The sequence below is a fragment of the Paraburkholderia hiiakae genome (assembly GCF_904848665.1).
GTDB lineage: Bacteria > Pseudomonadota > Gammaproteobacteria > Burkholderiales > Burkholderiaceae > Paraburkholderia > Paraburkholderia hiiakae.
In genome coordinates this window covers 1-56,409 of record NZ_CAJHCQ010000009.1, presented here as the reverse complement: position 1 = coordinate 56,409, position 56,409 = coordinate 1, and the positions used below count along the sequence as shown (strand labels likewise).

Annotated in this window: 54 protein-coding genes (1 of these 54 only partly in view); 27 read left to right on the top strand and 27 right to left on the bottom strand. The window is 63.7% G+C overall.

The genetic code is table 11. The features are described from left to right. Positions 1-151, bottom strand: the start of a protein-coding gene (oxlT, locus tag JMY28_RS18375) for an oxalate/formate MFS antiporter (RefSeq protein ID WP_201697338.1). The gene continues 1,205 nt to the left of window position 1, outside the view; the window shows 151 of its 1,356 coding nt (coding positions 1-151); its start codon is at positions 149-151; its stop codon lies beyond the left edge, outside the window. 371 nt (positions 152-522) lie between these two features. Between oxlT (JMY28_RS18375) and JMY28_RS18370 the strand changes: the two genes are divergently transcribed. Then, the gene (locus JMY28_RS18370) at positions 523-1,467 is read left to right on the top strand and encodes a LysR family transcriptional regulator (RefSeq protein ID WP_201697337.1); all 945 of its coding nucleotides are present in this window, start codon (positions 523-525) and stop codon (positions 1,465-1,467) included. 149 nt (positions 1,468-1,616) lie between these two features. Here the strand turns inward: JMY28_RS18370 and JMY28_RS18365 are convergent, their stop codons facing one another. The 5 genes from JMY28_RS18365 to JMY28_RS18345 all read right to left on the bottom strand — a co-directional run bounded on the left by JMY28_RS18365 (position 1,617) and on the right by JMY28_RS18345 (position 6,122). Beyond that, positions 1,617-2,591 carry a hypothetical protein gene (locus JMY28_RS18365; protein WP_201697336.1) on the bottom strand — a complete coding sequence of 325 codons (975 nt, stop codon included), beginning with the start codon at positions 2,589-2,591 and terminating at the stop codon, positions 1,617-1,619. A gap of 60 nt (positions 2,592-2,651) precedes the next feature. Beyond that, positions 2,652-3,464 carry a fumarylacetoacetate hydrolase family protein gene (locus JMY28_RS18360; RefSeq protein ID WP_201697335.1) on the bottom strand — a complete coding sequence of 271 codons (813 nt, stop codon included), beginning with the start codon at positions 3,462-3,464 and terminating at the stop codon, positions 2,652-2,654. A 16-nt stretch (positions 3,465-3,480) separates the two neighbouring features. Then, complete coding sequence (frc, locus tag JMY28_RS18355) at positions 3,481-4,728, bottom strand: formyl-CoA transferase (RefSeq protein ID WP_201697334.1); 1,248 nt, start codon at positions 4,726-4,728, stop codon at positions 3,481-3,483. 448 nt (positions 4,729-5,176) lie between these two features. Further along, a complete protein-coding gene (locus tag JMY28_RS18350; protein WP_201697333.1) occupies positions 5,177-5,905 on the bottom strand; it encodes a GntR family transcriptional regulator in 729 nt (242 codons plus the stop codon). Then, on the bottom strand, positions 5,886-6,122 hold the full coding sequence (locus tag JMY28_RS18345; RefSeq protein ID WP_201697332.1) for a hypothetical protein: 237 nt from the start codon (positions 6,120-6,122) through the stop codon (positions 5,886-5,888). Before JMY28_RS18345 ends, JMY28_RS18350 begins: the two co-directional genes overlap by 20 nt. A gap of 557 nt (positions 6,123-6,679) precedes the next feature. On the opposite strand from JMY28_RS18345, the gene JMY28_RS18340 reads away from it, so the two are divergent. Further along, complete coding sequence (locus JMY28_RS18340; protein WP_201697331.1) at positions 6,680-7,117, top strand: DUF2917 domain-containing protein; 438 nt, start codon at positions 6,680-6,682, stop codon at positions 7,115-7,117. A gap of 103 nt (positions 7,118-7,220) precedes the next feature. On the opposite strand, the gene JMY28_RS18335 is transcribed toward JMY28_RS18340, so the two are convergent. Further along, positions 7,221-8,384 (bottom strand): porin, encoded by a 1,164-nt coding sequence (locus JMY28_RS18335; protein WP_201697330.1) that lies wholly within the window; start codon positions 8,382-8,384, stop codon positions 7,221-7,223. A 629-nt stretch (positions 8,385-9,013) separates the two neighbouring features. Between JMY28_RS18335 and mprF the strand changes: the two genes are divergently transcribed. Together mprF and JMY28_RS18325 are read left to right on the top strand one after the other, a co-directional pair. Continuing rightward, entirely contained in the window at positions 9,014-11,623 is a 2,610-nt protein-coding gene (mprF, locus tag JMY28_RS18330; RefSeq protein WP_201697329.1) for a bifunctional lysylphosphatidylglycerol flippase/synthetase MprF, read from the top strand. Between the two features lie 92 nt (positions 11,624-11,715). Beyond that, positions 11,716-12,993, top strand: a complete 1,278-nt coding sequence (locus JMY28_RS18325; protein WP_201697532.1) for a virulence factor family protein — start codon at positions 11,716-11,718, stop codon at positions 12,991-12,993. A gap of 15 nt (positions 12,994-13,008) precedes the next feature. On the opposite strand, the gene JMY28_RS18320 is transcribed toward JMY28_RS18325, so the two are convergent. Then, on the bottom strand, positions 13,009-13,272 hold the full coding sequence (locus JMY28_RS18320; RefSeq protein ID WP_201697328.1) for a cupin domain-containing protein: 264 nt from the start codon (positions 13,270-13,272) through the stop codon (positions 13,009-13,011). A gap of 468 nt (positions 13,273-13,740) precedes the next feature. Between JMY28_RS18320 and oxlT (JMY28_RS18315) the strand changes: the two genes are divergently transcribed. After that, on the top strand, positions 13,741-15,075 hold the full coding sequence (gene oxlT, locus JMY28_RS18315; RefSeq protein ID WP_201697327.1) for an oxalate/formate MFS antiporter: 1,335 nt from the start codon (positions 13,741-13,743) through the stop codon (positions 15,073-15,075). A gap of 72 nt (positions 15,076-15,147) precedes the next feature. Here oxlT (JMY28_RS18315) and ahpF read toward each other — a convergent pair whose 3' ends face one another. From ahpF to JMY28_RS18300, 3 genes are all read right to left on the bottom strand, one after another. Beyond that, positions 15,148-16,749, bottom strand: a complete 1,602-nt coding sequence (gene ahpF / locus JMY28_RS18310) for an alkyl hydroperoxide reductase subunit F (RefSeq protein ID WP_201697326.1) — start codon at positions 16,747-16,749, stop codon at positions 15,148-15,150. 152 nt (positions 16,750-16,901) lie between these two features. Next, the gene (gene ahpC, locus JMY28_RS18305; RefSeq protein WP_201697325.1) at positions 16,902-17,465 is read right to left on the bottom strand and encodes an alkyl hydroperoxide reductase subunit C; all 564 of its coding nucleotides are present in this window, start codon (positions 17,463-17,465) and stop codon (positions 16,902-16,904) included. Between the two features lie 312 nt (positions 17,466-17,777). Then, positions 17,778-18,686, bottom strand: coding sequence for a LysR family transcriptional regulator (locus tag JMY28_RS18300; protein ID WP_201697324.1), 909 nt, complete (start codon positions 18,684-18,686; stop codon positions 17,778-17,780). A gap of 127 nt (positions 18,687-18,813) precedes the next feature. Between JMY28_RS18300 and JMY28_RS18295 the strand changes: the two genes are divergently transcribed. The 5 genes from JMY28_RS18295 (at position 18,814) to JMY28_RS39440 (ending at position 21,692) form a co-directional block, all read left to right on the top strand. Further along, on the top strand, positions 18,814-19,539 hold the full coding sequence (locus tag JMY28_RS18295) for a pirin family protein (protein WP_201697323.1): 726 nt from the start codon (positions 18,814-18,816) through the stop codon (positions 19,537-19,539). A gap of 133 nt (positions 19,540-19,672) precedes the next feature. Next, the gene (locus JMY28_RS18290) at positions 19,673-20,086 is read left to right on the top strand and encodes a DoxX family protein (protein ID WP_201697322.1); all 414 of its coding nucleotides are present in this window, start codon (positions 19,673-19,675) and stop codon (positions 20,084-20,086) included. Between the two features lie 198 nt (positions 20,087-20,284). Next, on the top strand, positions 20,285-20,842 hold the full coding sequence (locus JMY28_RS18285) for an FUSC family protein (RefSeq protein ID WP_201697321.1): 558 nt from the start codon (positions 20,285-20,287) through the stop codon (positions 20,840-20,842). Between the two features lie 264 nt (positions 20,843-21,106). Next, a complete protein-coding gene (locus JMY28_RS39360; RefSeq protein ID WP_267939366.1) occupies positions 21,107-21,235 on the top strand; it encodes a hypothetical protein in 129 nt (42 codons plus the stop codon). Positions 21,236-21,275: 40 nt separating this feature from the next. Beyond that, positions 21,276-21,692 carry a rubredoxin gene (locus JMY28_RS39440; RefSeq protein ID WP_201697320.1) on the top strand — a complete coding sequence of 139 codons (417 nt, stop codon included), beginning with the start codon at positions 21,276-21,278 and terminating at the stop codon, positions 21,690-21,692. A gap of 25 nt (positions 21,693-21,717) precedes the next feature. Here JMY28_RS39440 and JMY28_RS18275 read toward each other — a convergent pair whose 3' ends face one another. After that, entirely contained in the window at positions 21,718-22,572 is an 855-nt protein-coding gene (locus JMY28_RS18275; RefSeq protein ID WP_201697319.1) for a response regulator transcription factor, read from the bottom strand. Positions 22,573-22,691: 119 nt separating this feature from the next. Between JMY28_RS18275 and JMY28_RS18270 the strand changes: the two genes are divergently transcribed. The 3 genes from JMY28_RS18270 (at position 22,692) to JMY28_RS18260 (ending at position 26,438) form a co-directional block, all read left to right on the top strand. Further along, on the top strand, positions 22,692-23,522 hold the full coding sequence (locus tag JMY28_RS18270; RefSeq protein WP_201697318.1) for a carbon-nitrogen hydrolase family protein: 831 nt from the start codon (positions 22,692-22,694) through the stop codon (positions 23,520-23,522). A 141-nt stretch (positions 23,523-23,663) separates the two neighbouring features. Beyond that, positions 23,664-25,019 carry an APC family permease gene (locus JMY28_RS18265; RefSeq protein WP_201697317.1) on the top strand — a complete coding sequence of 452 codons (1,356 nt, stop codon included), beginning with the start codon at positions 23,664-23,666 and terminating at the stop codon, positions 25,017-25,019. 351 nt (positions 25,020-25,370) lie between these two features. After that, entirely contained in the window at positions 25,371-26,438 is a 1,068-nt protein-coding gene (locus JMY28_RS18260) for a DUF2242 domain-containing protein (RefSeq protein WP_236596918.1), read from the top strand. A gap of 75 nt (positions 26,439-26,513) precedes the next feature. Here the strand turns inward: JMY28_RS18260 and JMY28_RS18255 are convergent, their stop codons facing one another. Continuing rightward, entirely contained in the window at positions 26,514-27,143 is a 630-nt protein-coding gene (locus tag JMY28_RS18255) for a LysE family translocator (protein WP_201697315.1), read from the bottom strand. Between the two features lie 406 nt (positions 27,144-27,549). Between JMY28_RS18255 and JMY28_RS18250 the strand changes: the two genes are divergently transcribed. Next, the gene (locus tag JMY28_RS18250) at positions 27,550-28,032 is read left to right on the top strand and encodes an Lrp/AsnC family transcriptional regulator (protein ID WP_201697314.1); all 483 of its coding nucleotides are present in this window, start codon (positions 27,550-27,552) and stop codon (positions 28,030-28,032) included. Between the two features lie 55 nt (positions 28,033-28,087). On the opposite strand, the gene JMY28_RS18245 is transcribed toward JMY28_RS18250, so the two are convergent. Genes JMY28_RS18245 through JMY28_RS18235 form a run of 3 tightly spaced genes read right to left on the bottom strand, consistent with a single transcriptional unit; the run spans position 28,088 to position 31,038 of the window. Then, positions 28,088-28,318, bottom strand: a complete 231-nt coding sequence (locus JMY28_RS18245) for a DUF2783 domain-containing protein (RefSeq protein WP_201697313.1) — start codon at positions 28,316-28,318, stop codon at positions 28,088-28,090. A 17-nt stretch (positions 28,319-28,335) separates the two neighbouring features. Then, positions 28,336-30,048: an FAD-dependent oxidoreductase gene (locus tag JMY28_RS18240; RefSeq protein ID WP_201697312.1), complete on the bottom strand. Its 1,713-nt coding sequence runs from the start codon at positions 30,046-30,048 to the stop codon at positions 28,336-28,338. A 30-nt stretch (positions 30,049-30,078) separates the two neighbouring features. After that, positions 30,079-31,038, bottom strand: a complete 960-nt coding sequence (locus JMY28_RS18235; RefSeq protein WP_201697311.1) for an MBL fold metallo-hydrolase — start codon at positions 31,036-31,038, stop codon at positions 30,079-30,081. A gap of 279 nt (positions 31,039-31,317) precedes the next feature. Between JMY28_RS18235 and JMY28_RS18230 the strand changes: the two genes are divergently transcribed. Genes JMY28_RS18230 through JMY28_RS18220 form a run of 3 tightly spaced genes read left to right on the top strand, consistent with a single transcriptional unit; the run spans position 31,318 to position 34,568 of the window. Continuing rightward, a complete protein-coding gene (locus tag JMY28_RS18230; RefSeq protein ID WP_201697310.1) occupies positions 31,318-32,190 on the top strand; it encodes an IclR family transcriptional regulator in 873 nt (290 codons plus the stop codon). Beyond that, positions 32,178-33,062, top strand: a complete 885-nt coding sequence (locus tag JMY28_RS18225) for an IclR family transcriptional regulator (protein ID WP_201697309.1) — start codon at positions 32,178-32,180, stop codon at positions 33,060-33,062. The genes JMY28_RS18230 and JMY28_RS18225 overlap by 13 nt, the downstream gene beginning before the upstream one ends. A gap of 54 nt (positions 33,063-33,116) precedes the next feature. Further along, entirely contained in the window at positions 33,117-34,568 is a 1,452-nt protein-coding gene (locus JMY28_RS18220) for a cytochrome P450 (RefSeq protein WP_201697308.1), read from the top strand. A gap of 3 nt (positions 34,569-34,571) precedes the next feature. Here the strand turns inward: JMY28_RS18220 and JMY28_RS18215 are convergent, their stop codons facing one another. The 3 genes from JMY28_RS18215 to JMY28_RS18205 form a co-directional block, all read right to left on the bottom strand. After that, positions 34,572-35,483 carry a MurR/RpiR family transcriptional regulator gene (locus JMY28_RS18215; RefSeq protein WP_201697307.1) on the bottom strand — a complete coding sequence of 304 codons (912 nt, stop codon included), beginning with the start codon at positions 35,481-35,483 and terminating at the stop codon, positions 34,572-34,574. A gap of 61 nt (positions 35,484-35,544) precedes the next feature. Then, positions 35,545-36,606: an ABC transporter ATP-binding protein gene (locus tag JMY28_RS18210; protein WP_201697306.1), complete on the bottom strand. Its 1,062-nt coding sequence runs from the start codon at positions 36,604-36,606 to the stop codon at positions 35,545-35,547. Positions 36,607-36,658: 52 nt separating this feature from the next. Then, positions 36,659-37,441, bottom strand: a complete 783-nt coding sequence (locus JMY28_RS18205; RefSeq protein WP_201697305.1) for an SDR family oxidoreductase — start codon at positions 37,439-37,441, stop codon at positions 36,659-36,661. Positions 37,442-37,789: 348 nt separating this feature from the next. On the opposite strand from JMY28_RS18205, the gene JMY28_RS18200 reads away from it, so the two are divergent. From JMY28_RS18200 to JMY28_RS18190, 3 genes are all read left to right on the top strand, one after another. After that, a complete protein-coding gene (locus JMY28_RS18200; protein ID WP_201697304.1) occupies positions 37,790-39,022 on the top strand; it encodes an ABC transporter substrate-binding protein in 1,233 nt (410 codons plus the stop codon). A gap of 208 nt (positions 39,023-39,230) precedes the next feature. Next, on the top strand, positions 39,231-40,136 hold the full coding sequence (locus JMY28_RS18195; protein ID WP_201697303.1) for a carbohydrate ABC transporter permease: 906 nt from the start codon (positions 39,231-39,233) through the stop codon (positions 40,134-40,136). Further along, complete coding sequence (locus tag JMY28_RS18190) at positions 40,133-40,978, top strand: carbohydrate ABC transporter permease (protein WP_201697302.1); 846 nt, start codon at positions 40,133-40,135, stop codon at positions 40,976-40,978. The genes JMY28_RS18195 and JMY28_RS18190 overlap by 4 nt, the downstream gene beginning before the upstream one ends. Positions 40,979-41,067: 89 nt before the next feature. Here JMY28_RS18190 and JMY28_RS18185 read toward each other — a convergent pair whose 3' ends face one another. The 6 genes from JMY28_RS18185 to JMY28_RS18160 form a co-directional block, all read right to left on the bottom strand. Next, positions 41,068-42,288: a DUF3734 domain-containing protein gene (locus JMY28_RS18185; protein WP_201697301.1), complete on the bottom strand. Its 1,221-nt coding sequence runs from the start codon at positions 42,286-42,288 to the stop codon at positions 41,068-41,070. Further along, entirely contained in the window at positions 42,285-43,070 is a 786-nt protein-coding gene (locus tag JMY28_RS18180; RefSeq protein ID WP_201697300.1) for a 3-hydroxybutyrate dehydrogenase, read from the bottom strand. The genes JMY28_RS18185 and JMY28_RS18180 overlap by 4 nt, the downstream gene beginning before the upstream one ends. 38 nt (positions 43,071-43,108) lie before the next feature. Continuing rightward, positions 43,109-43,849: an acetoacetate decarboxylase gene (locus tag JMY28_RS18175; protein ID WP_201697299.1), complete on the bottom strand. Its 741-nt coding sequence runs from the start codon at positions 43,847-43,849 to the stop codon at positions 43,109-43,111. A 630-nt stretch (positions 43,850-44,479) separates the two neighbouring features. Further along, complete coding sequence (locus JMY28_RS18170; protein WP_201697298.1) at positions 44,480-44,683, bottom strand: glycine zipper domain-containing protein; 204 nt, start codon at positions 44,681-44,683, stop codon at positions 44,480-44,482. Positions 44,684-44,746: 63 nt separating this feature from the next. Continuing rightward, positions 44,747-45,688, bottom strand: coding sequence for an AEC family transporter (locus tag JMY28_RS18165; RefSeq protein WP_201697297.1), 942 nt, complete (start codon positions 45,686-45,688; stop codon positions 44,747-44,749). Positions 45,689-45,757: 69 nt separating this feature from the next. Next, positions 45,758-47,245: a DHA2 family efflux MFS transporter permease subunit gene (locus JMY28_RS18160; RefSeq protein WP_201697531.1), complete on the bottom strand. Its 1,488-nt coding sequence runs from the start codon at positions 47,243-47,245 to the stop codon at positions 45,758-45,760. Between the two features lie 233 nt (positions 47,246-47,478). On the opposite strand from JMY28_RS18160, the gene JMY28_RS18155 reads away from it, so the two are divergent. Beyond that, a complete protein-coding gene (locus tag JMY28_RS18155; protein ID WP_201697296.1) occupies positions 47,479-47,922 on the top strand; it encodes a MarR family winged helix-turn-helix transcriptional regulator in 444 nt (147 codons plus the stop codon). A gap of 6 nt (positions 47,923-47,928) precedes the next feature. On the opposite strand, the gene JMY28_RS18150 is transcribed toward JMY28_RS18155, so the two are convergent. Together JMY28_RS18150 and JMY28_RS18145 are read right to left on the bottom strand one after the other, a co-directional pair. Continuing rightward, a complete protein-coding gene (locus JMY28_RS18150; RefSeq protein WP_201697295.1) occupies positions 47,929-49,419 on the bottom strand; it encodes an aldehyde dehydrogenase in 1,491 nt (496 codons plus the stop codon). Between the two features lie 81 nt (positions 49,420-49,500). Beyond that, entirely contained in the window at positions 49,501-50,052 is a 552-nt protein-coding gene (locus tag JMY28_RS18145) for a cupin domain-containing protein (RefSeq protein ID WP_201697294.1), read from the bottom strand. 439 nt (positions 50,053-50,491) lie between these two features. On the opposite strand from JMY28_RS18145, the gene JMY28_RS38960 reads away from it, so the two are divergent. The 6 genes from JMY28_RS38960 to JMY28_RS18120 all read left to right on the top strand — a co-directional run. Continuing rightward, positions 50,492-50,716 carry a hypothetical protein gene (locus tag JMY28_RS38960; protein WP_236596917.1) on the top strand — a complete coding sequence of 75 codons (225 nt, stop codon included), beginning with the start codon at positions 50,492-50,494 and terminating at the stop codon, positions 50,714-50,716. Positions 50,717-50,994: 278 nt separating this feature from the next. Continuing rightward, the gene (locus JMY28_RS18140; protein WP_201697293.1) at positions 50,995-51,804 is read left to right on the top strand and encodes a gamma-glutamyl-gamma-aminobutyrate hydrolase family protein; all 810 of its coding nucleotides are present in this window, start codon (positions 50,995-50,997) and stop codon (positions 51,802-51,804) included. A gap of 31 nt (positions 51,805-51,835) precedes the next feature. Beyond that, positions 51,836-53,170, top strand: a complete 1,335-nt coding sequence (locus JMY28_RS18135; RefSeq protein ID WP_201697292.1) for a glutamine synthetase family protein — start codon at positions 51,836-51,838, stop codon at positions 53,168-53,170. 18 nt (positions 53,171-53,188) lie between these two features. Further along, entirely contained in the window at positions 53,189-54,631 is a 1,443-nt protein-coding gene (locus tag JMY28_RS18130) for an aspartate aminotransferase family protein (protein WP_201697291.1), read from the top strand. A 75-nt stretch (positions 54,632-54,706) separates the two neighbouring features. Then, positions 54,707-55,828: a polyamine ABC transporter substrate-binding protein gene (locus JMY28_RS18125; protein WP_201697290.1), complete on the top strand. Its 1,122-nt coding sequence runs from the start codon at positions 54,707-54,709 to the stop codon at positions 55,826-55,828. Positions 55,829-56,079: 251 nt separating this feature from the next. Beyond that, the coding region (locus tag JMY28_RS18120) for an ATP-binding cassette domain-containing protein (RefSeq protein WP_201697289.1) at positions 56,080-56,409 on the top strand (330 nt) is incomplete at its 3' end.

Below are 56,409 nucleotides of genomic sequence, written 5' to 3'. Positions count from 1 at the left end.
AGTGGTGGCGCGAATTCATCGGTGCGACGAACAGCGTCCATGCGTATTGCAGGTTGGCAACGAGCGCCATGCATAGCATGCCCACCACCAGTTGAAACCAGCGGTTCGTCCAGAACGGACCGCTCTCGCTCCTCTGACCGATTGCATTCATATCGCTTGTCTCCGCTATCTATTCATTGCAGCCTGCGTGATTACGGGTCTGCATAAATTCTTGCTTATGGTTTTAATTTTTCACTTCGTTGCGCTGTGTCTTTTATTCACGGATGGATCAGAAATTCGAATGGATATTCGTCAATCCTCATTCACCCTGGCATTCCGGCACATCCCCGAAAATATCGTGAAACAAGGAATTTTCTACGTGTTGTCCCTTATGAAATCGCATTTCCGAGCGTTAACCCGAACATAGTTTCGAGCACGTCGCGCGGCATTCGGACGCCTTTCAACTTATGCTAGGGTGATTGCTGGATTACTCACAATTAAAGTTTGTTATTATGTTGATTCAGTATCCCTTATGGTTCGGCCATGACGATGCGAAACGCCACGCTGCGCCAGCTCAAGGTCTTCGAGACCGTGGCGCGCCACCTCAGTTTTTCGCGTGCCGCGGAGGAACTGCATCTCACCCAGCCGGCCGTTTCCACGCAGGTTCGGCAGCTCGAAGATCACGCGGGCCTGCCGCTCTTCGAGCAGCTCGGCAAGAAGATTTATCTCACGCCCGCGGGCACGGAGATGCTTCACTACAGCCGCGCGATCATGCAGCAGTTCCACGAAGTCGACGAGGCGATGAGCCAGCTAAAGGGCGTCTCGGGCGGCAAGCTCAACGTGGCCGTCATTAGCGCGGGCGATTACTTCTTTCCACGCCTGCTGGCCGAATTCACGCGCCGCTACAAAGGCGTCGCGCTCAATCTCTCCGTGCACAACCGCGAGCAGTTGCTCCAGCAGCTCGCCACCAACCAGACTGATCTCGCCGTGATGGTGCGTCCGCCGCACGCGACCGACGCCATCAACGAGCCGTTTGCGCCGCACCCGTACGTGATTGTCGCGGCGCCGACGCATCCGCTCGCGCACAAGCGCGCCATCAAGCTCAGCACGCTCGCCAACGAAGCGTTCATCGTGCGCGAGCGCGGTTCGGACACATGGAACTCAATGGAGGAAGGGTTCGCTGGGAAGATCACGAACCTCAAGATCGCCATGGAGATTCAAAGCACCGAGACGATCAAGCAGGCCGTGATCGCGGGCATGGGCATCGCGTTTCTCTCGGCGCACACGATCAGCCTGGAATTGCAGGTCGGCCACCTCACGGTGCTCGATGTCGAAGGCTTCCCGATCATGCTCAACTGGTACGTCGTGCACCGGAAAAACAAGCGTCTGCCGCCCGTCGCGCTCGCTTTCAAGCGCTTCCTCATGGAGGAAGGCGCAGCGCTCATCGAGAACATTACGAAAGTGTCAGAAGCGAGTTTGCATAAGTAAGGTTTTATGGCTGTGCCGAAAATCATCACGCATGACTAATCATTCGCGTCGCGTTGCGCGTTCTGTGGTTTTCCCCTGATCTCGCAGATGGTCTCGTGGCGTTGCCGCCTTCGTCGGTGGCAGCGCGCACGATATGTTGGCAGGCGCCCTCAGTGCGGCCCTTGCCGCTGACGCAGCGCGCCGCTCCGGCTGCGCCGCCGCCGTGGCAGGTCCTGCGACGCGTGATGAACCGCGCGCCCTGAGCCGGCATGCGCCGTGTCGTTCGCGGCCAGCCACGCGGGTTCGAACGCTCCGCTGCCGCAGGCCGCGACCAGCAGTTCGTCCGGCACACCCGCGAAGCTTGCGTTGAATGTCGCGCTGAAGGGCTCGCGTGCCGGTGACGCATCGACGGCGCCTGTACGCGCGAGCCGCGCTCGCCGCGCACCACTCATAAGCCGCGCGCCCAGCGCGGCAAACAGCACGCTCGTCGCGACCAGTATGGAGATTTCGAATTCGGTGCAAGCACGCGCGCCCAGAAACCCATAGCCAAGCGCCACGGCGAGCAACAGCGCCATGACATGCATGATGCGGTCGCCGCGGCCGAACGGCACGCGCCGGCGAACCGCGCCGCTCGCTCGCGCGCCACGGCTGAACAAACTCAGCGCGCCGCCGATCAGCAACGCGCCGGTCGCCACCGCGACGAAAAGCGGCACACGTTCGATCGGACTACGTTCAGGCTGCAACACGTAGCCAACCAAAGCGCCGATCAAGACACTCGCGCCCGATACACCACCCAGCAGCGCCGCCGTCCGCGCGCGCTGCGTGAGGTCGCGCCGGCCCGCAAGGCACAAACCGCCCAGCACACCCGCTTCGACAGCGACCGTCGCATCGGGCGAATGCATCCAGCCCGCAGCGATCACGCCAGGCGGCACAGTCAGTAGCAATGCGAACGAAATGGCGAAGGCGAGCCGATGCTTGTGCGGCGCACCAGCATGCTTTGCACAGCGCGGCGCGGCCCTGGGACACGACGAAGGCCACGCACGCACCGGCGCGAGCGCTGCCAATTGTGCAAATGCACAGCTGAGCCATGCGAACAGCACGCCGACGCCCAGCCACGCCAGGTCGCTAGCCACTTGCTCCGGCATCTCTCCTCCTCGCGCGGCATTTCTGCCGCGCGCGTCTTTGGTTTTACGCCAATTACACCATCACGCCGCGCCCTCAACGGCCGCAAGCGACCCGCTTTGCGCGCATGCGGTGCCCAGCGTATTGCTCAACGTACCCAGCCCTTCGATGGTGACCTCGACAGTTGCACCATCAACGATCGAGCCTACGCCGAGTGAGGTACCGCACGCAATCACGTCGCCCGGTTCGAGCGTCAGATCCTGCGAAATGAGGCTCACCTGCTGTGCCGGCGAAAACACCATGTCGTCGAGCGGATAATTCTGCCGCTCCACACCATCGAGTTTCGTGACGACGCGTGCGCGCTGCCAGTCGAACCCGGAAACGATCGCCGGGCCCAAACAACAGAACGTATCGAAACCTTTGGCTCGGCACCATTGCGGGAAGTGCGGATTCTCGGTGATGAGGCCCGCAGCCGTGACGTCGTTCACGATCGTGTAGCCGAAGATCGCCGACTCGGCTTCCTCGACACTCGCGTCGCGACAGCGCTTGCCGATCACGATGCCGAGTTCGCCTTCGAACACGATTTTTCCCGCATAGTGGGCAGGACGCCGAATCAATTCCGAAGAGCCGATCACCGAAGCCGCCGGCTTGATGAGGAAGAGCGGGTGCGAAGGCACCGGCTTTTCCAGCTTCGCGGCGAGCGCGTGAAAATTATTCCAGAGCGCGACCACCTTGCCGGGCGCACAAGGCGCAAGCAGCGTGAGCGCGCGCAGCGACAGCACCGCGCCGGTGGGCACCGGCTGATCGAGCCCTTCGTATTCGTGCAGGTAACCGTTCTCGACGCGGCCGAACACAATGCTCCCGTCGCTCGCCATCAAACGCATCCACGTTTCCATGTTTCGCTCCCGGGTTTCAAACGGCGCCAGAAGCGCGCAGCAAGTGGATCTCGTCCTTCGTGTAGCCGAATTCGGCGAGCACCTCGTCGGTGTGTTCGCCGAGCATCGGAGAACGCGTGACCTCGGTCGGACTGTCCGAAAGCTTGATCGGGTTGCCCACCGTGAGGTACTTGCCACGCACAGGGTGATCCACCTCGACGATCGTGCCGCTCGCGCGCAGCGATTCGTCACCCGCGATCTCCTTCATCGAGAGAATCGGGCCGCATGGAATGTCGTAACGGTTGAGCACGGCCATTGCGTCGAACTTCGTGCGGTGCATGGTCCAGTGCTCGATCTCGTCGAAGATCGACTTCAGGCGCGGCAGGCGTGCGTTCGGCGTAGCGTAGTCCGGGTCGTCGATCCACTCCTCGCGCCCGATCAGCTTGCAGATGCGGTCCCACACGGGCGCTTGCGCGATGAAGTAGATATAGGCGTTCGGATCGGTCTCCCAACCCTTGCACTTGAGAATCCAGCCAGGCTGGCCGCCGCCCGACGCATTGCCGGCGCGCGGCACCGCCTCGCCGAAGCCGTCGTTGGGGTACTGCGGATACTCCTTCATGACGCCGGTGCGTTCGAGCCGCTGCTGGTCGCGCAGCTTCACGCGGCACAGGTTGAGCACGCCGTCCTGCATGGCCGCGAGCACCTTTTGGCCGCGCCCCGTGTGTGTGCGCTGGTAGAGCGCCGTGACGATGCCAAGCGCGAGATGCAGGCCCGTACCGCTGTCGCCGATCTGCGCGCCGGAAACGACCGGCGGGCCGTCGTCGAAGCCGGTCGTCGACGCCGCGCCGCCCACGCACTGCGCAACGTTCTCGTAGACCTTGCAGTCCTCATAGGGCCCAGGGCCGAAGCCCTTCACCGAGGCGACGATCATGCGCGGGTTCAGCGTCTGTATATGCTCCCAGCTGAAGCCCATGCGCTCGAGCGCACCCGGCGCGAAGTTCTCGACCAGCACGTCGCAGTCGCGAATAAGCCGCTCCAGCACGCGCTTGCCTTGCGGGTTCTTCGTGTCGAGCGTGAGCGAACGCTTGTTGCCATTGAGCATCGTGAAGTAGAGGCTGTCCGCGTCCGGCAGGTCGCGCAGCTGTTCCCGCGTGACGTCGCCAGCACCTACGCGCTCTACCTTGATCACGTCCGCGCCGAACCAGGCGAGCAGTTGCGTGCAGGTGGGTCCCGACTGCACATGCGTGAAATCGAGGATGCGCACGCCGTTCAATGCCTTGCCCATGTCATGTCTCCTTATCTAATCGTGGCCGGGCGAGTTTTCGAAAATCGGTGGAGTTGCGTGGGCAGAGGCGTTTCGCGCTATGGCGTGACCCTGCGCCCTTGAGCAATACAGTATGTGATATATCATGATGAAGCAAGAGGGGAATTGCTCATCGGGAATGCCATTAGAATCGCGTCAAAGCCTTGACCAGTGTGGCTTTTGCCCAAGTTCGACGAGGCTGACACGGTGCACACGAGGGAAAACCCCGAGCATTGACCGCGCCTGATATGCCAGATTCCGTGTGAAGGATCGTTGTCTGCGGCCGTGATTTGATCAGTGATGCCAGGGGTTGATGCGCATAAAGTCGGTCGGCTGAGGCCTGTAAATGGGCCGCGAATGGGACGTAAACGCAAAACGGGAGACCCGAAGGTCTCCCGTTTTGCGTCGATCGCAGCGCTAGTTGCCCGCTTCAGTCAAGGAAATCGCAGTTCTTCTCGACAAAGACCGCGAGATCGAGCGAATGCTGACGCACGAGCTTTTCGGCCAGTTCGGTGTCGCGCTTCTCCAGCGCCTCGATAATGCGCAGATGGTCGACGATCGAGCGCGAAGCCCGGTCGCTCTGCGAAATCGTCATGCGGCGAATGGCGCGCACGTGCACGAAAATGTTCTTGATGGTGTCGAGGATGATTTGCGACCTGGAGAGCTCGACAATCGCCTGGTGGAACGCGATGTTGGCGTCCGAGTACTCGGCGATATGCTCGGCCGGCGTGCTGTCGCGGAAGTTGTCGAACATGTGGCGCAACCGCGCGATTTCCTCATCGGTGGCGTGAATCGTCGCGAGGCGTGCGGCCATGCTTTCGAGCGCCGCCCACATCTGGATCATCTCCACGATCTCGCGCTTGCTCTTGCGCACGATATAGATGCCGCGGCGGGGCACCATGCGCAGGAAGCCTTCCTGCTCGAGCAGCGTCATGGCCTCGCGCACCGGCGTGCGGCTCACGCCGAGCGATTCGCTCAGCACGCGCTCGTCGAGCCGGATTTCCTCGCGCGTCTGGTAGATGTCGGCGTCGGCAATGGCCTGGCGCAGCATGGCGTAAGCCTGATCGCGCAGGCTCAGTGTTGCGTTGATGGGTTGCAGCGCCAGCTTGAGCGGCGCCGCTTCCCGGCTTGCTACAACTTCAGTTTGTTCTGACGACATTGATTACCTCTTTTCCGACCTGCGGACGGATTCGCGGACCGAATTGTGCACGACGCACCGCCTTCGCGCGCGGCGCTTCGCCCAAACCGACGTACCGGCCATGCTGTGCGGCCTGCTCAATAGCAGACTGCGGCAGCCACCTGGCGATCATTGCCGTAGCAGCTGCACCCAGACCCACGACCGCAGCACCAAAAAGTGCGAGAGAAACGAAATCCATTTGAAGCTCCGCATGATTGAGTAATCGAATGACTCAATCATATGCTGCGTTGCGACAGAAAGCAATATTCTGTATGTGATATATCAGATGCAGTCGTTCCCACACAACACTTCGATGCTTTGGGGCCTTGGCAGGGGTGCGCTCCCACATCGTGAGCACAACGGGCCGGATATCTATGAAAACAAGCAATGCTAGTGAGAAACCGGTATCGCCCGCAAGGGGATATGCCATCGAAGGGCACGATCGCGTCATGCAAAGGTGTGCACGAGACTCGCGCGCAACACAAACTGAGGCTGCCAAAACCATTTAAGCATTTCAGGTTGACAGCGCTTCGAGGCAGCCCGCACACTCGACCCATGCACACTTCCTTCACCCTCCTCGTCATCGCAAACACGATGAATCATCCGTGGACAACCCATATGGGTAGCCCACGGGGATGGTGTGCGTACTAGCAGTCTGTCGTCACGCAAATCACAAGCCCCGCCGGCATCGACGGGGCTTTTTGTTTTTCTGGGTGGCAGCGCTCCGTTCGTCGGCTCCAAAAAATGGAGAAAACGATGGATGACGCATTTCAGGCAGCTTCACTAACCGCTTCGCAGCCCGCCTCGCAGCCCGCCTCACAACCCGCTCCGCTGACCCTTGCAGACGCAACCGACCGCTTCGACGATCCGTTGCCCTCGCAATCGGTCCACTTCGCCGTGCCGCCCATGCGCACGCTCACCTGGCGCGTGAAGGCATCAGCCACGCTGCGGGTTCAAGCAGCACAGGTGTGGATCACGCGCGCCCGCTCGCCCTACGACCACTGGCTGCAGCCGGGCGAGACGCTGCGCCTCGAACGCGGCGAGCGCATCTGGCTCAGCACCGAGACCGCCTTGCCGGCGCGCGTGAGCATCACGAGCGCGTGGCAGCCGCCGTTTGCGGGCGTGCGGCGCTGTATGGAGCGCCTTGCCGCCTGGCTTGCGCTGCTTACGCTACGGCGCTCGCGGGAGGCGTGAAGCCGCGCGCCTGACGTGCCCTGAGCTGAAGTCAATGCCGTAAACACCAAACGCCGGATGCGCCGCCAAAGGGCGCATCCGGCGTCGTACAACAGGCGCTGCATCAGAACTTGTGCCGCAGCCCGAGATTCACGATGGTTTGGTTCGACGTGCCCGCGTAGCCATACGAACCGATCGAAGCCTCGGCCGGCATCGAGCCGCCCGAGCCGTTGCCGGTATCTCCGTTCGCGTGCTGCCACGCCGCCGTCATGTAGAGGTCGGTGCGCTTCGAGAGGCTGTAATCCGCGCCGAGCGAGACCTGGTTGTAGCTCGCCGTCGTATCGCCGTTGGCATGCGTATAACTGTAGCCAAGGCCCAGGAGCAGCGCCGGGCTCAGCTGATAGTTCAGGAAGCCCTGGCCGGTGTTGTACTTCTGGGTGTTGAGGAACACCGAGCTGCCGTCCGGCGAGTAGCGCGCATTGCTGTAGCCGAGGCCGAAGGTGAACTGGCCGAGCGTGTACTGCGCCGCCGCGCGCGCGATCGTAAGCGAGTGCGCCGTGGCGTAGCCAGAGTTGACTGGGCCGTCGAAGGTGCCATCCGAGGTGCTCGTCCAGCCGTCGGTGCGAATGCCGTTCACGGCCTGGCTATTCGTCGCGTAGAAGTAACCGCCGGCGAGCGCGAGCGGACCGTTGGTGTAGTTGACCGCCGCCGAGTACGACTGCTCGGCGCCCGTCGAGCCCGCCACTCCGCCAAACGAGTACATCGCCGCGACCTGCAGGCCGCTCCACACGGGCGTCGTGTACTTGACGGCATTGTTCACGCGGAAGCTGTTGTCGTAGTTGTCGACGTCGCCCGCCGTTGCGAACGCGGAGCCGAAATAGTTGTCCGCCGTGATCCCCTGCACGAGGTCGATGAGCGGGTCATACTGCCGCCCCAGCGTGAGCGAACCGTACTGCTCGGCCGTCAAGCCCACGTACGCCTGCCGACCGAACAGCCTGCCGCCTTGCGCGAGCGAGCCCGTCGACGGGTTGAAGCCGCTTTCCAACTGGAAGATCGCCTTGAGGCCGCCGCCGAGATCTTCGGCGCCCTTCAAACCCCATCGCGAGCCGGAGAGATTGCCGAAGCTGCTGTTGCCGAGCGTCCAGAGATTGTTGCCGCCGTCGGCGTGGTTGACGTACGTAATCGAGGTGTCGATGGTCCCGTACAGCGTCACGCTGGTCTGTGCCTGAGCCGTGCCGGCAACCCCGAGCGCGGCAAGCGAAAGGGAAGTCAAGGCTAGTCTTTTCACGTCATTCTCCCGGCGGAGTCAAACAACTCTTGACCAAATTAGACTAACTCGCCCGTCGCGCATTGTAAAAGGATTAAACAAGCTGTCTCGAATTAGTGACAGCGATGTCAGGAAGCGCCTGGATAACTACCGAAACTTTATCTCTCGTTGCGAAACAATGCACTGAGCGTGCGCCCACAACGCCCGCCACGCAAGGCTTACGGCGAACCGACCAAACTCGGCGAACGTTTCAGTATGTGGTAAGCACGCGTGCATTACTCATAACTTAACGATTACCTTGCCGCTTCGCGTATCTGTTAATTAGGCTTTGCAAACATTAATCAGTGCGAGATTATCCCCCAATTGAATCCGCTAGTTAGGACGCGCCATTGCGCCCGACTCATCCGTACCCAATAGCGGTTTTCTTGTGCCGGGGCGTCAACCGGCGGGTAGTCCTATGCGTTTGCTGAGCTTAACTAGTCCTTTCCGAACGATTACGATTCGGCTCGATTTTCCGGTTCGTGGCGCGAGGTGCGCGAGAGCCGGCCTCGAAAGAACGTAAACGCAAAACGCGAATAAACGCGATGTCACCGCCGGGGAAGCTGTAACAGTCGATACGGCGACACCGCAGAGAGCCACCAGACCGATCCATGTCCCAATCGCATTCTTCGCGCGCGGCGCGCGCCCTCGAGGCGCTGCGCCGGCGTGCCGGAGCCCTGCACCTGCAGCGCTTTGTCGCGCCGGTGTTCGCCCTCGGCATCTGCGCGCTGCTGCTGGTCGTGTTCCAGCACCTCTCGCGCACGGTCGACTACCACTCGGTGATCCGCCAGCTCTGGACGCTCACGCCGGCGCAATGGGGCGGCGCGCTCGCCGCCACGGCCGTGAGCTTCGTCGCGCTGGTCGGACGCGACGCCGTGGGCCTGCGCTACCTCGGCGCGAGCGTCTCGCGCGGCGCGCTGTGGGCCGGCGCGATCGCCGGCTCGGCGCTCGGCAACGTCACCGGCTTCGGCGCACTCACGGGCGGCGCCGTGCGCTGCCGCGTGTATGGCGGCGCGGGCGTCACGCCCGCACAGATCGGCCGCATGACGGTGTTCACGAGCGTCACGCTCGCCCTCGCGCTCGTGCTGATGACCGCGCTCGGCATGGTGGGCGCCGCCGGCACGCTCTCCGGCCTGCTGCATCTCTCGCCCGACGAACTACGCCTGATCGGCGGCGTGGTGCTCGGCTGCGGTGCAGTGCTGGTGATCCTCTGCCCTGCCCGCGCGCGCGAGATCGAGCCGTTTGGCCGCGCCTGGCTGCGCTTCTCGGTGCCGGCGCGACGCGACCTCGTCGCACAGTTGCTGTTGGCCGCGCTCGACGTGGTCGGCGCCGGGCTTGCGCTCTGGTCGGTCATGCCGCACGCACTCCTCGGCTTCACCGACTTCCTCACCGTCTATTGCGCCGCGATGCTGCTCGGCCTGATCGGCCACACGCCCGGCGGCATCGGCGTGTTCGAAGCCGCGATGGTCTACGCGCTCGGCCCGAGCGTGCCCACCTCCAAGGTGCTGGCCGCACTGCTCGCTTATCGCGCGATCTACTTCGGTGCGCCGCTCGCGCTCGCGGCGGCCGTGCTCGCGGTATTCGAAGGCCGCGCGCTAAAAACGCCGCTCAGCGCCCGCTTTGCGAAGCGCGGCGCCGACGGCGTCTCGCAACTCGCGCCGCTCTTCCTCGCCATCGTCACGTTCGTGACGGGCAGCATGCTCGTGATCTCGGGCGCCACGCCCGCGTTCTCCAAGCGCATCGCGCTGCTGCAAACCATCGTGCCGCTCTGGGTGCTCGAAAGCTCGCAATTGATGGGCAGCCTCTTCGGTGTGCTGCTCCTCTTCGTCGCGCGCGGCCTGCTGCGGCGTCTGGACGCCGCCTGGTGGCTCGCGCTCGTGATCGCCGTGGCCAACCTCGCGCTCTCGCTCGCCAAGGGACTCGCCTTCGTCGAAGCGGGCGTACTGTGCGTGCTGATCGTGCTGCTCCTCGCCACGCGCCAGCGGTTTAACCGCCATTCGTCGATGTTCACCGAGCGCTTCACGCCGGCCTGGCTTGCCTCGGTCGGCTGCGTGATCGCGCTCGCCGTATGGGTGCTGCTGTTCGCATTCCGCGACGTGCAGTACTCGCAGAGTCTCTGGTGGCAATTCGCCTTCCACAGCCGCGCCCCGCGCGCACTGCGCGCCACGCTCGGCGCCGGCGTGTTCGCAGCCGCGCTCGCACTGTGGCAACTGCTGCGCCCCGCCGCGGGCCGCTTCGTGATGCCTCCGAGCGAAGACCTCGAAGAGGCCGCGCGTATCGTGCGCGCGCAGGAGCGCAGCGACGCGGGCCTTGCGCTGATGGGCGACAAGAGCTTTCTCTTCTCCGCCTCGCGCAAGGCGTTTCTGATGTACGCGAAGCGCGGCCGCACGTGGGCGGCGCTGCACGACCCGGTCGGCCCGCGCGAAGAGTGGCCCGCGCTGATCCGGGAATTCGTCACGCTCGCGCATGCGCACAATGGCCGCGCGGCGTTCTACCAGGTGCGCGCCGATGCGCTGCCGCTCTATCTCGACGCCGGCCTCACGCTGATGAAGCTCGGCGAGGAAGCGCGCGTGATGCTGCAGGAATTCGATCTGAAGGGTCCGCAGCGCGCACATCTGCGCTACGCGCTCAAACGCGGCGAACGTGACGGCTTTTCGATCGAGCATATCGAGCCCACGCAGATGGGCGCGAGCCTGCCGGTGCTGCGCGCGATCTCCGACGCCTGGCTGCAGGACCGCGAAGCGCGCGAAAAGAGCTTCTCGGTGGCCGCGTTCGACGACGACTATCTCGCCGCGCAGTCCGTGTTGCTCATCCGCCAGAACGGCGAGCCACTCGCGTTCGTCACCTTCATGACGACCGATCTGAACACCGACGCAACGGTGGGCGTCATGCGCCATTTGCCCGGCGCCTCGCCCTATGCGATGGAGTATCTGTTCACGCAGCTCGCACTGCATCTGAAGGCCGCCGGTTACCAGTCGCTCTCGCTCGGCATGGCGCCGCTCTCGGGCATGGGTCCCACGCCGCTCGCTTCGTCGTGGCACCGGCTCGCGGGCTTCATCTGGCGCTTCGGCGGCCGCTTCTATAACTTCCGGGGGCTGCGCGGCTTCAAGAACAAGTTCGCGCCGCGCTGGGAACCGCGCTATCTGGCCGCTTCGGGCTCGATCAGCGTGTTCATCACCCTCGCCGATCTATCGCTGCTGGCAGGAGGCTGGCGCTCATGACATTCCGTATTCTCAAGCTGCCGCGCATTGCAGGCACGGCAGCGGGCGCCGCTGTGCTCGCGTTTTTCGCGGCTCACGCGAACGCGGCTTCAATGCCCGCTTCGACACCCGCTTCCGCTGCGACGATGCACGTTTCCGGCGGCCGTTACGGCGAAGTCGCGGTGACGAAACCGAACGGCGCGATGCGCGGCTTCACCGTACTGTTTTCCGCGGACACGCACTGGAGCGCCGCCGACCAGACACGCGCCGATGCGCTCGCGCAGCATGGCGCACTCGTCGTGGGTGTGGATACGGAGCGCTACGCGCAGAACCTCGCGGCCGTAAAGAACGAAACCTGCCACAAGCTCTACAGCGACGCCGAAGCGCTGAGCCATCAGCTCGAACGCCAGCAGGGCGCCAGCGAGTACTACGCGCCGATCGCCATCGGCAGCGGCGAAGGCGCGCTCATCGCTCAGCGCATGCTCTCGCAGGCGCCCGCGAACACGATGGCGGGCGCCGTGTCGCTCGACCCCGACGCGAAACTCGACGCGCGCTTCTCACCCTGCCCGGCCGATCCCACGCTTTCGCGCGGCAATGGTCTGCCCGGCTTCTTCGAGCAGGGCGTGACGACAAAAGATGCGCGCGCAACGAATTCTGGCGCGCCGCGTGCCTTCGCCCCCAGCGTCGCCGACGCGGACAAGATCGTTGCGCTCACTTCGAATCACCTACGCGTCGCGACGGAAAGTGAAGAAGACGTATCGGATCTGCCGCTCGTCGAACTGCCCGCGGCGCACCCCACCGACATGCTCGCGGTGGTGATCTCGGGTGACGGCGGCTGGCGCGATCTCGACAAGACGATTGCGGAAGCGCTGCAAAAGCAGGGAATTTCGGTGATCGGCTGGGACGCGCTGCGTTACTTCTGGAGCGAAAAGACGCCGGCACAAACGAGCCACGATCTCGCACGCGTGTTGAAAACTTACGGCTCGCGCTGGCATGCGCAGCACATCGCGCTCGTGGGCTACTCGTTTGGCGCGGACGTGATGCCGTTCGCGTACAACCGTCTGCCCGACGCGCTGCGCGCGAAGGTGTCCTATATGTCGCTGCTCGGCTTCGCGCCGGACGCCGACTTCCAGGTCCGCGTGACGGGCTGGCTCGGCATGCCCGCCAGCGACACTGCGCTGCAAGTGCGCCCGGAACTCGCGAAGGTGCCGCCTTCGATCGTGCAATGCGTATATGGCGCGGGCGAGAAAGACACGCTGTGCCCGGCACTCGTGAACACCGGCATCGACGTCGTCAAGACGGGCGGCGACCATCACTTCGACGGCGACTACAACGCGCTAGCCGGGAAGATCATCGCGGGGTGGAAGAAGGAGATTGCGGCGCGGGGGTGAGCGCGCGCATCGCCCTCACTTCCTCCCCACGAGATACTGCACGCCCTGCGGCCCGTAGCGCTCGGCGTGCGGCAGATTGGCGGCGAGATGGAACACGTCGCCGGCCGTGTAGTGCCGCTCTTCGTCGCCGACGCGGATGTGCAGCTCGCCTTCGATGACCAGCGCCTTCGCTTCGAACGGATGCGAATGGACCTCCATGACGCCGGCTTCGCGCGTCACGACGACGGGCTCGGGAAAGCCTTCGTCGGCCAGGCTGCGGATGAATGTTTCGCGCTGCATGATTCGTCTCCTCGCTCGACAGTGTCGACCCACCAGCAGCCAGTTTGGCACGCGCGCCAAGGCGCTGCACGGCCCGGCCTCCTGCCGGACCGCCACCATGCCCGTCAACCTTTCACCCAAACCGGCGTGAAAGGTGTTAGAAAAAAATCCCCTAACATTACCAAAAGCTTTCATCTATAACGACATCACATGTCGCGATTTCCGCTATCTCGCGCATGCCTCAGCCCGCCTGGCCTAGCCGGCGGGCATTTTTTCTGGCGCGGGCGGCATCGGTCACAAGCTTTCAAAAACCATACTCATCAATGCGCAGAGCTAGTGGAAGCCCTGAGATGCCTTCCGCTTGACTTCATTGATATATTACATATTGTGTAAACGACTGTCAGCAAAACGACAGGATTCGCGGACCGCGATTCGGGCAGAAAACGCCCCTCGCAGAAGGCCGTTCATTCGAAAAAACCGGAGACATACATGGAGCATCGGCAAGGAGGGGCGTCGCGATTCGCGTCGCCGTGGACGCAACTCGCGCTAGGCGTCATCTGCATGGCGATGATCGCCAACATGCAGTACGGCTGGACGCTGTTCGTCAATCCGATCAACGAGAAATACCACTGGGGGCGCGCCGCGATTCAGGTCGCGTTCACGATCTTCGTCGTCACCGAAACCTGGCTCGTACCGGTGGAAGGCTGGCTCGTCGACAAGTACGGGCCGCGTCCCGTGGTCGTGGCCGGCGGGCTCTTATGCGCCGTTGCCTGGGTGCTCAACTCGGTGGCCGCGTCGCTGCCTGTGCTCTATATCGCGGCGGCGATCGGCGGGCTCGGTGCGGGAGCCGTTTACGGCACCTGCGTTGGCAACGCGCTCAAGTGGTTTCCGAACCGGCGCGGACTCGCGGCCGGCATTACCGCGGCGGGCTTCGGTGCGGGGTCGGCGGCGACCGTCGTGCCCATCGCCAACATGATCAAGAGCAGCGGATATGAGTCCACTTTCCTCTGGTTCGGTTTGGGGCAAGGGATCGTCGTGCTCGTGCTTGGCTTCGCGCTCAGCGCGCCCGCCTCGCACGGCGTCGGCGCAGCGAAACGCGCCATTGGACAAGCGGCGAAGCAAGTCGCGCAGAGTGCGAGCGCCGTCTACAACGCGAGTCCGCGCGAGGTGATTGCGTCGCCCATCTTCTGGGTGATGTACGCCATGTTCGTGATGATGGCCGCCGGAGGCCTGATGGCGACCGCGCAGCTGGGCCCGATCGCGAAGGATTTCGGCCTGCACGACTCGCCCGTTTCGCTGCTCGGTCTCACGCTGCCCGCGCTCACGTTCGCGCTCACCATCGACCGCGTGCTCAACGGTCTCACGCGGCCCTTCTTTGGCTGGGTGTCGGACCGGATTGGGCGCGAGAACACGATGTTCGTCGCGTTCGGTATCGAGGCGATCGGCATCGTGCTGCTCTCGCAATACGGCCACAGCCCGACGGCGTTCGTCGTGCTCACCGGCATTGTGTTCTTCGCGTGGGGCGAGATCTACAGCCTCTTTCCCGCCACCTGCGGCGACACCTTCGGGCCGAAGTTCGCCGCGACCAACGCGGGCCTGCTTTACACCGCGAAGGGCACCGCCGCGCTGCTTGTGCCGTTCACAAGCGTAATCACCGCGGCAACCGGTAGCTGGCACGCGGTGTTCATGCTTGCCTCGGGCATGGCGGCGGTCTCCGCCCTCCTCGCCGTGTTCGTGCTCAAGCCATTGCGCAATGCACATCGCCAAAAGCATGCTGAACCGGCGGCCAGCTTCGCGTATGGCAGCCCGCTCGTGCAGGACTGAACCTTCTCTTGTCGCCGGAAAAAAAAACGCCGGCGTAAGCCGGCGTAAAGAGAGACTGCTCTAACCCTCTGCTTAGGCGACCACAGGCGCCGCCTTCGCGTCCTCTTCCTGCTCCACGGAGGAGCGGATCAGGTAATCGAACGCGCCGAGCGATGCCTTCGCACCTTCGCCCACGGCGATCACGATCTGCTTGAACGGCACGGTCGTCACGTCGCCCGCGGCGAACACGCCCGGCACCGACGTCTGGCCCTTCGCGTCCACTTCGATCTCGCCGTGCTTCGACAGCGCAACCGTGCCCTTGAGGAACTCGGTGTTCGGCACGAGGCCGATCTGCACGAACACACCTTCGAGTTCGAGATGATGCTTCTCGCCCGACGTGCGTTCGAGATACGCGAGACCCGTAACCTTCTGGCCGTCGCCGGTAATCTCCGTGGTTTGCGCGTTCACGTGCACTGTGACGTTCGGCAGGCTGCGCAGCTTGCGTTGCAGCACTTCGTCCGCGCGCAGTTGCGCGCCGAATTCGAGCAGCGTCACATGGCTCACGATACCGGCCAGGTCGATCGCCGCTTCCACACCCGAGTTGCCGCCGCCGATCACCGCCACGCGCTTGCCCTTGAAGAGCGGGCCGTCGCAGTGCGGGCAGTAGGCCACGCCCTTGTTCTTGTACTGCTGCTCGCCCGGCACATCGACGTTGCGCCAGCGCGCACCCGTTGCGAGCACAACACTCTTCGCGCGCAGCGTCGCGCCGCTTTGCGTGCGCACTTCGAAGCCGTTGCCCGAGGGCACGAGCGCTTCGGCGCGCTGCAGATTCATGATGTCGACGTCATAGGCGCGCACGTGCTGCTCGAGCGCCGTGGCGAACTTCGGCCCTTCCGTTTCCGTGACCGAGACGAAATTCTCGATCGACATCGTGTCGAGCACCTGGCCGCCGAAGCGCTCGGCGAGCACGCCGGTGCGAATGCCCTTGCGCGCCGCGTAGATCGCAGCCGCCGCGCCAGCGGGACCGCCGCCGACGATGAGCATGTCGAAAATATCCTTCTCGTTCAGCTTCCCGGCGGCACGCGCCGATGCGCCGGTGTCGAGCTTCGCGAGAATCTCTTCCACGCCCATACGGCCCTGGCCGAAGACTTCGCCGTTCAGGTAGATGGTCGGCACGGCCATGATCTGGCGCTTCTCGACTTCGTCCTGATACAGCGCGCCGTCGATGGTGACGATCTGCACGTTCGGGTTGAGCGCGGCCATTGCGTTGATCGACTGCACGACTTCCGGGCAGTTCTGGCACGACAGCGACATATAGACTTCGAACGAGAACACGCCGTCGAGCGCCTTCACCTGTTCGATCGTGTCGTTCTCGAGCTTGACGGGGTGGCCGCCCACCTGAAGCAGTGCAAGCACGAGCGACGTGAATTCGTGGCCCATCGGAATGCCCGCGAACGTGACTTTCACGTCGGTGTTCGCGCGTTTGATCTCGAACGAAGGGGTACGCGCGTCGCCAGTTGCGGCGCCACGGCGTTCTTCGTAGGAGATGCGATTCGAGAGCGATGCGATGTCCTGCAGCAGTTGCTGCAGTTCTTGCGACTTCTCGCCATCGTCCAGGTACGCAACGATCTCGATCGACTGCGTGACTTTTTCGAGGTAGCTTTTGAGTTGATCTTTGAGGTTGGCGTCGAGCATGGCTTTTTTTCCGGCTAGAGAAGAAGCGGGGGAATGCTGGGATGCGTCCGGGCCGCAGGCCGCGAGGGCACGGCCCGGAGTTACAGCTTTGATCTACTGCTGAATATCTGAAGCGTCATGCGATCAGGGCGATCGCATTTGAACAGCGACGCTTAGATCTTGCCGACGAGGTCGAGCGACGGCTTGAGCGTTTCAGCGCCCGGCGTCCACTTGGCGGGGCAAACTTCGCCCGGGTGCGATGCCACGTACTGAGCAGCTTGCACCTTGCGCAGCAGTTCCTTGGCGTCACGGCCGATGCCGTTGTCGTGGATTTCGCACAGCTTGATCTCGCCTTCCGGGTTGATCACGAACGTGCCGCGCAGTGCCAGGCCTTCTTCTTCGATCATCACGTCGAAGTTGCGCGTGATTGCGCCCGTCGGGTCGCCGACCAGCGGGTACTTGATCTTGGCGATCGTGTCCGACGTGTCGTGCCATGCCTTGTGCGTGAAGTGCGTGTCGGTCGACACACCGTAGACTTCAACGCCCAGCTTCTGGAATTCTGCGTACTGGTCGGCCAGGTCGCCGAGTTCCGTCGGGCACACGAAAGTGAAGTCGGCAGGGTAGAACACGACAACCGACCACTTGCCCTTGAAATTTTCTTCAGAGACCGGAACGAACTTGCCATTGTGGTAAGCGGTGGCTTTGAACGGCTTGACTTGCGTGTTGATGAGAGACATGCGTTGTTTCCTCGGTCTGGGTTGGGAAAAGGTATGAACGAAGGTTACGGGAACCGCGTCCGTTTGAAAAATTGGTTGGTTTGATCGCGGGTATTAACCCTGCCTATCGGACCCCATAGCGTCCGTCAAAGCCCGCCAGCATAGGGTTCCGCGCTCGCATCGCGCGGCCCGAACAACCCTCGGGGCGGTGAGCATACAACGAAACTGCGACAATGCGCCTCACATGTCCGCCCTTTCGTGGTGCGTCCGCGAGGCTCTACGCGTTAGATGCAGGCACAACGGCCTTTCTGCAAGAGCCGCAGGCTTGCTGCGTCAAAGCGCCCCGCCGCGCGCGGTTGCCGCACGCACCGCAAGCCGCTCGCGCAGGTATTGCGTGAGCGCACGAATCGTCACGGAAGCTTCACGATGTTGCGGGTACACCGCATGCAGCGCGTTGGGCGGCGGCATGAACGGCTCGAGCACCTCGACTAGCAGCCCCGCATCAACCGATCCCGCCACGATGAAGTCCGGCAGATAGCAGATGCCGAGCCCGGCAATGGCCGCGTCCCGGATCACTTCGCCGTTGTTTGCGCGCAGCGGCCCGTGCACGTCGAAAGGCGTGCGCACGCCATCGACGATGAACTCCCATGGTGCGCGGCCCTGCTGCCCATATGGCAGGCAGGCGTGCTGCGCGAGCTCGGCCGGCGTTTGCGGCGCGCGGCGGCGGCGCCGGTAGCCGGGGCTGCAGCAGGCGATCATGCGCACGTCGATAAGCTTTTGCGCGACCAGCGTGGAGTCCGCCAGCCGGCCAATGCGCAACGCCATGTCGAAGCCCTCGCCAATCACATCGACGGTGCGGTCGCTTAGGTCCATGTCGAAGCGAACATCCGGATGCTCGCGCAGAAATTCGGCGACGAGCGGCGAAAGGTGCGCCATGCCGAACGACATCGGCGCGCTCACTTTCAGGAGGCCGCGCGGCTCGCTGCGCCGGTCCGACATGGCCTGCTCGGCTTCGGACACGTCCAGAAGGATGCGCTTCGCGCGCTCATAGAAGTCCTGACCGAGGTCCGTCACCGCCAGCTTGCGCGTGTTGCGCACGAGCAAGCGCGCGCCCAGATCGGCCTCCAGCGCCGCCACGCGCCGACTCACGAACTGTTTGGAAAGCCGAAGCCGGTGAGCCGCCGCCGTGAAATTGCCGGCATCCACGGTGTTCACGAAGATCCGCATATCGTCGAGCTGCATTTCAATTGTCCACTTCAATGTGACAGTGAGTCGTATTTTACGGCGATTCGAGTCGATTTGATTGACCTAAAATTCTTCCATCGCAACCAGTCAACCGAATCGAAACGATTCGCACGGAGAGACGAAAATGATCGAACTTCGCAAGGCAGACCAACGCGGCCGCGGTGAACATGGCTGGCTCAGCTCGCGTCACACGTTTTCGTTTGCCAACTACTACGATCCGAAGCAAGTGGGCTTTTCGGATCTGCTCGTGATCAACGACGACCGCGTGGCCCCGGCGCGCGGCTTCGGCAAGCACCCGCACCGCGACATGGAAATCTTCTCGTACGTGCTGGAAGGCGCGCTCGAGCACAAGGACTCGATGGGCACGGGCTCGGTGATCGTCCCCGGCGACGTGCAGCTGATGAGCGCCGGCACCGGCGTCGCGCACAGCGAGTTCAACCACTCGGCCGACGAAGGGGTGCACTTCCTGCAGATCTGGATTGCGCCGAACGTGAAGGGCGCGCAACCGCGCTACCAGCAAAAGAACATCGCCGATGAGGAAAAGCGCGGGAAGCTCCGCCTGATCCTCTCGCCGGACGGCGCCGAAGACTCGCTGCTGCTGCGCCAGGACGCACGCGTGTATGCCGGACGCCTCGACGGTGCAGAAACGGCGAAGGTCGAAGTGGGCGCCGACCGCTACGCCTACGTTCACGTGGCGCGCGGCAGCGTGAAGCTGAACGGCGTGGAACTCGGTGAAGGCGACGGCGCGCGCATCCGCTCAGAGCGCGAGTTGAGCTTCAGCGACGGACACGATGCAGAGGTCCTGGTGTTCGATCTGCGTAATATCGAAGTGTCGGAGCTCTGGTCTTAACCTCGGCGTTGCGCCTGCGGTTATGCTGGCGCAGACCGGCACGCGGCGGCCCGCTTACCGAAAGCGGGCCGCCATCCGGCAAAGCGCGAACTGATACGTAGTGAACTGCTTAAAACTTCTTCGGAGAAAAACTATGCGATACAACCTGTTCGGGCCGGGCAACGACGTCGTGCTACTGGTCTCGCGCATCCTGCTGACCTCCCTGTTCATCCTGTTCGGCTGGTCCAAGATCACCGGCTTTTCGGGCACCGTCGACTACATGGCGCACGTGGGCGCGCCCGTGCCGATGTTGTCGGCCGTCATCGCCGTGATCATGGAGTTCGCGGTTGGCATTCTGCTGCTCGTAGGCTTCTACACGCGGCCGCTCGCCGTGCTGCTCGCGATCTACACCGTTGCGACGGCATTCATTGGCCATCACTTCTGGACCATGACCGGCGCCGATCAAATGATGAACATGATCAACTTCTACAAGAACATCAGCATCGCAGGCGGCTTGCTCGCACTCGCGGTAACGGGTCCGGGACGGATCTCGATCGACAGGAAGTAACGCACGGTTTTTGGGGCTGTAGAAAGGCGCGATGCCGCATGGCATCGCGCCTTTTTTGCGTTCCTGATAATTTGATCGAATCTCAAGGAGACATGCACGCATTGCCCGCCCAACGATGCGCACACGACAGACACGGCTTGATATGCTTGGCAGCGCGCCCGCCTATCCTCACGTTCTCCTTACGATCCATTACGCGCGATGCACGACCCACAAGACAACCTCTACGCGTACCTCACTTCGCTCCAGCAATCGGCACTGAGCGCGCTCAAGCGCCTGCCGCTCAAGAACCGCGCCGCGCAAGGCACGCTCATGGCGCTGCGCGCCGTGTGCGCGGCGGGTCTTGCGTATAGCATCGGCCGCGCGCTCCACACCGAGCAGGCGTTCTGGGCCGCGATCACCGCTATTGCCGTCACCCAGCACGATTACGCCGATACGCTTGCGCAGTCGCGCGACCAGTTCATCGGCGCGATTGCGGGCGGCGCGGTGGGGCTCGCCACGGCCGCGTTCGGCCCGGAAAATCTCGCGGCGTACCTCGTCGCGGTGAGCGTGGTGATCATCGGCTGCTGGTGCCTGAGTGTGAGCACCGCCGCGCGGCTGGGCGCGATCACCACCACCATCGTGCTCCTCGTGCCCTTCAACGGGCCGGTATGGGACGTTGCGCTCTTTCGCGTGGCGCAGGTGGCCATCGGCATGGCCTGCGCGGTGCCGGTCAGCTGGCTGTTTTCATATGTCGAGCAACGCTGGCTGCATGCGTGAGAGCCGTCTCTCAACTCACGCGAAATAATCCATCTCCGGGCGCTCAGGAATCCGGCCCGCGTTAGCGGCGATAATCCATACCGCTGTGCGGCCAGGTTGCCGGGGGCGAAATCTGCCCCGCGTGCGCGCAGTCGCCGCGCAAATGCCCCTGTCGACGCGAAATCGTGCGAAACTCCCCCGCCGCGCTCTGCCGACGCCATGCAAGACATGACGACATTAAGGGGCGCAATCGACACCGCAACCCACGCCGCCGCAATTTCACCTATGAACACCACCACCCGTCCCACCGCTTCGAACGCCAAGTCCAGCAAGTCCATCACGCTCCTGCAAATGCTCGCGCTGATCGCGGCTGGCGGCATCGCGGCCTCGCTGCTGTTCCGCTACTTCCTGTGAGCGCAGCGCGTCCGGGGCATTGAGCCAACCGTTTTCGCTTATGTACAAGAAAGGCGTCGCCCTCGAAATCCAGTTCTCACCCGAACGCCTGAATGACGGCGCAGGCGACCCGTACTGGATCGACCTCACCGCCGACGAAGCCGCCGCGCTGCTCGCCACGCTGCAAACCAGGCTCGCTGCGCGCGAAAGCACCGCAGCGCCGCTCGTCGTCGCGCTCGACACGCCGCGCGAAAGCGCCGCGCCCGAAGCACCGGCAAGCGCCTCAACGGCTGCTGCCGGCGTCGACGACGGCCTCAAGCAATGGGTCTGCGTGATCTGCGGCTGGGTGTACGACGAAGCGGCAGGCGCCCCCGACGACGGCCTCGCCCCGGGCACCCGCTGGGCCGACGTGCCCGAAGACTGGCGCTGCCCGCTCTGCGACGTGGGCAAGGAAGACTTCGCGCTCGTCGAGTTCTAACGCGACGCTCAAGGCGCGCGGCTGTTCACACGAGCGCGCGTCCAAGCGGCTCGTAGAACAGCGCAAACAACTCCGACTGCGAACTCACGCCGAGCTTCGCGTAAATATGCTTCTTGTGCGCGCGCACGGTCTCGAACGAAATTTCGAGCCGCTCCGCAATCGCGCGCGTGGAAAAGCCGCTCAGGCTCAAACGCACCACTTCGATCTCGCGCGCGGTGAGCGCCACGCGTCCGCTTTGCTGCGTGACCGCTTCGATGCGGCTCGCGAAGCCCGCTTCGCTCAACTGCCCCTGCTGCGCCGCGCTTTGGGCTTCAGCCGAGTCCGACGCGACCGCCTCGGCAACTCCCTCGGCAAACGTCTCAGACGCGAGCCGCTGCTTCATGAGCGCGACCACCCAAGGCGCGAACATCGCGAACAACGCAATATCGCGCTCCGTGTAATGGTGCTTTGCGCCCAGCGAGAAAATCAGCGTGCGCTCGCCATCCACCGGCAAGTTGAACTGCACCTCGTCGCCGATGATGTTGCTCTTGAAGTAGCGCTGATAGTAGTCCGTCATGCGGAAGTTGTCGGGCGCGACTTCGGCGAGCGTGATGAGTCCCGCGCGCGGCTTCTCGCTAGCGTTGAGATAGAACGGATCGAGCAGGTACATCCCCTCCAGATACGCGCGGAACAAGAGATCCACGGTGCCGTCGGGCATGGGCGACTCGGCGCAGACAAGCGGCGCGCGATCGCGCCGGAAGACGAGCGCAACCCAATTGTCGAACGCGACAAAGCGCTCGATCACGCGCGTGATGCGGGTCCAGAAGTCCGAGCCGTCGATGGCGTCGATCAGCGTCGCGATATGGTGATGGAACGCGCGGTCCTGCCAGTCCAGTTCCATGGCCTCTCCGATCAGGGGTACCCCTGCAGGGTAATTCCTCGACAAAAATAACGTGGAGATAATAGCCGCTCCTGACGCCCACGCGGTGCTTTACGTAATACATAAGGAAGGAGACAAGCATGCAACTCGAACTCGCGCAGATCCCGGTCGTGGACGGCGCAGTCGCTCCCAACCTGGCCCGCGTGCTCGACGCTACGGCCAGGCGCCGCGAAGGCAGCGATCTCATCGTCTTTCCCGAAGCGACGCTCACGGGCTTTCCCACGCGCGAAAACGTGCGCGACGTGGCCGAAACGCTCGAAGGCCCCTCGCTCTCCAAAGTGCGCGACGCCGCACGCGCAGCCAATATCGGCGTCGCCGTGGGCCTCGCCGAGCGCGATGGCGATCGTTTCTACAACACCACCGTGCTGATCGACGAACGCGGCGACATCGCGCTGCGTTACCGCAAGACGCACCTGTGGGCCACGGACGTGGGCGTGTTCACGCCCGGCGAGCGCTACGAGGTGTGCGAATTCAAGGGCACGACCGTTGGTCTCTTGATCTGCTACGACATCGAGTTTCCCGAAACGGCGCGTGCCGTTGCGTCGCTCGGCGCGGAAATGCTCGTTGTCACGAACGGCAATATGGATCCATTCGGCCCCGTGCATCGCCGCGCGATCGTCGCGCGCGCCATGGAGAACCAGATGTTCGCGGCGCTCGTGAACCGCACCGGTGACGGCGACGACAACCTCACGTTCCCCGGGGAAACGGCGCTCGTGAGCCCGTTCGGCGACGTCCTCTGCGAGTTGAAGGACGAAGACGCGGTGCTGCACGCGAAGGTAGATCGCGCGCTCCTCGCGCAAAGCCGCGAACACTACAGCTATCTGCACGACGCACGCATTGCGCTCAATCTCGTGGACGAGAACGACGCGCAAGGGCGTCGCTCGCTCAATATCCGCCCGCGCGCGCGTTAAAGGCATTAAAGGCCTTAAAAGCAGCCTTAAAAGCGCCAGGCACCAGGACCCGGCAACAAGCGATCCGGCAAGCCGCTTCTCGTGGCTTGTCAGGCTCGCTCACGCCCGCCAGAACCGCAGCACCCAGGAGACAACTGCATCATGAAGCCTGCCTCGCCGTCGCATGAACGCGGCACTCACGTACCTCACCTGAAGCGCACGCTCGGCCTGCCGTCCGTGCTCCTGTTCGGCCTCGCCTACATGGCGCCGCTGATCGTCTACGGCACCTATGGCGTGCTCGCAGGCGCGAGCCAGGACACCGCCGCCCTCGCGTATCTCATCGCGCTCATCGCGATCGTGTTCACGGCCCTCAGTTACGGCAAGCTTGCGCGCCTTTTCCCTGTGGCGGGTTCAGCCTATACGTACACGCGCAAGAGCTTCAATGCACACCTGGGCTTCATGATCGGCTGGGCCACGCTGCTCGATTACTTCTTCCTGCCGATGGTGATCTGGCTGATCGGCGCGGCTTATCTTGGCGCTGCGTTCCCGAGCGTGCCCACATGGATCTGGATTGTCGCGTTCATCGTCTTCACGAGCGCGCTGAACATCATCGGCATCGAACTCGCAGCACGCTTTAACATCGTGCTGATGATCGTGCAGCTCGGCATCACGGCAATGTTCGTAGTCCTTTGTTTGCACTACGCCGCCGCGGCCGCAGGTCCGGGCGGACTCGTCGCAGCGCAGCCGTTCTTCCAGCCGCACGTGCCGCTTTCGGCCACGATGGCGGGCGCTGCGATCGCCGCATATTCGTACCTCGGCTTCGACGCCGTTTCCACGCTCACCGAGGAAACCATCGAGCCCGAAAAGACCATTCCGCGCGCGATCGTGCTGATCGCGCTGGTGGGCGGCGCAATCTTCGTGATCGCTGCGTACACGCTGCAACTCGCGCATCCGGGCGCCGTGTTCAAGGACCCCGACTCGGCCGCGTTCGAAATCGCCCGCAAGGTGGGCGGCGATATCTTCGTGACGATTTTCCTCGCGGGCCTGATTCTCGCGCAGTTCGCCTCGGGTATCTCGGCGCAGGCCAGCGTGGGGCGTTTGCTCTATGCGATGGGCCGCGATGAAGTGCTGCCCAAGTCGATTTTCGGCTACATTCACCCGCGTTTTCGCACGCCGGCGATCAACATCGCGATTGCGGGTGTCGTTGGTTTGATCGCGCTGAAGCTCGACGTGGCCACGTCCACCTCGTTCATCAACTTCGGCGCGTTCCTCGCGTTCACGTCGGTGAACCTGTGCGTGATCCGCCAGTACTTCAGCGGCGCGGCAGGCACGCGTGGCTTTGGGCTCCTCGGCGGTCTGGTGTTCCCGCTGATCGGCGCCGTGACCGATATCTGGCTGCTGTGCAGCCTCGAAAAGACCGCGATCGTGCTCGGCATTGTCTGGTTCGTGCTCGGCCTCGTGTATCTCGGCTGGATCACGCGGTGCTTCCGGCAAGCGCCGCCGGAAATGGCGGTGTAAGCGAAGCGCCTCGCACTGCCTGTTTCAAACAAAACGGCGAGCGTCCCTTACGGGCGCTCGCCGTTTTTCTATCCAGTGCAGCAAAAAGAACCGCTCGGCTATCCGACCCCGCCAGCCGCGCCCGGGCGCCAAGATTGACACGGGCTTTCGCGTTGGGCGGAAGCCCGTTTTTTTCGTCATGCGGGATGTAAGGTTCGAGACGCCTTCGCCCGGCTTTCGAAATGCCTCGAAAAAACGAGCGTTCGGTCATGCGCAGCGGAACCGAACTACAATGCATCCCGTCCGATGCAATGCCGCATTGCTGCCCTGTTTGCCCCAAACATGCCCCGTTTTTCGAAAAATTTCCCTCGTTTGCCCGTCCCGCTTCGCAGCGCCGCCCTCGCCGTCATCACGGTGACGCTGGCTGCTGCGCTCGGCGCGTGCTCCTCGGCCAAGCCCGGTTTCCAGGAAGATCAGTTGCTGAGCACCGCGCCCAGCCAGTTCTCGCGCAGCTTCAACTACGCGAGCACGGACGCCTGCGAGTCGTCGCGCCGCGCGCTGCTGAGCCAGGGCTACATGACGACGATGACGCGCAACGACACCGTCGACGCCACGAAGAACTTCCAGCCGACGATGGATCAGCACATCGTCGTGGAGGTGCACGTGGTCTGCACGCCGGGCGATGCGAGCAATACGAGCATGGTGTACGTCAACGCCGTGCAGAACGGCTACGCGCTCAAGAAGAGCGATACCTCGGCGAGCGTGGGGCTCTCGATTCTGGGGTCGGTATCGCTGCCTATTCGCTCGAACAGCGACGAGATGGTGAAGATTTCGAGCGAGACGATCCAGTCAGGCCCGTTTTACTCGCGCTTCTTCGATCTGGTGGGGCGGTATTTGAACGCTTCGGCGCGCAGCGAGCCTGTGCCGGGCACCGACGCGATCAAGAGTGCGCCGCTTCCGCCGCCCATCGAGCCGGTCACGGCAAGCGCAGCGCCCGCCGCGACCACGGTGGGGTCGGCAGCGCCGGCCGCTGCTGCAGCGGCTGCGGCAACGGGGGCGGCAGTGCTGCATAGCGCCACGCTGTCGGCCGCGCCGGTGGTAACGGCGCCGGCGGCTGCGCCCGCGGCTGCGTCGGCGCCAGCTACGGCGGCGCCCGCGCCCGCCGCATCGACTCCGGGCGCCTCCGCTCCGGTGGACCACGCCACGGCGGCTGCGGCCGCGATCATGGGCGTGCCGGCGACGGTTTCCGCAAACCCGCAGCCTGCGGGGCTCGCGGCGAGTGTGACCACTCACAATGCGGCGACGCCCGTTGCGGCGTCGGCAAGCGCCACGGCAGCGCAAACGCTCGCTTCGACCTCGGCGGCCGCAGGCACTCCTACCACGCAGAGCGCGGCGGCCACGCCGGCCGTATCGACCACCGGCAGCACGACCACGCCCTAAGCGCCCGGCGCGCCGAGCCGGCGTCACGCCAACCGGCTCGCGCACAACCGCGCGAGCCTTCCGCCGCCTGCGCGCTCAGCGCAAGCCGGCCATCATCGCGCCCATGCCCACGAGCAGGCTGCCCATCAGGCGATTCACGGCACGCATACGCCTCGGCCGTTGCAGCACGTGGCGCAGCCGGTGCGAGAACAGCGCCATTGAAGCCACGCCGCCCGCAAACAGCACCGCAAACGTCGCCGCCAGCAGCAAATACTGACGGTTGGCGCTCCAGGGCGCGTCGGCGCTCATGAACTGCGGGAAAAACGACGGAAAGAACAGCAAGGTCTTCGGATTGAGCCCCGAAGTCGCGAATCCGCGCCAGAACAGATCGCGACGGCTTGCGTTATCGGCTGCTTCGGCAGCCACATCCGTACCAGCCAGCGAGCGGCTGCGCCACTGCTTGCAGCCCAGCCAGACGAGATAGGCTGCACCCAGCCAGCGCAAAAGCGTAAGTGAATGCTCACTAATCAACAGCAGCGAATTGAGGCAAAGCGCCGTCAGCGCGAGCTGGAGCAGCACCGCGAGCGTGCCGCCCCAGACGCAGGGCAGCGCGCGGCGCCAGCCGGCATGGAGCGCCTGGCTCATGGTGAGCACGTTGACTGGACCGGGGGTGTAGACGAGTACGAGCGCGGCGGCGAGAAAAGATAGATACAGCTGGATCGACATTGCTGGGCGTGCTGGCGAAGACGTGTTGACGGACGGCGCTCGGGGTAGCGAAAGGCATCAAAAGCGGGTATCGAAACCAGGCAACAAAAAACCGCGCGAGAGCGCGGTTTTCAAATGCCAACTGCCTGACCGGACATTGCTGGCCGCGTGGTATACGCGCGCAACGCCCGGTAGCCGCCGCAGGGTGCAACGGAAACCGGCCCTGACGGACCACCGCGGCTTGTGGCTGCGGCGGCGCTCCCCACCGCGGGGAGGTGGCCGCGTGGGTCGTGCCAGGCAAGAAGGCATGGAGAAAATATACCGGTGAATAGCCGGATTAGGCTTCCGGTTTTCAGGTAGAAACGGTTAATGCACGGAATCTTCTTCCGCTAAAATTGACCCTACCTGTACAAGATTCTTTTTCGCCATGAGCCCTCGTGAACGTGCCCCCAAAGCGCTCGACAATCAGGACCGCAAGATCCTCAGCGCCCTGCAAAAGAACGCCCGACTGTCGAACGCCGAGCTGGCCGAGCAGGTGGGCATGTCCACGACCGCGTGCTGGAACCGCACGCGCCAGCTCGAAGCCGATGGCTATATCGACGGCTATGTCGCGCTCGTGAACCAGCAAAAGCTGGGCTACGCGGACATCGTGATTCTGGAAGTGACGCTCGACCGTCACGAAGACGACGCGCTCGCGCGCTTCGGCGCCGAACTCGCGGCGCTGCCCGAAGTGCTGGAGGCTTATCTCGTCTCCGGCGAGTACGACTACTGGATCAAGGTGGCGGTGGACGGCACCGCGGGCTACGAGCGTTTCCTGCGCGAGAAGCTCTATCGCATTTCGAGCATTCGCCACAGCCGTTCGATGTTCGCCTTGCGCTGCATGAAGGATGTGCCGTCCATGCAGGTGTAACGGCTGACGAGCGGCAGGCAGGCACCCGGCCGCTCGCTTCGACGCGATCGCGCTTTCACGCCGCGAGTTTTCCCGTCACGCCGTTGCTCGCCGGCGCGCTCACGCCTGCGCGCGCGAAGCGAAGCGCTTGTATCAGCGTTTCGTGTTCGCCTATGTGATTCGCAAGCAGCAGAATGAGTTGTGCGTTGGCCGATTGACTCTGCGCCTCGTCGAGATCGCGATGCATGTCGATCAGCGCTTCGTAAAAGTCGTCCGGTCTTGCCAGATTCGGTTGGGTGTTCAGCATGGTTGTTTCCTCTTCCTCTATGCCGTGCCTTGCACGCAAAGCGCCCGCTTGAGTGCGCTTTCCACGCGCGCCGCGTCGGCGCGCCGCCAGCGTGCGCTCACGTGCTGGTCCGGACGAATCAAATAGAACGCCCCATCCTGCGCGCCGTAGCGCTGCGCCGCCAGCCCTTGCGCGTCGCGCAACACCACCGTCGATGCAGGCAGACCCGCGGGCACAGCCGCATCGCCTTCGAGCATCACCACGAACTTGAGCGGCACCGGTGAATGCGAGAGCGCCTGCAGCGTGTCGAGCGTCGCGGTATCGAATGCCGAGCCCGCGCGGCTGAACACGAGGCCCGCGAACTGGTCGCCCAGATGCGCAAGCAGCCAGCTCTCGTTACCCGCTGCGTTTAGCACCGGCGCGTCCGCACACGAAGCGCCCGGCTCCATCTTGCCGTCGAACGTATCTTCGTCGGGCGTGTTCAAGGTCGATTCGCGCAGCACCGCCGGCACGGAAAGCCGGCCGCTGTTCACCAACTGCCGCGCGAACGCATGCTCGCGAGCGAGCGTGAGCACGGCATCGCGGAACATGCGGCTCACCGCGCTCTTCGGCGTGATGAAGTCGGTCGAACGCGTCGAGTTGCGGATGTTTTCGTCGGCTGCGTATTCGCGCTCGCTCGCATAGGTGTTGAGCAGCGCGTCGGGCGCGTGGTTCTCCAGCACCATGGCGAGCTTCCATGCGAGGTTCTCGCCGTCCTGAAAGCCGCTATTCGCGCCGCGCGCGCCGAACGGCGAAACCAGATGCGCCGAGTCGCCCGCGAACAGCACGTTGCCCTGGCGGAAGCTGTCCATACGCAGGCACGAGAACGTGTAGATGCTCACCCACTCCAGTTCGAATTTCACATCGGGGCCGAGCAGCGCGCGCACGCGTGGAATCACGCGCTCGGGCGTTTTCTCGAGCACCGGGTCGGCGTCCCAGCCAAGCTGAAAGTCGATGCGCCACACGTTGTCGGGCTGGCGATGCAGCAGCACCGACTGGTTCGGATGAAACGGCGGATCGAACCAGAACCAGCGTTCGGTGGGGAAGTCGGCTTCCATTTTCACGTCGGCGATGAGGAAGCGGTCCTTGAACGTGCGCCCGTGACTGTCGAGGCCCAGCAGCTTGCGCAGCGGGCTGCGCGAGCCGTCGGCGGCCACCACGTAGCGCGCGAGCAGCGTGTACGGGCCGTCCGGTGTTTCGATTTCGAGCGCGACGTGCGCATCGCTTTCGCCCGGCGTGCCGTGCTGCGCCACGCCCGTCACCTTGTTCTTCCAGCGAATTTCCAGGTTGGGCAACGCCTGCGCGCGTTCGAGCAGGTAGCCTTCCACGTAGTACTGCTGAAGATTCACGAAAGCCGGCCGATGGTGACCGCTTTCAGGCAGCAGGTTGAACGTGTAGACGAGCTCGTCCTTGCGGAACACCTTGCCCACGTTCCAGCTCACGCCCTTTTCGACCATGCGCTCGCCGCAGCCGAGGCGGTCGAAGATATCGAGCGAGCGCTTGGAAAAGCAGATGGCGCGCGAGCCCGTGGAAAGCGTGCAGTCGTCGTCCACGAGCACCACCTGCACACCTTGCCGCGCGAGGTCGATGGCGGTCACCAGGCCCACCGGCCCCGCGCCGACCACCACGACCGGACGCACGCACGCAGCGGCGTCCGGGGTTTGTTCACTGCATCGCGCGTAGTCGAAGGTCAGCGTCTGATAGTCGATCATCTTTTTGTCTCCACCGATGCCCTAGCAGCTTTAGTCCTGCAACGCGTCCCACATCTCCTTGTCGCGCTGCGCCGTCCAGATGCGCGGATGCGTCATGCCGCTCGCCTCGTCAAACGCGCGCGTCACGTCGAACGGCAGGCAATGCTCGTAGATGAACACATGGCCGAACTTCGGGTCCATCGCCTCGCGCGTGAGCGACATCGCGCCCTTCAGGTCGAGCTTCTGTTCCACGGCGGCGCGGCCCTGTGCGAGCAGCGTGGTCACGAAGTCCTTCGTGTAGTCGAGACCCTTGTTCACTTCGGCGGGGTTGAGCAGCGCGGGGCCGCGGCCCGGCACGAGCTTATCGGCGCCAAGCGAGCGCAGCGCTTCGAGCGTGGCGGGCCAGTCGGCGAGTTGGGCATCGCCGCAATAGCACGCAGCGTCGTATTCGACGAGGTCGCCCGAGAACAGCACCTTCTGCTCGGGCAGCCACACCACGGTGTCGCCCTTCGTGTGACCCGAGCCGAGGTGCGCGATCTTCACTTCGAGCTTGCCGAGGAACAGCGTGATTTCCTTCTCGAACACGAGCGTGGGCCACGTGAGGCCCGGCACCGTTTCGACACCCGCGAAAAGGCGCGGGAAGCGCTCGATTTCCGACTTCATGTCGGCTTCGCCGCGCTCGACGATCATTTCATACGTGCCGCGGCTCGCGATGATCTGCTGCGCGCCTTCCTTGAAGTACGCCGAAGCGCCCAGCACGCGCACGGCGTGATAGTGCGAGAGCACGACGTACTTGATGGGCTTGTCCGTGACCGTGCGGATCTTCGCGATGAGGTCCTGCGCCATGGCGGGCGTAGCCGTGGTGTCGACGATCAGCACGCCGTCGTCGCCGATGATGACGCCCGAGTTGGGATCGCCTTCCGTGGTGTACGCGTATGCGTTTTCCGAGAGCTGCGTGAACGTGACCTTCTTTTCTTCGAGGTCGGCCTGGGATGCGAACGCCTTTGCCATGTTGAGTCTCCGTATCGAGGGGCTCTTGAAGCCAGGGCGGGGCGAAGCGTGCAGGGGCCGGACGCGCACGGCGCCAGCTCTGGTTGTCTCGCCCCGTTTGAATTTGGACCGCTGTTGTGCCGGGGTGAGGCCATCTTGGCCTTCCGGTTTATATTTGTCAATAGCGAATTACATTGCTATACGCTAATTTCTAGCCGGAGCGCGCTGCAGCCTGTCGGTTGCCAGGGGCCGCCACCGTTCAGTTAACATGGACCCTTTTTCAGCCAGAGAAAAGCGCAAATGAGACGTCGCAACGAAAGCGCCGCTTGCACGCCGGAAAGCAGCGCCACGGCGGCCCGCGCGCAGCGCGGCATTCAGAGCGTCGAGGTGGGCGGACGCCTGCTGCGTGCCCTCGCCGACGCGCGCTCGCCGCTTGGCGCCACCGATCTCGCGGCGAGCGGCGACATTCCGTCGAGCCAGGCGCACGCCTATCTCGTGAGCCTGACGCGCCTCGGGCTCATCAAGCGCGACGCGCTTTCGGGGCGCTATGAGCCCGGCCCGCTCGCGCTGCGCCTCGGGCTGCTCCATCTCGCGCAGCAGCCCGCGCTGCGTGAGGCGGTGCCGCGCGCGGCCGCGCTCGCGCAGGCGCTCAACTGCAGCGTCGCGCTCTGTATCGCCGGGCCGCAGGGGCCGACCATCGTGCGCTACGAGCACGCGAGCCTGCCGTTGCACGTGAACCTGCACGTAGGTACCGTGATGTCGCTGCGGGCCACGGCCACGGGCCGCGTGTTCTGCGCGTTCCTCGGGCCCGAGGCGCTCGAAGCCGTATGGGCCACGCAAACCGCGCAGCCGGTGTGGCGCGGCACCAGCCACACGGCAAACGCCGCCAGCGCGCCGCAAGAAAGCACGCCCGACGCCGACTTCCTCGCCTCGCTCGACACCATCCGCGCGCGCGGCTACGAACTCGCCATCGACACACCCAGCCCCGGCGTGAGCAGCGTGTGCGTGCCCGTACTCGGGCCGCAGCGCGAAGCGAGCCTCACGCTCACCGCTATTGGCGCGAGCGGCGCACTCGACGTGCGCGCGAACGGCGCAGTCGTGCGCGCGCTGCGCGAGGCGGCCGCAGAAATCGCCGCCGCCGCTTTTTCCTCGACACCGACATGCCCCGAGTAAGCTCCAAGCCCCCGCGCGACAACGACGACGACGTGACCCAAGCCGCGAGCGCAGACGTCGCGGCCAGCGTCACGCCCGAAGCCGACAAGCCGCAGCGCGGCATCCAGTCGCTCGATGTCACGGGCGAACTGCTCGCCGCGCTCGTCGCGGCCGGCACGCCCTTGCCGCTGCGCGACCTGGCCGCCGCCGCGGGCATGGCGCCCGCCAAGGCCTTCCCGCACCTCGTGAGCCTCCAGAAGATCGGCCTGCTCGCGCGCGACGCAGCGGGCCGCTACGAAGCGGGACCGCTCAGCCTCGAACTCGGCCTGATCGGCCTTGCGCGGCTTTCGCCAGTGCGCGAAGCCGATGCCGAACTGGTCGGCCTCGCCGCCGCCACCGCGATGAGCGTCGCGCTCGCGGTGCCGGGGCCGCTCGGCCCGACCGTCGTACGTCTCGAAGAATCGGCGCTGCCGCTGCACGTGAGCCTGCGCCCCGGCACGGTGATGTCGCTCGTGAACACGTCGATCGGACGCGTGTTCGCCGCATGGGTCGACGACGACGTGCGCGCCGCCCTCCTCGCCCAGGACGAACTGCGGCTCGCGGGCGCGAAGCCGCGCGAAGGCGCGACGCCCGCCTACCTCGCGCGGCTCGCCGCCATTCGCGCCGAGGGTGTGGATACGGCGCTCGACAAGCCGATTCCCGGCATCAGCACCGTGACCGCGCCCGTGTTCGACCACACGGGCAGCGTGTGCCTCGTGCTCGCGGTGATGGGACCTTCGGGCAGCCTCGACATCGCGCGCGAAGGCACGGCGGCGCAACTGCTGATCGCCGCCGCGCAGCGCCTCTCGCGGCGCTTCGGCTACATGGAAGGCGCGGCGGCCGCGCCGCTATGAACGCCTTTCGCGCGCAATACAAAAACAGCACGCCCCTCTGATGAGAACCAATCTATGAGCACGGCATCGACCGGACCAACGTTGCGCCAGATCGCCGACCTGCCCTGCCCGCGCGGCGTGCCGCTGCTCGGCAATCTGTTGCAGCTTTCGCCGCCGCGTCTGCATTTGATCCTTGAACAGTGGGCCGCCGAACTCGGTGCGCCTTACCGCTTTCAGGTGGGAAGCATCCCCATCACGATCTGGACCGACACCGAGCTGATCCAGCAGATCATGCGCGAGCGGCCGCATCGCTTCCGCCGCTATCAGCCGATCGAAGCGGTGTTCGAGGAGATGGGCTTCAACGGGCTTTTCTCCGCCGAAGGCGTAGCGTGGGAACCGCAACGCAAGCTCGTGATGCAGGCGCTCTCGATACCCAACATCAAGGCCTTCTACCCCACGCTGGCCGAGATCACGCAGCGGCTTCACGCACGCTGGCAACGCGCGGCCGAGCGCGGCGAGACCGTCGAGATGACCGACGACCTCAAGCGCTACACAGTGGACGTGACGAGCGCGCTCGCGTTCGGCGAAGACCCCCGCACGCTGGAGCGCGATCACGGCGTGATTCAGGAGCACCTGGAGCGCATCCTGCCGGGCGTGATGAGGCGCACCAATGCGCTCTTTCCCTACTGGCGATATTTCAGGCTGCCGTCGGACCGTAAGCTCGAGCGCTCACTCGCGGAAGTACACCGCTACGTCAACGCGATGATGGCGCGCGCACGCGAGCGCATGCGCGACGAGCCCTCGGAAACGCCGCGCAATCTGCTCGAAGCGATGCTTGCCCAGCAGCAAGCGCCAGGCGGCGACACTTCCATCAGCGACGCGCAAATCCGCGCGAATGTGCTCACGCTGCTGATCGCGGGCGAAGACACCACCGCCGATTCCATCGCGTGGACGCTGCCCTACCTCGCCGCGGATACGGCCTTGCAGCAGCATCTCGGCGACGAAGCGCAGCGCGTGCTCGGCAATTCGAACGTCTGCCCCGACTACGCGACGTTGAAAGACCTCGATATTTTCGAGGCGGTCTGTATCGAGGCGACGCGTTTGCGCCCGGTGGCGTCCGTGCATTCGTTCGAGCCGCTGGAAGATGTGGTGGTGGACAACGTGGCGTTGCCCAAAGGCACGCGCATGTTCTTCGTCGCGCGCCCCGCCATGCTGGATGCGAAAAATTTCGCCGATCCGCAGCGCTACGATCCGTGGCGCTGGATGAAGCGCGGCGAACGCGAATCCGATGATGGAAAAGCCCATGACGTGCGCGCTTATCTGCAGTTCGGCGCGGGGCCGCGCGTGTGTCCTGGCCGCCATCTCGCGACGGTGGAAATGCGCCTCGCGCTCTCGATGCTGATGAAGTCGTTCACGATCGAGCTGGCGATCGATCCCGCGAAGATTCAGGAAGTGCAGGCGTTCACGATGGTGCCGGATACGATGCCGGTGCGGCTCAAACGGCGCGAGGGCGCCACATCTGCCTAAGCGTCAACGCCCGTCCTCGGGCGTGCCAACTGTGGGGGCATCGTCGGGCGCGCCATCGCTGCGCGCCTGTGCGTCGCGCACCTTTTCGAGCGCCTTGGGCCCGAGCCCGAGCGACACGCCCAGCGCGAGCGCATCGAGCACAGCCAGATGCGCGATGCGCACCACGGCAGGCGCATGCGCATCGCTCGCGGCGGGCACGCGCAGCAACAGCGGAATGTCCACCACCCAGGCGAGCCGCGAGCCGGCACTCGTGAGCGCGATGGTCGTCGCACCTCGCTCCTTGGCGATCTGAATGCTTTCGTTGACCTCGACGCTGCGCCCCGACTGCGAGATCGCGAACGCCACGTCGCCCGGTTCGAGCAGCGCCGCGTAGAGGCGCTGCAAGTGCGCATCCGTGAACGCGCTCGCGGCGATGTCGAGCCGCAGCAGGCGCAGCGCCGCGTCTTGCGCAACGAGCCCCGAACCCGCGCCCACGCCGAAAAAGTACACGCGCCGCGCGCTGGAGAGCGCCGCCACCGCGGCCTCGAATACGGCGGTATCGAGCGAAGCGCGCGCATGTGTCACGCCCTGGACCACCGACTCCGTGACCTTGTCGAGCAACGTGCCGACCTCACCGGCCCACCCGGCGCCGCTCGCCTCGCCACCCGTCATCTCCGTGGCGAGCGCGAAGGGCACGTTGCCCGCCGCGCTCTGCGCGAGCCGCATCTTGAAGTCGCGCAGGCCGTGCGCACCCACCGCGCGGCAAAAACGCGTGACGGATGGCTCGGACACGTCCGCGCGCAACGCGAGCTCGGTGATGCTCGCGCGCATGGCGAAGTCGATGTCGGCAAGCACCATCTCCGCGACCTTGCGCTCGGCGGGACGCAGCGACTCCGCGACGTTGCGGATGTGATGGATCAGGTTGGAGACCGGCAAGCTGTTTTTCCCGAGGAAGGTACGAGGCGCCCGCTATCCAGTTTCGATGCGTGCTTCCGCTTCAATCGAGCCGCTTGCCGCTTTCAGTATCGAACAGATGCAGGTGCGCCAAAGGCAAACCTAGCGTCATGCGCTGACCCGGCGTGACGTCCGGGCGCGCGCGCGTGGTGACGCACCATGTCGTGTCGCCTATTTTCCCGTACAAGTGGGTCTCCGCGCCAGTCGGCTCGATCACGTCGACGGTGAACGGCACGTCGCCACCCGCCTCGATGTGCTCGGGCCGCACGCCGAGCGTCACGCGCGCGCCCGCTTGCACTTTACCTTCCGGCAGCGGGATACGTGCGCCGCCTTCGAGCACGAGCGCCGTGCCGCGCGCGTCGCTCATCACCGTGCCCACGGCGAAGTTCATCGACGGCGAGCCGAGGAAGCTCGCCACGAACAGGTTGCCCGGCTTGTCGTAAAGATCGAGCGGTCGGCCAATCTGTTCGATACGCCCCGCGTTCATCACGACGATACGGTCGGCCATCGTCATCGCCTCGATCTGGTCGTGCGTGACGTACACCACCGTGTTGCGCAGGCGCTGGTGCAGCGCCTTGATCTCGGTGCGCATCTGCACGCGCAGCTTGGCGTCGAGGTTCGAAAGCGGCTCGTCGAAGAGGAACAGCGCGGGCTCGCGCACCACGGCGCGGCCCATGGCGACGCGCTGGCGCTGGCCGCCCGAAAGCGCGCGCGGCAGGCGCTCCAGGTAGCTCGACAGGTTGAGCATTTTCGCGGCGGCTTCGATGCGCGGCTTGAACCCGTCCTCGCGCTCCTTGCGAATGCGCGGACCGAACGCGATGTTCTCGTACACCGAGAGATGCGGGTAGAGCGCGTAGCTCTGGAACACCATCGAAATGTTGCGCTGCTGCGGCGGCAACGCGTTCGCCCGCGTGCCGCCGATGGTGAGGTCGCCGCCGGAGATGTCTTCGAGACCGGCGATCATGCGCATCACCGTCGTCTTGCCGCAACCCGAGGGGCCGACGAGCACGACGAATTCGCCGTCTTCGATGTCGAGATCGACGCCGTGCACGACCTGCGTGTCGCCATAGCGCTTGTAGATGCCGTTCAGTTGTACCGCTGCCATGCTTTCCTCGTATGCGTGAAGTCTTTTCAGGTCGAAGCGTCGCGTGCGCGCCTCAGAACGGGTCTAGCGTCAGCTCGTTCGCCATCAGCCGGTTGCCCGCCATGAGGCCCGCATCCACGGGCAGCGCCACGCCCGTGATCACGCGCGCTTGCGGCGAAGCGAGAAACTGCACGGCGTCGGCGATATCCTCGGGCGTGGCCACGTCGCCGAGCGGATACCATTTGCTTAGTTCTTCGAAGATCCTGGGATGCTGCTCGACACGCGCGCGCCACGCGGGCGTTTTCACCGTGCCCGGACAGACGATGTTCGCGCGTATGCCGTGCGGCCCCAGCTCCATGGCGAGCGCCTTCGTGTAGCTCACGAGCCCCGCCTTCGCGGCGCTGTACGCAGGGTGGCCGAGCGCCGAAAGGCCGTTCACCGAGCCGATCAGCACGAGCGCGCCGCGCCGGCGTTCGATCATCGAGGCGCGCACGGCTTCGACCGTGTAGTAGGTCCCGTTCAGGTTCAGGTCGATATCGCGCCGCCAGCTCGCGGCGTCGGTATGCGCGAGCGTCGTGCCGAGCGCGCCGCCCGCGTTCGCCACCGCCACGTCCACCGGGCCGCGCGCCGCCACACCGCGCGCCACGGCCTGGGCCACGGCGGCCTGATCGCTCACGTCGGCAGCGAGCGGTTCGAGGCGCGCCGCGCCCGCTTCGCCTAATTCCGCCGCGAGTTGTTGCACGAGCGCCGCGTCGCGGTCGAGCGCGAGCACAGTGTCGCCCGCTTCCAGAAACCGTTTGCACAGCGCGCGGCCTATGCCGCCGCTCGCCCCCGTCACCAGCACCACCCGGCTCATGTCGATTCTCCGTGAGGCCCGCCAGTCTTGCCGTCGAGCCTGAAAATTTCCTACATACGAATGGCGTGCGGTTGCCTGTATGCGGGTTTATACCGACCGCATCGCGCTGCTGCAACGCATGAATTTCCCCTGTTTTACAGCATGTTATGCAAATTTCCGCACTGGAAACAATATCGAGATTACCAGGTGACAACGCTTTTTTCATCCTGTAGGATTTTTTCAAACAACGCAACCCAGCAGCCGGGTCAAGGCGGCGGCATAAGCAGGAAAAACCACCAGCAACAACAACCCCGCATGGGATGGGACTAAGCGCTAAAGCGCCAATTCCCATCGACAAGGAGAGAGAGAATGTCGTTTCAGGCACGTGCAACCACCATGCTCGGCAAGCTCGCCGTCGCGCTAGCGTTCGCCGGCATCACCGCCGCGGCGCACGCCGACACGGTCCGCGTGACCGTCGCCCACTACAGCGACGCCACCGCCCCGTACTTCGAGAAAATGGCCAAGCAGTTCGAGGCCGCCAACCCCGGCATCACGATCAAGATCGAAGACGTGAACTGGGACTCGCTGCAACAGAAGCTGCAAACGGACATTTCCGGCGGCGCCAACGCCGACCTCGCGATCATCGGCACGCGCTGGCTCCTCGACTTCGTGAAGGACGACATCGCCGAGCCGCTCGACCCGTACATGGACGCGAACTTCAAGGGCCGCTTCATCGGTCCGTTCCTCGCTCCGGGTCAGATCAACGGCAAGACCTACGGCCTGCCGATCGCCGCCTCGGCGCGCGCGCTGTACTACAACAAGGACATGCTCGCCTCGGTTGGCTATCCGAACGGCCCGAAGACCTGGAACGATGTCATCGACGCATCGAAGAAGCTCAAGGCGAAGGGCATTGCGGGCTTCGGCCTGCAGGGCAAGGAAATCGAAACCGACGTGTACTTCTACTATGCGCTGTGGACCCACGGCGGCGAAGTGGTGGGCAAGGACGGCAAGGCGGCATTCAACTCGCCGGCTGGCGTGAAGGCCGCGACGCTCTACAAGACCATGATCGACGAAGGTCTTACGCAGCCGGGCGTGACGGGTTACAGCCGTGAAGACGTGCAGAATCTCTTCAAGCAGGGCCGCGTGGCGATGATGATCTCGGCGCCGTTCCTCGCCAAGCAGCTGAAGAAGGAAGCACCGAACATCAAGTACGGCATCGACCCGATCCCGGTTGCAACGACGCCTGCAACGTATGCGGTGACCGACTCGATCATGATGTTCAAGAACTCCAAGGTGAAGCCAAGCGCCTGGAAGTTCCTGGACTACCTGTTCACGAAGGAACCGCGCGTGCAGTTCACGAGCACGGAAGGCTTCCTGCCGACCACGAAGGCTGAAGCGACCGACCCGGTGTTCCAGGACCCGGATACGCAAGCGTTCATCGCGCTCCTGCCGCACGCCAAGTTCGCGCCGACCGTGACGGGCTGGGAAGACACCGCGAAGGCCGTGACCAACGGGATGCAGTCGATCTATCTCGGCAAGGCCAAGCCCGCCGACGCACTGAACCAGGCGGCCACCGAAGCGAACAAGTCGCTTGGCAAGTAAGTTGGCAAATGAGTTTGGCAGATCAGTCTGCAAGCAAGCCTTGATGGCAAAACCGGCGCGCGCCCGAAATTCCGGGCGCGCGCCGGAACGCCTGAGAACCGACGTTTCGAAGCACTGACGATTCGACATGACTACGGGTCCCCTGAAGCCCTCGCCCGCCACAGCAGCGGCTGGCGATGCCCCCGACCGATCACGCGCACGCACCCGCATGAGCCGACAACCCCGCGCCGTATCCGCGCCCCGCGCGCCCTGGCTCCTGATCGTGCCGAGTCTCGTGCTCGCGCTCTTTATCATCAGCTATCCGATCTTCAACATCGTGTATCAGTCGCTGCACGATGTGTCGCGCTTCGGGCAGATCCGCGACTTCAGCGGCCTGCAAAATTTCTATAACGTGTTTGGCGATCCGGTGTTCATGAGCGCCCTCAGGAACACGCTGATCTGGACATTCTTCGTCGTGGTGGGCACGGTGCTCATTTCCGTGCCCGTCGCGCTCGTGCTCAATCAGGACTTCTACGGCCGCGGCATTGCGCGCACGATCGTCATGCTGCCGTGGTCCGTCTCGCTCACGATGACGGCCGTGGTCTGGCGCTGGGCGTTCAACGACGACTACGGCATGGTCAACGTCACGCTGCAACGTCTCGGTCTGACTTCGGGGCCGATCCACTGGCTCGCGACGCCCGAGTATGCGTTCCCTGTCGAAATCTGCGTCGGCATACTCGTGTCGATACCGTTCACGACCACGATCCTGCTCGGCGGCCTTTCCTCCGTGCCTGGCGATATTTACGAAGCCGCGCGCATCGACGGCGCGAGCGCCTGGCAGCAGTTCCGCAAGCTCACGCTGCCGCTGCTCAAGCCGTTCATCAACATGGCGATCCTGCTGAACGTGATCTATGTGTTCAACTCGTTCCCGATCATCTGGGTCATGACGCAAGGCGGCCCCGATGACAGCACGCATATTCTCGTCACGTACCTTTACGAGCTCGGCTTCCGGTTAGGACGACCAGGCGAAGCCGCCGCCGTCTCGCTCATCATGCTCGTGATCCTGTTCGCGTTCTCGGTGGTCTACCTGCGCTTGCAGGCCAAACGCGGCGGCGCCGAAGGAGACCTCGCATGAACCGCAAGCTCAAACGCTCGATCTGGTGCTGGCTCGCACTCTCACCGCTCATCGTGGCCGTGCTGTTCCCGTTCGCGGTGATGTTCTTCACCTCGGTCAAGCCGGCTTCGGAAGTGTTCGTGTATCCGGCGCGCTGGCTGCCCATGCAGTGGCGCTGGCAGAACTACGTCGACATGTGGCAGGCCGCGAACTTTGGCGTCGCGCTTCGCAACAGCATTGTGGTGAGCTGTCTTTCCACGGCGCTCGCGCTCGCCGTGAGCCTGCCGGCCGCCTACGCGCTCGCGCGCTTCCCGTTCCGCGGGCGCGGCCTTTATCGCCAGTTCCTGCTCGTCACGCAGATGCTCTCGCCCATCCTGCTCGTGGTCGGCCTGTTCCGGCTTGCGGCGATGATTCCTTATGGCGACGGCAATCTCGTCGACTCGAAGATCGGCGTGATCGTCTCGTACGCGGCATTCAACATTGCCTTTGCCGTGTGGATGCTTTCGTCGTATTTCCAGACCGTGCCGCGCGATCTGGAAGAATCGGCATGGCTCGAAGGCTGCAGCCGCACGGGCGCCGTGTTCCGCGTGTTCCTGCCGCTCGCGGTGCCGGCCGTGGTGGTCACGGCGATCTTCACGTTCATCAGCGCGTGGAATGAATTCGCCGTGGTCTACACACTGATCCGCTCGCCCGAGAACAAGACGCTCACGGTGCAGGTCACCGACATGGTGGCCGGCAAGTACACCGTGGAATGGCAGCTCGTCATGGCGGCGACGCTCGCGGCCACACTGCCGGTTTCCGTCGTGTTCGCCTGGCTGCAGCGCTACATGGTGAAGGGGCTCGCGCTGGGCGCGGTGAAGTAACGGGAACAGAGCGCGAAATTCACGGGTGGGCTCGCTGCGGCGGCCCACCCATGTCGTTTGGCTAGCCTGAGCGCGCCAAGGCGCTCGACTCAGCAGCGATGAATGTCGTGCGTGACGAAGCCCGCGTGGTTGTCGGGCATATCGAGCCAAGCCTCGTTGCTGAGCGTACGCCGGATGTCGTCGAGCCCCGTAGCCCAATGCGCATGCATGGCGGAGCGCCCAAACTGGTAGTCCTTGTTGCCGCGCTCGTACTTCTGCTGCCGGTAGATGAGTTGCAGCACGTTGTAGCGCTTGCGGCAAGCCAGCTCCGCGGCGATCTCGCAAAGCTTGCTGCCCTTGCGAGCCTCCGCCGGAACCTGCTGCAGCAAGTCTCCCAGCAAGCGACGATAGCGCTGCTCCCGCAGCAACATGTCGGTGACGAGACGCGTGCGGCTCGAGTACTGAATGTCCTTCGTGCGCATCGTGACATTGTCGAGCGTGGTGGGCACAGGGCCCTGCGCGCTCCAGAGATCGACCTGAAACACGAGCGTGTCACGCCGGGGAGCGGCGCTCAGGACTTCCTGCAAAGGCGTATTGGAAACCACGCCGCCGTCCCAGAAGTATTCGCCATCGATTTCGACAGGCGCGAAGCCCGGCGGTAACGAACCCGACGCCATGAAGTGCTCGGGGCGCAGCGTCAAACGCGTGTTGTCGAAGTAGACGAAATTTCCGTTGGCGACGTTCACCGCCCCGACGGACACGCGCATTTCCCTGGAATTGATCCGGTCGAAATCGCAAAACCGCTCGAGTGTCGCCTTGAGCGCCGTGGTGTCGTACCAGCTCACACGCTCCGGCGAGTACGACGCCCAGGGCAGCGGCGTCGGCATACGCGGAACGTAAAAGCCGCTCTGCCCCTGCATGACGGCGTTGCTCGCCTGCGCCGCCATGAGCATTGAACGCGATACGTCGGAGAAGTTGAACAACATATGCTCGATCGACGCCGGCATGGATGGCGTGAAGGCCGGCGAGCAGATCGTGTTCCAGAAGCCCTTCAGACGCTGCACTCGCAGATGCGGCTCGTTACCTGCGATGATGGCCGTGTTGAGCGCGCCGATGGAGATGCCGGCAACCCAGTTGAGCGGAATATGCGCCTCCTCGAGCCCCTCGAGAACCCCGGCCTGGTATGCGCCGAGCGCGCCGCCGCCTTGCAGGACGAGCGCGACGGTTTCGTAGTCGAGCCGCCGTTCGCGATGAACGGCGGCCGCTCCCGCCTTCGCGGCTTCGCTCGCCGGTGCAGCGGCGGGTTTGCCGGCTTTCGCGCGCTCGCTCATTGCATGAACCAGCCGTGGCTCACCACGAAGGACTGGCCCGTGAACGCAGCGCTCGGGAACGCCGAGAGGAACAGCACGGTTTGCGCGACGTCCTCGACGGTCGTGAAAATGCCGTCCACCGTGCCGCCGAGCATCACGCGCTTGACCACTTCTTCCTCGCTGATGCCGAGTTCCGTCGCCTGCTCGGGAATCTGCTTTTCCACGAGCGGCGTGCGCACGAAGCCCGGACACACCACGTGCGAGCGCACATTGTGCTTGCCGCCTTCCTTGGCGAGCACACGCGCGAGGCCGAGCAGCGCGTGCTTGGCCGCGACATAGGCCGACTTCAGCGGCGACGCTTCGTGCGAATGCACCGAACCCATGTAGATCACCACGCCGCCGCGGTCATCCTTGTACATGTGCTTGAGCACCGCCTTGGTGGTGAGGAATGCGCCGTCCACGTGGATGGCCTGCATCTTCTTCCAGTCGGAGAACGCGTAGTTCTCGATCGGGTTCACGATCTGGATGCCGGCGTTCGAGACGAGGATATCCACCGGACCGAGTTCGGCCGCGACGCGGTCGATACCCTGATTCACGGCGTCTTCATTGGTGACGTCCATGGCGACGCCGATGGCCTTGCCGCCTGCGCCCTTGATCTCTTCGGCCACGGCGTTCGCGCCGCCAAGGTTGAGGTCGGCGATGGCGACCGCGGCGCCCTGCGCCGCGAGCGTGAGCGCGATTTGCTTGCCGATGCCGCTTGCGGCTCCCGTGACGACTGCGACTTTCCCTTCGAGCTTCTTCATGATCAGTTCTCCCTGGTTGTTCCTGATTGAGCGGTGATTTACTTCGCGAGATAGTCGTGAACGACTTCGCCCAGAGCAAGGGTCACGTCGGCGAGCAGGTGGCGAACTTCGACGATTTCGAGCACGGGCAAGTTTGCGACGGGCGCAAGCGCGTGCGGCGTGAGATGAAGCGCGCCCGGCCCTGTCCATGCGCCCTTGAGCTTGATGTCCTTCATGTAGTAGCGCACGAGTTCGCATACGCGCGGCGAACCGTCCACGTGCGGCACGATCTTGAGCAGGTAGTTGGGCGCGCCAAGGCGCTTTGCCTGCTCAGCAAGATCGAGTTCGCGGTGCTTGTAGCCCATCGTGCCGGTCGCGACACGTACGGGACCGTAGTCGAGCGTGCCGACCAGCGTGTCGGAGTGAACCGCAAGCGTGGGCGAAGCAAGCTTCTTCGGAAACCCCCAAAGCTCCCGGCCGCCGGCGATGGGCGGGTGGTCGTCGAGGTACATCGCATGCGTGTAGCTGCCCGGCTGGCCCTGGTACGTGACAGAGATGACCTGGCCGCTTTCCGTGTAGTCACCGAAACCGGTCGAGTCGGGCATGCGGATAAATTCGTAGCTCACGAGCGGGTCGGCGACCTCGAGCGGCTCGGGCACAACCTTGCGCAGACATTCGAGGTCGGTGCGGTAGGTGATGATCAGAAACTCCCGGTCCACGAACTTGTAAGGGCCCATCGGATACGCCGGATTGGTGATCGGCATTGCGAAAGCCTTGGATCTTACGTCTTGCATGAACATCCTCTTTGAGCTGGTGATGAGGTGACGTGTTGAAACGGGACGCGCACAAGCTGGCCAGATTTATTTGATAAACGGTCATCAGATTAAACCGGAATCTGTCAGCGCTTCGCGAAATGGATAACGCGGGAAAAGATTATAAATTTTTAGATAAAATTCGATTTGATGGCGATTAAGAATCATCGAATAATCACATCATTCTTTCAGGTGATAGCTTCGCAACCCTGTACGTCCTGCGTGCGTCCAGTCTCACGCCGCAAGGGGCTCAGACCGTCCCATCAGCTGTCAGATTCGCCGATCACCGCAATTTATTTTTCTTGAGTTACGCCAGACGAATTCATTTCACAATCGGAAAACAGCAGTTCAGAGTGATCGCAAAATTCAATTTCCTGGTTATTCTGGAAATTCGAATGCTGACTTCATCGACGAAATGAGAAATATCCGGCTTCGATTTTCATTATTCGAATTCTCCGGATTCTCAATCGACGAGTTGAATCGACCGTCTCGTTGCGGACAGCCGCATTGCCGCGCACGATCACACCGCATGGCTTCTCCATGCCGCAGCAGGCGCAGATGGCGCTGTTCGACTGCCTCGCGCGCGGGCGCTGCATCTTGACCTGCGCGAGGCCTCGCCTACTTGCTCAGTTCATGCCCGATCACGCCGCCGGCCACGGCGCCGCCAACGGTACCGACCGCGCTGCCGTCGGTGGCCCGGTTGCCGACATAGCCGCCGGCGGCGGCACCGCCCAGCGTACAGGCGCCCGTGCCTGCCGCAGCGAGCACGACGGTGATGACGAGTGAGGCGCGCGCGGCGCTTAAGCGTCTTAGCCAGTTCATCGTCGATTCTCCTGATCGATGGTTGTGGCTTTCATGCCAGCAAACTTCGTGCCGCACCGGCTTTCAGCCGTGGTGCAGGTGCAGCAGGATCAGCGTGAGCGTGACGAGCGAGCCAAGCGTGGAATGCAAAATGGTTCGCGAAGTCACGTGCGCCTCGCGACGGTAGTACTCGGCGAGCATGAACGGGCCGGTGCCTGTGGGCAGCGCCGCGAGCAGCACCGCGATTTCCACGAGCGGGTCGGACAGCCCGAATACGCGCTCGGCCAACCACCAGGTAATGAGCGGCTGCGCGACAAGCTTGGAGAGCGTGAGCCACCACGACGATTCCCGCGGCGCGTCTGCGCTCGCACGGCGCTCGGCGAGAAACAGACCGAGGCTCACAAGCGCGCACGGGCTCGCAGCGCCTCCTAGCAGCTTGAGGAATGTCTCCGCGCTCGCGGGCAGCGTGACATGCGCGGCGGAAACGACCGCCCCCAGTGCCGGCGCAACCAGCAGCGGATTGCGCAGGAGCGAGCGCACGACCTTGATGGCGAGCCGATGCGGACGCCGCTCGCTTTGCAGGCCCGTTTCGATCAGCACGATCGCGATGGCGAACAGCACGCAGACCACGAGGATCGTCGCGATGGTCGTGGGCGTGAGGCTCGACGGCCCGAACGCGATCATGCACAACGGGAAGCCGACGTAGCCGGTATTCGGATACGCGGCAGCAAGCCCATCGATGCTCGCATCCGCGAGCGGGCGGCCGAGGAACACGCGCACACCCACCACGGCGACGAACACCGCGAGCCCGGCAAGGCCGAACGCCGCGACGAAAGCAGGCTGATACAGCTCGTGCCACGTTGCGTGCGCAAGGATATCGAAGAGCAGCGCGGGCAGCGCGAGCCACACGACGAAGCGGTTCAGCTCGGAAGCCGCGGCGGGGCCGAGGACATTCGTGCGACGGCAGGCGAAGCCCGCGAAAATGAGGCCGAAAACCGGCAGGAGAATAGAAACGGCAGAAAGCATCGGGATTCGTGAATGCAACGCGCGCGGACGTGCCGCGCGCGGGGGTGAAACGCAAGATAAGGAGTGCCGCTAGTCCATGGCCGCGTGACTCGTATCGACGGTGGCGGCACTCGGGCCGGTGCGGATCAGAAAGAGCAGCGGAATCACGAGCAGCGTAGCCACGAACATCATCTTGAAGTCGTTCAGGTACGCGATCATCTGGGCCTGCTGCGTGATCGACTGGTTGAGCACGGCAAGATCGTACCGCGAACCGCTTTCGAGCATCTGCTGAACCGCCGGATTGAACGGCGTGATGTTCGCGGCGAGGTCCGAATGCGCGATCTGCGTGCTGCGCGTGACAAAGGTCTGCACGATCGAAATGCCGATACTGCTGCCGATATTGCGCATGAGGCTATAAGTGGCCGTGCCATCCGCGCGCAGTTGCGGTGTAAGCGTCGAGAACGTCAGCGCGGAAAGCGGCACGAACACGAAGCCCAGGCCGAAACCCTGCACCACGCCGGGCCACACGATATCCGAGGGCGAAAGCACGAGCGTGTACTGCATCATCTGCCACAGGGCGTATGCGGACACCACGAAGCCGAACAGCAGCATGACGCGCGGGTCCACGCGCTTCAGCATGCGCCCCGCTATCAGCATGGCCACCATCGTGCCCGCGCCGCTTGGCGCAGTAACGAGCCCAGTGGTCGCGACCGGATAGCCCATGAGGTTCTGCAGCATGGGCGGCAGCAGCGCGCGCGTGGCGTAGAGCACCGCGCCAATCACGAAAATGAAGAGCGTGCCCGTCGCGAAGTTGCGGTCCTTGAGCAGCTGGTAGCGAAAGAAGGTGCCGGGCCCCGAAGTTGCCGTATGCACAATAAAGAACGCGAAGGCAATCACCGCAACCAGCGCTTCGATGCGGATTTCCAGCGAGCCGAACCAGTCGAGCTGTTCGCCGCGGTCGAGCAACGCCTGCAGCGCACCGATGGCGAGCGCGAGCGTGGCGAAGCCGAACACGTCGAAGCGCTGCGTGCGGCCCGGCGTACGCGCGGGCATGAAGGTCGAGACGCCGAAGAACGCGAACAGGCCCACAGGCACGTTGATGAAGAACACCCAGCGCCAGTTGTAGCTATCCGTGAGCCAGCCGCCCAGCGTGGGCCCCAGCACGGGTCCAACCATCACACCCATGCCCCAGACCGCCATGGCCTGGCCCTGGCGCTCGCGCGGGTTGATGTCGAGAAGAATGGACTGCGAGAGCGGCACGAGTGACGCGCCGAACACGCCCTGCAAAAGCCGCGAAGCGACGATCTGGCCGAGCGTTTCGGAGAGCCCGCATAACGCCGAAGCCACGGTGAAGCCCGCAATCGCCATGCCTAACAGCCGCTTCACGCCATAGCGATCGGCGAGCCACCCCGTAAGCGGTGTAGCAATCGCCGCCGCGACGATGTACGAAGTGAGCACCCAGGTGATCTCGTCCTGGGAGGCGGACAGTGTGCCCTGCATATGCGGCAGCGCGACATTGGCGATCGTGCTGTCCAGCGTCTGCATCAGCGTGGCGAGCATGATCGAGAGCGTGATCATGCCGCGATTGAGCGGGGCTTCCTTGCCCGGCTCCGCCAGATGCTGCGCGGCGGCGCCGTCCTGCATGACTGCGGTCATCGTGCGGTTGTCTGGCGGCTAGCGTGTTTGGGGGCGGAGCGCATCGAATTGATAAGCATGCTTATTATACGGCTCGCGCCTGTGGACGCAATCGGTATCGCCAGGGAAAGGACGCGCGCGCGAAGGCGCGAGCCGCACGCCCGTATAATCGCGCGATGACTACCGACCTCGAAAAGCGCTTTGGCTTCCTGGTCGTCGACGTAGGCCGCCTGTACGGCAAACGTTACGACGAGCTTGCGAAGTCGTCGCTCGAACTCACCCGCGCGCAGTGCCGCATGATCGCGTACCTGGCGCACTACGGCGACATGAACCAGGCACGTCTTGCCGAACTGCTGGAAGTGGCGCCCATTTCCGCGGGGCGGCTGCTGGAGCGCATGGAGGAAGGCGGCTGGGTCGAGCGCACGCCGAACCCGGACGACCGCCGCGAATTGCTGGTGAGCCTTACGCCCAAGGCGGAAGGCGTGCTCACGGGCGCACGCCGCGTGGGCGACGAGGTGCAGGCGGAAGCCCTGGCGGGCTTCACACCTGAAGAAGCTGAGCAATTCAGTGCGATGCTTCAGCGAGTGCGCGCCAATCTCGGCGCGCTGGTGGAGCGGTAAATCGCGTTAGCGCAGCCGCACGAGCGTGGACTTGAGTTCCGTGTACTTTTCGAGCGCGTGCAACGACTTGTCGCGGCCGTTGCCCGATTCCTTGAAGCCGCCGAACGGGAAGTTCATGTCGCCGCCTTCGTCGTAGCAGTTCACCCACACCGTGCCCGCACGCAGGCGGCGCGAAATTTCATGCGCATGCGTGAGGTTAGCGGTCCACACAGCCGCGGCGAGCCCGTAATCGCTGTCGTTGGCAATGCGCACCGCCTCGTCGATCGTGCTAAACGTGATGACCGAGAGCACCGGCCCGAAAATTTCCTCGCGCGCAACCTTCGTGTCGTGATGCGTGTCGAACACGGTGGGCTCCACGTAGAAACCGCCGCCCTCCGCATTCACGCGTTCGCCACCGGTCAGCAGCTTCGAATCCTTGCGGCCGGCCTCGATATAGCTCAGCACCCGCTCTAGCTGAACCTTGTCGATAATCGCGCCCATCGACACATTCGGATCGAGAGGATTCCCAGGCTTATATGCCTTCGCGGCCTCGACAAGCTTCGCGAGGAACACATCCTTGATCTCGTGATGGACGAGCAGGCGCGAGCCCGCCGTGCACATCTCGCCCATGTTGTAGAAGATTGCGCCCGCCGCTGCGTTTGCGGCACGATCGAGATCCGGGCAATCGTGCAGTACGATGTTGGGCGACTTGCCGCCAAGTTCGAGCCACACGCGCTTGAGGTTCGACTGGCCCGCGTACTGCATGATCTGCTTGCCCACGTTCGTCGATCCGGTGAACGCTATGCAGTCCACGTCGCGATGTAAGCCAAGCAGCTTCCCCGGTTCCCCGCCGCCCGGCAGCACGTTGAACACGCCCGCCGGAATGCCGGCCTCGTGCGCAAGTTGCGCCACGCGAATGGCCGTGAGCGGCGACTTCTCCGAAGGCTTGAGCACGACGCTATTGCCCGCGGCGAGCGCAGGCCCGAACTTCCACGAAGCCATCAGGATCGGGAAGTTCCACGGCACGACGGCGGCGACCACGCCAATGGGTTCGCGCGTGACGAGGCCGACGAGATGATGATCGGCGGGCACGACTTCGCCGCCGACCTTGTCGATGGCTTCAGCGAACCATTCCACGCAGTAGGCCGCACCCGGCACATCGACAGTGGTCGTGTCGCCAATGGGCTTGCCTGCGTCGAGCGTTTCGAGCAATGCCAGCTCGTCGAGGTGCTCGCGCATGAGCGCAGCCCAGCGCAGCAGAACGGCCTTGCGGGCACGCGGATTCAGGCCTGCCCATACGCCGTCGTTGAACGCGCGGCGCGCGGCGCCGACCGCGGCATCGACATCGGCTGCGCCGCAATCGGCCACGCCTGCGAGCACACGGCCGTCGATCGGGCTCACGCAGTCGAACGTGCGGCCCGAATACGCGTCACGGTACGCGCCGTCGATGAATGCGCGGCCTTCAATCGAAAGCGTCGCGGCCTTGTCCTGCCAGTAAGCGAGAGTTTTCTTTTCCATCAGGATGCCTCAATGATTTGCGATCCACCTTGCACGCCGCAACGCGGCGCCAAGGTGAAACGGGTTCGCGCGATCAGGGAGTCAGAAGGTGGGCGGCGAATTGGCCGACACCACTTCGCAGACTTCGTTCGCGCTGGGATTGCGAAACCGGTGCGGGAAGCGGCTTTCGAAGTAGTAGCTGTCTCCGGGGTCGAGCAGCCACGTCGTGCCCTCCACGGTCAGTTCGAGTTGTCCAGCGACCACCACGCCGCCTTCGTGCCCTGCATGCGTCAGCATTTCAGGCCCGGTATCGGCCAGCGGCTGATAGACCTCGCGCATGATGCCCATGTTGCGGTCCTTCACGCTCGCGCCGGCCAGATAGAACTCGATCGATTCGTTGCCGAGGTTCGGCATTTCGCCGCGCCGCGACACGACTTCTGTCCCTTCGGTGAGATCGAACGTGAAGAACTCGGCGAGGCTCATCGGAATGCATTCGAGCAACTTCTTGAGCGAGCCCACGGAGGGACTGACGCGACTTTGCTCGATCAGCGAGATCGCGCCATTGGTCACGCCCGCACGCTTGGCGAGCTCGCGCTGCGACAACCCATAGCGTTTGCGAACGTAGCGCAGGCGCGTGGCAACTTCGGATGACACAGAGGAGGACTCGGACACGATGAAGGACCGTTAGCAGAGCGCGTAAGGGGCGCGGTGGACGTGTTGAATATTCTAATCACTTTGCTTTATTTTGCGTCAGTACAAACCCCTGTAAGTTATTCGAAATATAAGTGCAGGAGCCGATATTTCGCACAGCGTGCTATTTCGCAGGGCTCTCGGGGAAAGTGCTGACATCAAAAACTTGAAAAAATAATTGACGCCCTTTTTGGCTCGTATATGCTGAACTACAGGTCGAACACTGCATCGTTTCTTCCGCGTTGCAACGCAAAAACCGCGTTTTATGCGAGAAACATAGCGAGTCGGCTGAGTTTGGAAAGCAATACATCGATGTCGCTCAATGTTTAATGCATCACTCAAATTGACGACCTCGAATGCTTGAACCAGACGTCTTTTTCAACGCAACCAGTCGAGTGTTATTGTGAGAGTCCGTGGCCCTCTGGTGAGGTGGGATCGTAGTCATGCGAGGTGTCTTCGCAGTGACTGCACCGCCATCGCCGACGGCAGTAGCGGCAGGCTTGCCTCTCGCCTGTTCCTGTCCGTCTTCACGATCCTTTCCCGCCGCTCCGTCCGGCGTCATAACTCCGTCTCCGCACGCGCCTTCATTGCCGTCCACACGGACGAAGTCGCGTCGCTTCTGCCCTAGCGCCTCTCCTTCCTGCGCCGTTCGTTTTCTTCGCCGTCGTTTGTTCGCGAGGTGTCTCGTCGCGCCTCTACGAGGTGGCTGCGCACGACTGAGCACAGTCGCGCCTCACAACGGCAAGAAACGAACCGCCTACATGATCTCCACGCGCAGCGCGATACGTTAGCGTCGCTGCGCGGAGCACACAGGGTTTGTAGTTTTGCGTCCCGCAAGGCTGCAAGGTCATGTCACGCCCGTCGCATCGATATGTCACGCACGGGCAAACAAGCGAATCATTAGTCATGCGAACCAGACCATTAGTTGGCGTCACCGCCGACCGCACGATGATGGGACCGCACGCTTCACACGTTGCTGGCGAGAAGTACATCGGCGCAGCGGTGGATGGCGCCGGCGCACTCGCATTCGTGCTGCCCGCGCTTGGCGAGCGGCAGGCTGCGTCCGACATTCTCGAAGCCGTGGATGGCCTGCTTTTCACGGGCAGCTATTCGAACGTCGAGCCGCATCGTTATGGCGGCCCGGCGAGCGAGGCAGGCACGCTGCACGACCCGGCCCGCGACGCCACCACGCTGCCGCTCATGCGTGCCGCGATCGAAGCTGGCGTGCCGGTGCTCGCCATCTGCCGGGGCTTCCAGGAGATGAACGTGGTATTCGGCGGCACGCTGCATCAGCAGGTGCATAACGTTGCACGCTATGACGACCATCGCGAGAACAAGGACGATCCGCTCGACACGCAATACGGCCCGGCGCACGCGTTGAAGCTAGTGGAAGGCGGTCTGCTGCAACGGCTCGCGGGTGGTGCACGCGAAGCACGCGTGAATTCGCTGCACGGCCAGGGTATCGAGCGGCTGGGTGCGGGCCTCGTGGCCGAGGCATTCGCACCCGACGGTCTCATCGAAGCCGTGAGCGTGGCGAACGCGCACAGCTTCGCGCTTGGCGTGCAATGGCACCCCGAGTGGAAATACGCCGACGACGCGCTGTCCACCGCCATCTTCCACGCGTTCGGCGAGGCTTGCCGCAACCACATGCTGGCCCGAATACCGCGCGGGGCCGGACACGACGTGGCGCATGCGCCGCGCGCTGCCCACGCCTGATGCCGGCCCATACAGAACAGAGAGAAAGATCATGCATGAAATCGACGAATTCCTGAAAAAGCATCACATCACCGAAATCGAAGCGATCATCCCCGACATGGCGGGCATCGCACGCGGCAAGATCATTCCGCGCAGCAAGTTCGAGTCGGGCGAGTCCATGCGCTTGCCGCAAGCCGTGATGATCCAGACCGTCACGGGCGAATACCCCGAAGACGGCAGCCTCACCGGCGTCACCGATCCCGACATGGTGTGCGTGCCCGATGCGTCCACCATCCGCATCATTCCGTGGGCCACCGACCCCACGGCGCAAGTGATTCACGATTGCGTCCACTTCGACGGCACGCCCGTCGAGATCTCGCCGCGCCGCGTCCTGCGCCGCGTGCTCGAACTCTATGAAGCCAAGGGCTGGAAGCCGATCATTGCGCCAGAACTGGAGTTCTATCTCGTCGACATGAACAAGGACCCGGACATTCCGCTCGCGCCGCCCATCGGCCGCACGGGCCGTCCGGAAACCGGCCGCCAGGCGTACTCGATCGAAGCGGTGAACGAGTTCGATCCGCTCTTCGAGGACATCTACGAGTACTGCGATATTCAGGACCTCGAAGTCGACACACTGATTCACGAAGTCGGCGCCGCGCAGATGGAAATCAACTTCATGCACGGTGAACCGCTGGGCCTCGCCGACCGCGTGTTCCTGTTCAAGCGCACGGTGCGTGAAGCCGCGCTGCGCCATCATATGTACGCCACGTTCATGGCGAAGCCGATGGAGAACGAGCCGGGCTCGGCCATGCACATTCATCAGAGCCTCGTCTCGGCGGAAAGCGGCCAGAACCTCTTCACGGGCTCGGACGGCAAACCCACGGACATGTTCCATGCGTACATCGCCGGCCTGCAGAAGTACACGCCCGCGCTCATGCCGATCTTCGCGCCGTACATCAACTCGTATCGCCGGCTGTCGCGCTTCATGGCCGCGCCGATCAACGTTGCGTGGGGCTACGACAACCGCACCGTGGGCTTTCGCGTGCCGTATTCGTCGCCGGCCGCGCGCCGTGTGGAGAACCGCATCCCGGGCGTGGATACCAACCCGTATCTCGCGATTGCCGCGACACTCGCCGCAGGCTACCTGGGCATGACGCAGCACCTCAAACCAACGGAACCGCTCGTGAGCGACGGCTACGCACTGCCGTACCAGTTGCCGCGCAACCTCGAAGAGGGCCTCACGTTGATGAGCGCGTGCGAGCCGCTCAACGACCTCCTCGGCGAGAAGTTCGTGCGCGCCTACCTTGCGCTCAAGGAAACCGAATACGAAGCGTATTTCCGCGTGATCAGTTCGTGGGAACGCAAGCACCTGCTGCTGCACGTGTAAACGAAAGGAGACACAGTAATGAGCTATCGAATCGACGCCCCCGCCAGCGCGCTGCAGGAAGTGCCGACGACGCTGCGCGCCCAATCCACGCGCGCGACGCGCTCGACGAGCGAATACCGCGCGCTGGACGCCGCGCATCACATTCACCCGTTTTCGGACATGGGCTCGCTCAACAAGCAAGGCAGCCGTGTGATCGTGAAGGCGAAAGGTGTGTACCTGTGGGACTCCGAAGGCAACCAGATCATCGACGGCATGGCCGGGCTCTGGTGCGTGAACGTGGGCTATGGCCGCAAGGAACTGGCCGACGCCGCCTACGAGCAAATGCAGGAACTGCCCTTCTACAACACGTTCTTCAAGACCACGCACCCGCCGGTCATTGAATTGTCGGCGCTGCTTGCGCAGCTTTCGCCGGAGCCGTTCAACCACTTCTTCTATTGCAACAGCGGCTCCGAAGGCAACGACACGGTGCTGCGCATCGTGCATCAATACTGGCTCACGCAAGGCAAGCCCTCGAAGAAGGTCGTCATCTCGCGCAGGAACGCGTATCACGGTTCGACGATCGCGGGCGGCACGCTGGGTGGCATGGGCTACATGCACGAACAGATGCCCTCGAAGGTCGAGAACATCGTGCACATCGACCAGCCGTACTTCTATGGCGAAGCGCCGGCCGACATGACGCCCGAAGAGTTCGGTCTCGCGCGTGCACAGCACCTCGAAGCGAAGATTCTCGAAGTGGGCGCGGAGAACGTGGCCGCCTTTATCGGCGAGCCGTTCCAGGGCGCGGGCGGCGTGATCTTCCCGCCCTCCACCTACTGGCCGGAAATTCAGCGCATTTGCCGCAAGTACGACGTCCTGCTCTGCGCCGACGAAGTGATCGGCGGTTTTGGCCGCACCGGCGAATGGTTCGCGCATCAGCACTTCGGCTTCGAGCCGGATCTCATCACGATGGCCAAGGGCCTCACGAGCGGCTATGTGCCGATGGGCGCAGTGGGCATTCACGACCGCGTGGCGAAAGCGCTCATCGAGAACGGCGAGTTCAATCACGGCCTCACGTATTCGGGGCATCCCGTGGCTGCTGCCGTGGCCGTTGCGAACCTCAAGCTGCTGCGCGACGAAGGCATCGTTACGCGGGTGAAGAACGACACCGGCCCGTACTTCCAGCAACGCCTGCGCGAGACCTTCGCCAATCATCCGATCATCGGCGACATCTCGGGTGCGGGTCTCGTAGCGGGTCTGCAGCTCGCGGAAGATCCGAAGGCGCGCAAGCGCTTCGCGAATGGCGGCGACGTGGGCACGCTCTGCCGCGACTTCTGCTTCAACGGCAACCTCATCATGCGCGCCACGGGCGACCGCATGCTGCTCTCGCCGCCGCTCGTCGTCACGCGCGCCGAGATCGATGAAATCGTGTCGAAGGCGAAGAAAGCCATCGACGCAACTGCGCAACAACTGGGTCTTTCTTAACGCGACTTGTCCACGGCGGGCGGCGCAACGGGGTGCTGGGCCTCCCGCCGATCTTCATCTTCAGGGGAAAGCAACATGAGTGTTAGTCATCTTCGTCATGCGGTCGCACTTGCGGCCCTCGCAGCGTGTGCGGGCCTCACGGCCATTTCGAGCCAGTCTGCGCACGCGGCCGACGGCGATTTGAACGTCTATAACTGGTCCGACTATATCGCGAAGGACACCATCCCGAACTTCGAAAAGGATGCGGGCATCAAGGTCAAGTACGACAACTACGACAGCGACGACACGCTGCAAGCCAAGCTGCTCGCCGGCAGCTCGGGTTACGATATCGTTGTGCCCACATCGAATTACATGGCCAAGCAGATTCAGGCCGGCGTGTACCAGAAGCTCGACAAGTCGAAGATCCCCAACCTCGCGAACCTCGACCCCGTGCTCATGCACATGATCGCCGACGCCGATCCGGGCAATCAATACGGCGTGCCCTGGGCATTCGGCACCGACGGCATCGGCTACAACAAGCAGGCAGTGGAAAAGGCACTCGGCCCGAACGCGCCCGTAGATAGCTGGGCGCTCGTGTTCGACCCGCAGAATCTTTCGAAGCTCAAGGGCTGTGGCGTGTCGTTCCTCGACCAGGCGGTGGACGTGTTTGCCGCGACGCTGCAATACATGCACAAGGACCCGAACAGCACGAACCCCGCCGACTACCAGGCCGCGTTTGAAGTGCTGAAGAAAGTCCGCCCCTATATCACCCAGTTCAATTCGTCGGGCTATATCAACGACCTCGTGAACAACGATATCTGCGTGGCCGTGGCCTGGTCGGGCGACGTCGGCATTGCGCACCGTCGCGCCGAGGAGGCCAAGCGCTCGTATGACGTCAAGTTCTCGAACGTGAAGGAAGGCGGTCTGCTGTGGTTCGACGTGATGGTCGTCCCCAAGGACGCCCCGCACCCCGAAAACGCGATGAAGTGGATCAACTACATCTCGGACCCGAAGGTCAACGCGCAGATCACCAACGAAGTGTTCTACCCGACCGCGAACAAGGCGGCACGCCAGTTCGTTACCCCTGGGGTTGCGCAGGACGCGACGGTGTACCCGCCGGAAGACGTACTCAAGAAGATGACGCTGATGAAGCCGATGCCGGCTGACATTCTGCGCCTCGAAAACCGCCTGTGGGCCCAGTTGAAAACGGGCCACTAACACCCTGATCACCCCCTGAAGGAAACAAGAAGGAGACGACGCGGAAGAGGGATCGCTCGACCCCTCTCCGCCTGAAGTACGCAATTCCGAAGTCCGGCCGCGCAGCGCCGCCCCCCTTTTTTGACGACGCGCGCGAGCCTTTCCCGAGCTCCGTTCGCAGTACTAATCGCGAGTCGCCCCGTGCGCCCCGTGCGGGCCGACTCGCGCCTGAAAAACGTGTACTGCGATCAGAAAGGAACCAAGGTCAGATCATGAATTCGACGTCTAAAGTCAACGCCCCAGAAGCTCTGCGCGCCAACGCGACCCCGGCAAAGAACGACGCATTCGTGCGTATCGAAAACGTCGTCAAGAAGTTCGGCGAGAGCATCGCCGTGGACAACGTGAGCCTGAACATCGCCAAGAACGAGCTTTTTGCGCTGCTCGGCAGTTCGGGCTGCGGCAAGTCCACGCTGCTGCGCATGCTCGCGGGTCTCGAATCGGCTACGTCGGGCCGCATCTTCGTCGACGGCGAAGACCTCGCGTCGCTGCCCCCGTACCGCCGTCCCGTGAACATGATGTTCCAGTCGTATGCCCTCTTCCCG

Bases quoted from the DNA above. Each gene is read 5' to 3' on its own strand.
- ahpC (WP_201697325.1), bottom strand. From the start codon at position 17,465: ATGTCTCTCATCAACACGCAAGTCAAGCCGTTCAAAGCCACCGCTTAC.
- JMY28_RS18270 (WP_201697318.1), top strand. From the start codon at position 22,692: ATGCAACTCGAACTCGCGCAGATCCCGGTCGTGGACGGCGCAGTCGCT.
- JMY28_RS18365 (WP_201697336.1), bottom strand. From the start codon at position 2,591: ATGCCGGAGCAAGTGGCTAGCGACCTGGCGTGGCTGGGCGTCGGCGTG.
- JMY28_RS18360 (WP_201697335.1), bottom strand. From the start codon at position 3,464: ATGGAAACGTGGATGCGTTTGATGGCGAGCGACGGGAGCATTGTGTTC.
- JMY28_RS18245 (WP_201697313.1), bottom strand. From the start codon at position 28,318: ATGCTGAACACCCAACCGAATCTGGCAAGACCGGACGACTTTTACGAA.
- JMY28_RS18200 (WP_201697304.1), top strand. From the start codon at position 37,790: ATGTCGTTTCAGGCACGTGCAACCACCATGCTCGGCAAGCTCGCCGTC.
- JMY28_RS18295 (WP_201697323.1), top strand. From the start codon at position 18,814: ATGATCGAACTTCGCAAGGCAGACCAACGCGGCCGCGGTGAACATGGC.
- JMY28_RS18290 (WP_201697322.1), top strand. From the start codon at position 19,673: ATGCGATACAACCTGTTCGGGCCGGGCAACGACGTCGTGCTACTGGTC.
- JMY28_RS18285 (WP_201697321.1), top strand. From the start codon at position 20,285: ATGCACGACCCACAAGACAACCTCTACGCGTACCTCACTTCGCTCCAG.
- frc (WP_201697334.1), bottom strand. From the start codon at position 4,728: ATGGGCAAGGCATTGAACGGCGTGCGCATCCTCGATTTCACGCATGTG.
- ahpF (WP_201697326.1), bottom strand. From the start codon at position 16,749: ATGCTCGACGCCAACCTCAAAGATCAACTCAAAAGCTACCTCGAAAAA.
- JMY28_RS18185 (WP_201697301.1), bottom strand. From the start codon at position 42,288: ATGAGCGAGCGCGCGAAAGCCGGCAAACCCGCCGCTGCACCGGCGAGC.
- JMY28_RS18180 (WP_201697300.1), bottom strand. From the start codon at position 43,070: ATGAAGAAGCTCGAAGGGAAAGTCGCAGTCGTCACGGGAGCCGCAAGC.
- JMY28_RS18230 (WP_201697310.1), top strand. From the start codon at position 31,318: ATGAGACGTCGCAACGAAAGCGCCGCTTGCACGCCGGAAAGCAGCGCC.
- JMY28_RS18155 (WP_201697296.1), top strand. From the start codon at position 47,479: ATGACTACCGACCTCGAAAAGCGCTTTGGCTTCCTGGTCGTCGACGTA.
- JMY28_RS18205 (WP_201697305.1), bottom strand. From the start codon at position 37,441: ATGAGCCGGGTGGTGCTGGTGACGGGGGCGAGCGGCGGCATAGGCCGC.
- JMY28_RS18225 (WP_201697309.1), top strand. From the start codon at position 32,178: ATGCCCCGAGTAAGCTCCAAGCCCCCGCGCGACAACGACGACGACGTG.
- mprF (WP_201697329.1), top strand. From the start codon at position 9,014: ATGTCCCAATCGCATTCTTCGCGCGCGGCGCGCGCCCTCGAGGCGCTG.
- oxlT (WP_201697327.1), top strand. From the start codon at position 13,741: ATGGAGCATCGGCAAGGAGGGGCGTCGCGATTCGCGTCGCCGTGGACG.
- JMY28_RS18350 (WP_201697333.1), bottom strand. From the start codon at position 5,905: ATGTCGTCAGAACAAACTGAAGTTGTAGCAAGCCGGGAAGCGGCGCCG.
- JMY28_RS18235 (WP_201697311.1), bottom strand. From the start codon at position 31,038: ATGGCAAAGGCGTTCGCATCCCAGGCCGACCTCGAAGAAAAGAAGGTC.
- JMY28_RS18140 (WP_201697293.1), top strand. From the start codon at position 50,995: ATGCGAACCAGACCATTAGTTGGCGTCACCGCCGACCGCACGATGATG.
- JMY28_RS18255 (WP_201697315.1), bottom strand. From the start codon at position 27,143: ATGTCGATCCAGCTGTATCTATCTTTTCTCGCCGCCGCGCTCGTACTC.
- JMY28_RS18165 (WP_201697297.1), bottom strand. From the start codon at position 45,688: ATGCTTTCTGCCGTTTCTATTCTCCTGCCGGTTTTCGGCCTCATTTTC.
- JMY28_RS18170 (WP_201697298.1), bottom strand. From the start codon at position 44,683: ATGAACTGGCTAAGACGCTTAAGCGCCGCGCGCGCCTCACTCGTCATC.
- JMY28_RS18325 (WP_201697532.1), top strand. From the start codon at position 11,716: ATGCCCGCTTCGACACCCGCTTCCGCTGCGACGATGCACGTTTCCGGC.
- JMY28_RS18300 (WP_201697324.1), bottom strand. From the start codon at position 18,686: ATGCAGCTCGACGATATGCGGATCTTCGTGAACACCGTGGATGCCGGC.
- JMY28_RS18220 (WP_201697308.1), top strand. From the start codon at position 33,117: ATGAGCACGGCATCGACCGGACCAACGTTGCGCCAGATCGCCGACCTG.
- JMY28_RS18340 (WP_201697331.1), top strand. From the start codon at position 6,680: ATGGATGACGCATTTCAGGCAGCTTCACTAACCGCTTCGCAGCCCGCC.
- JMY28_RS18160 (WP_201697531.1), bottom strand. From the start codon at position 47,245: ATGATCACGCTCTCGATCATGCTCGCCACGCTGATGCAGACGCTGGAC.
- JMY28_RS39440 (WP_201697320.1), top strand. From the start codon at position 21,276: ATGTACAAGAAAGGCGTCGCCCTCGAAATCCAGTTCTCACCCGAACGC.
- JMY28_RS18240 (WP_201697312.1), bottom strand. From the start codon at position 30,048: ATGATCGACTATCAGACGCTGACCTTCGACTACGCGCGATGCAGTGAA.
- JMY28_RS18190 (WP_201697302.1), top strand. From the start codon at position 40,133: ATGAACCGCAAGCTCAAACGCTCGATCTGGTGCTGGCTCGCACTCTCA.
- JMY28_RS18135 (WP_201697292.1), top strand. From the start codon at position 51,836: ATGCATGAAATCGACGAATTCCTGAAAAAGCATCACATCACCGAAATC.
- JMY28_RS18195 (WP_201697303.1), top strand. From the start codon at position 39,231: ATGAGCCGACAACCCCGCGCCGTATCCGCGCCCCGCGCGCCCTGGCTC.
- JMY28_RS39360 (WP_267939366.1), top strand. From the start codon at position 21,107: ATGAACACCACCACCCGTCCCACCGCTTCGAACGCCAAGTCCAGCAAG.
- JMY28_RS18265 (WP_201697317.1), top strand. From the start codon at position 23,664: ATGAAGCCTGCCTCGCCGTCGCATGAACGCGGCACTCACGTACCTCAC.
- JMY28_RS18250 (WP_201697314.1), top strand. From the start codon at position 27,550: ATGAGCCCTCGTGAACGTGCCCCCAAAGCGCTCGACAATCAGGACCGC.
- JMY28_RS18345 (WP_201697332.1), bottom strand. From the start codon at position 6,122: ATGGATTTCGTTTCTCTCGCACTTTTTGGTGCTGCGGTCGTGGGTCTG.
- JMY28_RS18130 (WP_201697291.1), top strand. From the start codon at position 53,189: ATGAGCTATCGAATCGACGCCCCCGCCAGCGCGCTGCAGGAAGTGCCG.
- JMY28_RS18175 (WP_201697299.1), bottom strand. From the start codon at position 43,849: ATGTTCATGCAAGACGTAAGATCCAAGGCTTTCGCAATGCCGATCACC.
- JMY28_RS18370 (WP_201697337.1), top strand. From the start codon at position 523: ATGACGATGCGAAACGCCACGCTGCGCCAGCTCAAGGTCTTCGAGACC.
- JMY28_RS18125 (WP_201697290.1), top strand. From the start codon at position 54,707: ATGAGTGTTAGTCATCTTCGTCATGCGGTCGCACTTGCGGCCCTCGCA.
- JMY28_RS18210 (WP_201697306.1), bottom strand. From the start codon at position 36,606: ATGGCAGCGGTACAACTGAACGGCATCTACAAGCGCTATGGCGACACG.
- JMY28_RS18320 (WP_201697328.1), bottom strand. From the start codon at position 13,272: ATGCAGCGCGAAACATTCATCCGCAGCCTGGCCGACGAAGGCTTTCCC.
- JMY28_RS18275 (WP_201697319.1), bottom strand. From the start codon at position 22,572: ATGGAACTGGACTGGCAGGACCGCGCGTTCCATCACCATATCGCGACG.
- JMY28_RS18150 (WP_201697295.1), bottom strand. From the start codon at position 49,419: ATGGAAAAGAAAACTCTCGCTTACTGGCAGGACAAGGCCGCGACGCTT.